Consider the following 42,538-nt stretch of genomic DNA (forward strand, 5'->3'; position numbering starts at 1 on the left):
GCCAACGGCGAGGAGTTCTTCTCCTACCTGAAGGACGCCTTCGACGTGCTCTACGCCGAGGGCGCCGCGGGTGCCCCGAAGATGCTGTCGATCGGCCTGCACAACCGCATCATCGGCAAGCCCGCCCGCTTCAAGTCCCTGGAGCGCTTCGTGGACTACGTGCAGTCGCACGACAAGGTCTGGCTGGCACGGCGTATCGACATCGCCGAGCACTGGAAGAGCGTGCACCCCGCACCCTGACCCGAATGCGGCCCGGAACCACCAGGTTCCGGGCCGCTTTCGTTGTCTCGGGTCGTAATCGCCTCAGAGCGTGCCGTTTTCGATGTCTTCCTTGACCGCCGCCTGCGACGCGCGATGCGCGGCCACGCCATTGGTGACGGTGAAATCGATCAGCGGCTGATCGGCGATGAAGGTCAGATGCTCGTTGACCGTGGTGGTGCCGTCGCCATTGTCGGCGAACGTGATCAGCTGGTGGGTAGTGACATTCGGGACGTCCCAGCTGTCGGTCTCGTAGAAATACTGATCCGGATGCAGTCGCGTCTCGGCCTGGGTGTGGCCCGGGAAGGTCGCCGATCCCATCGGAATGTCTTCCAGCGCGGTGAAATCAGTGACGCGCACCCCGTCCGCTTCACAGAGGCGATGCACGATGACGTCCTTGAGGAACGAGTGCCGTCCGATGCCGTTGCGGACGTCGGTGTACACCGACCACACCTTGTCGATCGGGGCGTCGATGGTGATCGGCAGGTCCACCTCGGTCACCGCGCGCGCATCGGCCAGATTCTGCTGCTCGGCCTGATAGACCGCCCAGCTGGCCTGCCATTCCAGCTTGTAGTCGTTCTCGAATTCCACGCAGGCCGGCCCGGCCTCAGCGCGCGAAATCGGGGACTCCGCCCGTGCCACAGTCGATCCCGCCGCGGGTGACCCCATTGTCGCGCAGGCGATGGCCAGCGCGTAACCCACCATGAACTTCACCGGGCGGACTTTACTCCCGCTAAGAGTTACCGGCAGGTTTGCGGCGAAACCAGGGTTACTGTTTGCCGGAGCGCTCGCGGCGCTCCAAATCCACTGCGCGCTTCATCATTTCGCGGGCGCGGGTGCGGTCGCCCGCGTAGTCGTAGGCACGGGCGGCGCGGTAGTTGTTGCGCCAGTTGTCCGGGTCGGCCTCGAACTCCTGCTTGACCTGCTCGAAAAGCGTGTCCGCGGCGGCCTTTTCGATGCGGCCGGAGGCGCGGCGGGGCAGGCCGGACGTGTCCAGCTCGCCGCCTTCGTCGTGCATGCGGCGGGCCAGGTGCTGGTGCGCGAACGCGGCACGGACGCTGGTCGCGACCGTCCAGACGCCCAGCAGGGGAAGGATGAATACGCCGATGCCGAGAATGACCGCCGCGACCTTGCCGGAGGTCATCAGGCTGATCCCGATGCGCCCCAGCAACACGAAGTAGAAGCCGAGGATCAGGACCAGGGCGGCGATGAAGCCGACCCGCTTGTAGACCTCTCGGGCGTTGTCGCTCGCGACGCCGGGTCCATTGTTCTCGGCCGGCGCGCTCACAGGTCGAGCAGCGGGTCGATGCCCACGGTCAGGCCGGGGCGCAGCGGGGTCTTGCGCACGCCGAGCAGCACGCCCGGCACGAACGAGGTGCGGTCCAGCGAGTCGTGGCGGATGGTCAGGGTCTCGCCCTGGGTGCCGAACAGCACCTCCTGGTGGGCGACCAGACCGGCCAGGCGGATCGAGTGCACGCGCACGCCGTCGACGTCCGCGCCGCGCGCGCCCTCCAGCTCCTGACTGGTGGCGTCGGGGCTGCGGCCGACCCCGGCCTTCTCCCGCGCGGCGGCGATGAGCCCGGCGGTGCGGAAGGCGGTGCCCGAGGGGGCGTCGGCCTTGTTCGGGTGGTGCAGTTCGATGACCTCGACCGAGTCGAAGAAGCGCGCGGCCTGCTCGGCGAAGCGCATGGACAGCACCGCGCCGATGGCGAAGTTCGGGGCGATCAGCACGCCGACCTCGGGCTTGGCGGCCAGCCAGCCCTTGACCTGCTCGAGCCGCTCGGCGTCGAAGCCGGTGGTGCCGACCACGGCGTGAATGCCGTTCTCCACCAGCCACTTCAGATTGGGCATCACCACATCCGGATGGGTGAAGTCGACGACCACCTCGGTGCCGGCGGCGGTGAAGGCCTCCAGCGAGTCGCCCTTGTCGACCTGTGCCACCAGCTCCAGATCCGCGGCCGCTTCGACACCGGCGCAGATGGCCTGTCCGACCTTGCCGTGTGCACCGAGCACGCCCACGCGGATGCGGTTCGTGGTCACCTGGTCTCCTTCACTCGCCAATCAGGAACCAGTCGAGCCTATCGGGTCGGCGAAACGCCGTGACCAAGGGCCGGACCCGATGTGATTTACAGCCTCGGCGGACAGTATTCATGTGCTGGTCAACATCCGGTCGAATACGACCTATAGGACAAGCCGGTGAGAATTCGTCCCGTTACCCGCCGCGCCGCCGTCGCCGCGGCCGTCTGCGCCGCCGCCGTCGCCGCCGCCTGCTCGTCCGGATCCGACTCCGCCGACTTCACCGCCACCGCCGGACAGCCGCTGGTGATCGGCCTCGACGAACTGCTGGCCAAGACCGGTGGCCACGCCGCGGTCGCGGTCGCGGACCCGCAGCACGGCACGCTCACCCGGCGCACCGACGGCGCGCTGGTGTACACCCCGGCCGCCGGGTACACCGGATCGGACAGCATCACCGTCACCACCACCGACGCGGTGCGCCTGTTCACCACCGATATCGCGCCGCTCGGCGACTTCGGCGGCGTGCCGGTGCAGGCCAGTGCATACGGTTCCGCGTTCACGCCGGTGCCGGGCTCGCACGACGAGTTCTACGGCCTCACCGACCGCGGCCCGAACGTGGACGGCAAGGCCAAGAACGAGAAGATCGCTCCCGTCTCGGGTTTCACCCCGCAGATCGCCAAGTTCAAGCTGGTCGGCAACAAGGCCGTGGTGGAATCGACCATCCTGCTGAAGAATCCGGCCGGGCAGCCGTTCAACGGCCTCGTCGACACCTCGGCCTCCACCGGCGAGACCATGCGCGACCTGAACGGAAACGTCTTGCCGCCCACCGATCACGGCATCGACAGCGAGGGCCTGGTCGCGCTGTCCGACGGCAGCTTCTGGGTCTCCGACGAATACGGCCCGTTCCTGGTGCATTTCGACGCCAAGGGCAGTGAACTGGAGCGGCTCGCGCCGGGACGCGGTCTGCCCAAGGAACTTTCGTTCCGCACCCCCAACCAGGGCATGGAGGGCCTGACCGTCACCCCCGACGGCAACACCCTGGTCGGCGTGATCCAGAGCGCGCTCAGCGAGCCCGGCGTCACCAACTCCAAGGAAACCCCCGTCACCCGCATTGTGACGGTGGACCTGAAAACCAAGGCCGTCAAGGAATTCGCGCTCCCGCTCGAGGACCCCAAGCAGAAACTGGCCGTTTCGGAGATCACCGCCCTGTCCCCCACCACCTTCCTGATCGACGAGCGCGACGGCAACAAGGCCCCCAAGGCCAACAAGAAGCTCTGGACCGTAGACATCTCCGCCGCCACGGACATCGGCCCCGACGCGAAAGTCCCTGGCGCGCAGTACGACCCGGACAAGGGCATCCTGATCGACGGCAAGCCCCTCGAGGTCTACGTCGGCAATGTCACCACCGCCGACGGCATCGCGGCCCTGAAGAAAGCCGGAATCACCCCGGTCGAAAAGAAGTCCAACCTGGACCTGGGCGCCCTGCTGGACGGCCTCAACCCCGACGGAAAGTTCTTCGGCCACGACAAGATCGAAGGCGTCGCCACCACCGACGGCGGCAAAACCCTCTACATCTCCAACGACAGCGACTTCGGCCTCGAAGCCCTAACCGGCGACCAGCCGCCCTACGGCCTGAAGGCCAAGATCCTCCCCAACGGCGTCCAGGACACCGGCGAGATCCTCGCGGTCGACACCACCAAGCTCCCCGCCAAGACCCAGACCAAGACGGTCACCCTGACGGTCAAGTAACCAACGGCTTCAATCCCTATCCCGCGCAAGGATCAGCCCTGGTCGGATCCGGTTCCTTCGCCGAACCCGACCAGGGCTTGTCCACCCGGACCGTCCGCTCGAGCGGCGTATCTCCGTATCCTGATGGGTATGGGCAGCATGGTTACCGTGAGGGCCCTGCGGGACGCGCTCGAACGGTCCTGGGCCGCAGACACAAGCAGATCCGGCGCATGGAGCGAGAGCAATCCCGCCAAGGGGCAATGCGCTGTGACGGCGTGCGTAGTTCAGGACTACCTCGGCGGCGACATCCTGCACTCAGTCGCTACCTTGCCCGGCGGTGAGACTGTCTCGCACTACTTCAATGTGGTCGACGGTCAACGCGTCGACCTCACAGCGAAGCAATTCCCCTCCGGGACAACGTTCACCGAGCCAGCACCGAAGACCAAGGGTTACCCGTCGACCCGCGACTACTGCATGTCGTACGAGGACATGGTCCGGAGATATCGCACGCTCGCGGAGCGCGCGGCAGGCCATCTGGGCGCCCGGAGGTAGGTCCTCAGAGTGCGGTCCAACGCTCCAGGAACTCACGCGCGTCGGGTACGGCAAGATAAGACCACAATTCCGATACGAACGCGGCGATCGCGGTCTGTAGACGCTCCGATTCCACAGTGCTGATCTCGTCGAAATTGTCGATCAGCAGTGCGCACCCCTCAGCCACGTCGCCAGCGCGTATATAGTTCTGCGCCATGCGAATTCGCCAGGCTGTCCGCTCCCGCGGGTAGGCGGTCGCGCCCTTGATCGCCGATTTCAGGTATCTCGCAGCCTCCGCGTAATCGCCGATCCTCATGAAGCCCAGCCCGGTCAGACCACTCAGTTGCGCCGCGGACAGGAAGGCGAGATATCCCGGATCGAGGCCGCGAGTCGAATCGAATGCCCGATGCGCGCGCCGGACCGCCGCCACCACAGCAGACCGGTCGCCGATCACGCTGTAAGCCTCCGCTTCGCGGATTGCTGCCAGTGCACGTATTTTCGGTCCGCCTGCACGCCTCGCGGCGAGCTGAGCGGCCTCGGCCAGTTTCACGCCCTCTTTCGGGCGCGAACCGTCGCGATAGGACAGTAGGCACGCATTGATCCAGGCGTGTGCGGCGGCGATCCCGTCGCCCGCGGCTGTCGCTGCCTTCGCGGCAGCGGCGTAGTAGCGATTGGCCTCGCTCCACCTGCCGGCGTCGTAGTGAATCCAGCCCGCCGCTGTCATCATTTCAGCGCTTGCGCTGGTCAGTGCTTTTCCGACTTTATCGGTATAGGTGCCGTGGTCGAGAAGGTGCTCGACGTATCGAGCTTCGTTGACGGCCAGCTCGCAGAGCTGGCTGCCGCCGACCATCAACTGTGTCTTGTGGATTTGATTGATGCCTTTGGTGATTCGAGCGACGTCAGTGATCCCAACCGCCACCCGGCTATCGGGAGCGGCCGGAATCGGTGGCCGGTGCCCTGTCGCAGCGACCGCACCGGCGCCGCTCGGTCTCGCCTGGACGAAACTGCGGCGCGCAGCCTCGATTTCCTCGTCCGATTCCGCAACGAGCACGGACAGCGGCACCTGTAACGCCTTCGCCACCCGGCGCAGAACGCGGAGGTCGTGCGCCGCAGGCCCATCGTGCTCGAGCTGGGAGACGCCGGGCTGTGTGAAGTGGATAAGCGCGCCGAGCTCGGCCTGAGTCATTCCATTCGACAGCCGTATCCGCCGAATGGTCGCACCGGTCGTCGTAGGCATTCGGTACCCCGCTACGTCAGCGTTGCCTTAGTGGTCGATCCGAGATTGACTGTTGAGCCCCAGCGAGTTTCACCATTGCGCGCACTCTATACCGATTTCCGTATATCGCATCTGGTTCTCAGTATGACGGAATGAAGCGGCACCGTATCGGCCGTACGGTCGGCATCGCACCCACGGGCGAACCCTCAGGTTGAAGGGGCAGTGATGGCAAAAAGCGAGCAATCGGATATCTGCGATCGGACATTTCAGGCTCACGTCAAAACTGGGACGAGAGCCAACTCCGCAGTCTCTCAGCGCGACTCGGATATGACCTGTGCAAGACGCTGGTACTCGGCCCCTACACGGACCGACCGATGCACCGCCTGCGGATCGCCACGAGCCGCGCCGAGGCTCAGGCCGTGTTCGTTCCGAGCGTCAGTCATTTCGACAATGGCGAGATCCCGGACGAACTCGCAAGCCTGGCCACCGTTGTCGCGGTCGACACCGAGCGGACATTCCCGCGCATTGACGTCCCCGCCAGACCGGGTGAGGTGGAGCGATGACCGAGCAGCCGCGGCGACCCGCATGCCTGCCGGACAAGAATCCAGGCCGCGAGGGCGGACCGGCTGCGTTCCAGCACACCGCCGACGGCATCGTCGCGATCGGCGAGGACGGCTTCCCCATGATCGACAACGACCTCGTGTTCGAATCAGGCGCCGAACCTTCTGAGCTGGAGCGGTATTCGGTGACCCACGTGACCTACGACCTCGAATGACACAGCGCCGCTGAGCACGTGGCGATCCGGACCGGTTTGACAGGCCTACAGGCGGCCGACAAACTCGGACACCTTGTCGCCCTGAAGCCTTTCGATACCTGAACGCGCTCACGCTGGCTCTAGTGCACTAAGTGCGCGCTACTGCCGATGACCGCTCACCGTATGCGGCCGATTTCATGGCGATCTAGGGTGTGCTGGTGGCCGAGTGGATCAGTGTGTACTGCCAGGAGTCGATCCGACTCGATGGCGATGAGATCCGGCGGTGGATCGAAACCGCGGACTTGTGGACCTGGGCCGAAACTCTTTACGACGAAGATGAACTGGCCGAGGCTGCTGCGGAATCAGTGTTGACCAACCTTAGGGTTCAGGCCGAGACGACGATCGATGTGTACTGGACCGAATCCGGGCGACCACTTCAAATCTCTGTCAGTCCTGCTGCCGCCGAAGACATTTCGGAGGTCGTCAACGAGGCGCTGAGTACGGCTGATGGACCTGGACCGGCCTTGATTCGTGACCATCTGGCCGCAGTGCGGCACGTGATCAATATCGAGATGTCGGCCGCGGATTCCATGTCCATGGGGGCGGTACTGGGTGAGATCGTCGCGCTGGAGATCGCAGCGGTAGGTAACGGGCTCGTGTGGTTCTTCGGTAAGGATTGGGTGTCACCCGAGGATCGCGCTGGAACGGTGTGGAACCGCAACTAACGCCCACGCACTCAATTGCCTGAGCAATCGCACTACTCTGCCGCGAGCCGCGCGGTTCGAAGCGGCCAACCGGTCGGCCCTGAAGATCGCTGAGGCCGACCGGTTTTGATCTCGAGCCCACCGCTCCGGCTATCTGAGCCTGACGACTGAACGTCTTGGTACCTGAGTAGGTAGGGCTTCAGGCGTCGGGCAGGTTAGCGAGCTGGTCGAGCGCCACCTCGTATAGGTCGGTACCTATGCGAAGGTCGATCGTGGCGAGATGGCGGTCGCGATCGACGGTCAGGAGATCACACGGGATCTTCAAGGGGATCGGGTATGCGGCGTCGCGAGTCAGTTGGTCGTGTTCCTCGAATTCGGGCACTTTGGCGACGAAGCTGGCGGTGCTTCCGTCCGACTGCTGGAACTGCGCCTCAACCCACCCCGGGAAATGATCGTCTTCGTACCGAACTGCGACTGCCTTGATGTACGTCATCGTGCGGACGATCTTCTCACTCCGCTGTCGCGCCGTCGCCTGGGTCAGGGGAGGTCGGAGAAGCGGACCGTGTGGGCGACTGCGCTGACGTGCAGGCCGTCGGACCGCGGGGTGATGGCGGTCAGCTTCGCGCCCAGGGGTAGCTGCTGCAGCGGCACTGTGAAGGTGAGGCTGGGGCCCAAGAGGGCCAAGGGAATCGATACGCCGCTGGATGCGGGCTCGACCGAGACCGGGGTGATCTCGATGCCGCTGTCGGTCGGTGCGACGGTGACGATGACTGTGGCGGGCACCTGAAGACCTTGGACGGAGAAGGTGCCGGTGGCGCGTAGGCCCTCGGGGCTGTCGGAGATCGATTCGATGCCCTCCGGCGCGTACTTCTGGACGACGTCGTAGGGCACCACGGCTGTCGCGGTGGCCGTTCCCGCAACGAGATTCGTCGTGCGCTTGTTCAGCAGGTCATCCAATTTCGCGGTGACGTCGTTCAAGGTGACATCCAGGTCGTGGACGGTGATGTTCTGTTCGCTCCAGTCCCCCACGTTGATTCGGACGTCGTCGTACGTTCCGTCGATCGCCTGGGTCAGGAAGGGGAAGCCGCGGATCTCGACCCGGGGCTGGTGCGGCAGCTTGTACTGCGCCGCGATCTCGCGGGCGATCTCGTTCTGCGCGGTCACGACCGCGACCCGGTCGCCCACGACCAATGCGATGCCCAACACCACGATCAATATCAGCAGCGCGCGCATACACCCACCCGTTCGTCCATACCCACCATCATGCTGGGAATCGGGCCGGGAGGCAGATGCCGATCTTGATCTTTAAATTCTGATGTCAAACCCCCAGGGGGAGAACAATTTCCCGTTACGCTCTGCCGACACGCCGGATTTCGGGAGAGATCATGAAGAGACGGACGCTCACCGCCCTATGTTTTGCGGCCCTGCTGGCCGCGGGACCCGCGCTGGCGGGGTGCTCCTCCAGCGACGGAGGAGGCGACGACTTTGTCGTCGTGAATGCCGGTGAACCGCAGAATCCGCTGGTTCCGAGCAATACCAACGAGAATCAGGGTGGCCGGGTCGTCGACCGGCTGTTCGCGGGGTTGAAGTATTACGACGTCGACGGGAAGTCGTACAACGAGCTCGCGCAGTCCATCGAGTCGGCGGATCGCCAGCACTACAAGATCACGATCAAGCCGGACTGGACCTTCACCGACGGTACGGCGGTAACGGCGAAGTCGTTCGTCGACGCCTGGAACTTCGGGGCGCTGGGCACCAACGGGCAGCTGAGCAGCTGGGTGTTCTCGCCGATCGCCGGCTACGACGACGTCTCGGCGAATCCGCCGAAGGCCCAGACCATGAGTGGGCTGAAGGTGGTCGACGATCGCACGTTCACCGTCGATCTCACCCAGCCGTCGATGGATTTCGAACTGTCCCTGGGCTTCTCGCCGTTCTATCCACTACCTGACGTGGCCTACAAGGACATGAAGGCGTTCGGCGAACATCCGGTCGGCAACGGCCCCTACGAGCTGACCAACTGGGAACACAATGTCAAGATCGAGGTGAAGCCGAACCCCGGCTATCACGGCGGACGGCCCGCGAAGAACAAGGGCCTGCGGTTCATGATGTACCAGACCTTCGAGACCGCCTACGCCGATCTGCTCGCCGGTCATCTCGACGCCCTCGACACGGTCCCCGACGGCTCGCTCGCGCTCTACAAGAAGGAGCTCGGCGACCGCGCCATCGACCACCCCACCGCACAGAACCTGCACATCGGATTCCCGAAGGATCTGCCGCACTTCGGCGGCGCCGAGGGCGTGCTGCGCCGCAAGGCCATCTCCATGTCGATCAACCGGGAACAGATCTGCGCCAATATCTTCCACGGCGCCCGCCTGCCCGCCCGCGACTTCACCGCCTCCACCCTGCCCGGATTCCGCGGCGACCTGCCCGGCGTGCAATGGCTGGCCTACAACCCCGACGAGGCCAAGAAGCTGTGGGCCCAGGCCGATGCCATCTCCCCGTGGTCGGGCGCACTGCAGATCGCCTACAACTCCGACGGCGGCCACCAGGCCGTCATCGAGGCCATCGCCAACAGCGTGAAGAACACCCTCGGCATCGCCGCCGAACCCTTCCCCTACCCGACCTTCAAGAACCTGCGCGACGAGGTCACCCATCGCACGGTCGGCAAGGCCTTCCGCTACGCGTGGCAGGGCGACTACCCGTCGATGTTCGAATTCCTCACCTCGCAGTACCTGACGGGTTCGGAAACCAACGACGTCGATTACGCCAACCCGGAATTCGACCGCCTGCTCAAGGCCGCCTTGGCCGCGCCCGCTCCCGACCAGGCCTGGACTCTGCTCGCCCAGGCCCAGACCCTGCTGCTCGCCGATATGGCCGATATCCCGGTCCTGGAATACAACGCCGCCTCGGCCCGCTCGGACCGGGTCAAGGCGCAGGTCAGCTGGGCCGGGCTGTTCGACTTCGAGAACATCGAGGTCAAATAGCGGTCAGTCGAAGGTGATCACCTGGCGGAGGGCATGACCGGAGGCCAGGTCGTCCATGGCCTCGTTGATGTCCTCCAGCTGGATGTGGGAGGAGATGAGACGTTCCACCGGGAGTATGCCCTCGCGCCACATGGTGACGAATTCGGGAATGTCGCGTGAGGGGACGGCCGAGCCCAGGTAGCTGCCGATGATCGAGCGGCCCTGGGCCACCAGGCCCAGCGGTGAAATGCTGGCGCGGGCGTCGGGGGCGGGAAGCCCGACGGTGACTGTGGTGCCGCCGGGAGCGGTTGCGGCCACGGCGGTTTCGAAGGCGCGGATATTTCCCGCGGCCTCGATCACTACCTCGGCCTGGATGTTCTCGGCGGCGATCTCCTGCGGGGTGTAGGCGGCGGTCGCACCCAATTCCATGGCGGTCTTGACCTTTTCGGGGACGGTGTCGACGGCGATCACCTCGCGCGCGGTACCCGCCCGGAGAGCGGCGGCCACCAGAACGGCGGCCATGCCCACGCCGCCGAGGCCGACGACCATAATGCGGTCGGAGGGCGCGGGTTTGGCGGAATTGAGGAGCGCGCCGCCACCGGTCAGGACCGCGCAGCCAAGGACGGCCGCGACCTCCGGCGGCACGTCGTCGTCGACCGGGACAACCGAGTGGCGGTCGACGACGGCGTGCGTTGCGAAGGCCGAAACACCCAGGTGGTGGTGCACTTCCTCGCCGTCGCGGAGCAGACGCCTGCCGCCCGAGAGCAATTCGCCCGCGTTGTTGGCCAGGCTGCCGGGCTCACAGGGGGTGCGGCCGTCGGTGGCGCAACCCGCGCAGTTTCCGCAGCGGGGCAGGAAGGTCATGACCACGCGCTGGCCGACCTGGATATCGGTCTCGCCGGGGCCGAGGGCTTCGACGATGCCGGACGCCTCATGCCCCAGCAGCATCGGAACCGGGCGGACGCGATTGCCGTCCACGACGGACAGGTCCGAATGGCACAGGCCCGCCGCCTCGATGCGAACCAGTAGTTCGCCGGGCCCGGGCTCGCCCAGTTCCAGCTCGGAGATGACGATCGGCTTCGAGTCGGCGAACGGCGTCTGCGCGCCGATGGTTTCCAGGACGGCACCACGAATCCTCATGCGCCCGACGCTACTCCATCAAACCTTCCCAGACAGTTGGAAATCTGCTTCGATGGAGGCCGGACAGGAGCACACATGAGCACATCGCTGACCACGGGCAATCGCGCCTTCAACCACGTGGTGACGCAGTTCTTCGGCAACGTCGCCCGCGCCTACGACACCGCCGCCCTGCAGCACGTCGTCTACCGGCCGCCGCAGGACCAGGTGCTGTCCGAACTCCGCCGTGCGGGGTCGCGGCGCATCGCCGATATCGGTTGCGGCACCGGCATTCTCACCGCCCGCATCCAGCGCGAATTGCAGCCCGAGGCGGTGTACGGAGTGGACGCCTCGGCGGGCATGCTGGCTCAGGCCCGCGCGCGTTCACAGGCCGTGGAGTGGCGGCAGTCCGCCGCCGAGCATCTGCCGTTCGCGGACGGTGAGCTGGACGCCGTGGTCTCGACCAGCGCGTTCCACTTCTTCGACCATCCGGTCGCGCTGCGCGAGTTCCACCGCGTGCTGTCCCCCGGCGGCCTGGTGGCCATTGCGACCATGCACCCTTCCGGCCGGACCTCGCGCCCGATTCAGCGGCTCACCCGCAGCCCCATGTTCCCGGCCCACGCGCCGTCGCCGACCGAAACCCGGAAGCTGTTGGAGGACGCCGGTTTCGAGGTCGTGGACCAGCGCAAGATCGCCCGACCACTGCCCTCCTGGCTGATTCCGGACGTCATCACCGTCGGCCGCGGCTAGCTCATTTACCCGGATTGTCGGCGCCGCGGAAACAGACGGTGAGCTGGAGCTTGCTCCACACGACCCAGACGGCTCCGCGGCCGTCGCGGGGACAGCCCGCACCCGAGGTGGAATTCTCGAAGACGGCGGTCGCCTGCACGATGTGATCGCCGGACGTGGCGCAGTCCACCTTGGACGGCACATCCATATTGGTGGTGTCGTAGCAGACGCCCACGCGCCAATCGAAGGTCAGGCACAGGTGGTAGCGCACCTTGCCGGTCTTGTCCTTCGGGGCCGATTCGAGGGTGTAGAGCGGACCGCTGCACGGTTCCGGACCGTTCTGCAGCACACGGTAATTCGCGTCGATCGACTTGCAATCGGAGGGTTCGGGCGCCCCGGCCTTCCAGGTGGGGGCGCCCGAGGAATCCCGGGCCGACTGGATCGGCACCTCGGCGCAGTCGCCAGGCTTGAGCGCCGCCATCGGATCGGCCTTCGGTTTCACGGCGGTCGGCGCGAGGTCACCGGCGCGAACCAGTTCCGGCGGCGCGGCGACGGCGCGGCCCGCGATCGTGTCATGGTGCACGAACGGCAGATTCGAGCCCACCGCGGCGAAAACCAATACCCAGCCGACGATGGCCAGCGCCGCGACCACGCGCTGTCGACGCGCCCCGACCGGCGGTGTCGCACCGGTCGGATCGGCGAACGCGCGATTCTGGTGACCGATCGCCTTGACGCCGAGCGCGGCCGCCGCGGACAGCAGGATGATCGCCATCCCGACCACAACCCACACGCGTTGAATCCCCTCCACCAACCCCGACCTCGATCGATTGCAAGCTATCGCACCCGAGGACAACCGGGCAATCCGGCGGTCCGGCCGGGCACGCGGTGGAATGCTGGACACCGCCGGGGCATTCCCGGCGACAAACCCCTAGAACCGAAGGATTTCCAGTGCTCACCACCGATTTCGTCAACGGTTCCCCCAGCTGGCTCGATCTCGGCAGCCCGAGCCCGGCGCGGCCGCCGCCTTCTACGCGGCCGTGTTCGGCTGGCAGTTCCAGTCCGCCGGGCCCGATGCCGGCGGTTACGGCATGTTCCAGCTCGACGGCAAGACCGTCGCGGGTCTCGGCCCGCTCACCGAGGAGGGCGCGCGCTCGGCCTGGACGGTCTACTTCCAGACGCCCGACGCCGACGCCACCGCCAAGGCCGCTGAGCAGGCCGGGGCCACCATTCGCACCGAGGCCTTCGACATCCCCGGCGCGGGCCGCATGGCCAATCTGACCGGGCCGCTGGGCGCGCAGTTCGCGGTCTGGCAGCCGGGCGAATTCGCCGGATTCGAGATCGCCGACACCGCGGGCGCACTGGTGTGGGTGGAACTGCACGTCTCCGACCCCGCGGTCGCCGCGGCGTTCTACACGACGGTGTTCGATTGGCGCGCAGCGCAATCCGACATGCCGGATATGCCGTACACCATCCTGTCCCCCGGTGAGGGCGACCAGGAGGCGAGGAGCTTCGGCGGTATCGCTCCGCTGCAGCCGGGTGAGCATCCGCACTGGCTGCCGTATTTCGGTGTCGAGGATGTCGACGGCCGGGTGGACGCGGCCGCCGCGGCGTCCGGGACCATCATCGTGCCCGCCATGGACATTCCGACCGTGGGCCGCTTCGCCATCCTCGCCGACCCATTCGGTGCGCTGTTCGCCCTGCTGAAGCCCGAAGTCCCCGCCTAGGCCACAGCATCGACTCGTCATCCCGGCATGCTTCTTGGCCGGGATCCACACCGGCCAGGGTGGATTCCGGCCAAACGCACGCCGGAATGACGGGCGGGACGCTCAGGCGGCAGGATCCTTCGCCGACTCGGCCAGCGCCGGGGGCCAGAGGGTGGGGGTGATGTTGGCTGGTTTGGTGTTGGGGCTGGCTTCCCAGTCGAAATGCACGCCCACCCAGGCTCGGGGGCGGTCGAAGGCGACGGCGCGGGCGTCGAAGGAGGCGCGGCGGAAGGAGATGTCGCCGAAGAAGTCTCCGCCGGCGAAGGTCACCGAGCGGCCGGAGAAGACGGCGTCGGCGAAGGACACCTTGCCGTGGTACTCGGCCCGGGCGAAGGACACCTCCTGGGTGCGGCCGGTGCGCCAGCGGACCTGCGCGCCGAGCTGGGCGCAGTCGAAGGAACTCGACTCGGTGTAGAAGCGAGAATCGGCGAAGGTGACTCGCGCACCGCGGAATTCGGCCCCGGTGAAGGTCGCCCGCTCCCCGTCGAAGACCGCCCGCTCGAAAGAGGTCAGTTCGGCGGCAAAGACCGCGTTGGCGAAGCTGGCCCGCTCGCCCGCGAAGGTGGTGCGGGCGAAAGCGGTACGCGCGCCGCCGAATTGCGCGCCCTCGAAGCTGACGCCGCCCCCGAAGGTCGCCTCGGTGAAGGTCGTTCCCGCCTGCTCGTGGTCGGCCCGGCCCACCTGGGTGTGCGCGAAGACCGCGCGGTCGAAGCTGGCGGTGCTGCGGAAGATCGCCCCGCGGAAGGTGACCCGCTTGCCGAGGAAACGAACCTTCTCGAAGCTGACCGTGCGGCCGCTGAGAAACATGGCGTTGGTGAAGCGGGTATTGCGGCCCGCGAACACCGCGTACCGGAAGTCGGCGTCCTCGAAGACCGCGTCGGTGAAGTCGAAATCGCAGTCACACCATTGGGTTTCGGCGGCGGGCCGCAGATGCTGGGCGATCACCCGCACGATGGTGTCGCGCACCTGCCGATCGTTCTGGCGATAGGTGAAAACCCGCTCCACCGCGGTGCCGTGATCCTCGATGCGCTGCGATTTGGAGACCAGGTGACTGGCCCCCTCCTCGGGTTGATACGGCAGCCGCAGGTACCCGCACAGCACGTCCACGCACTGCTGGCGCCGCCAGCGCGCCGAGAACTCGTCGGCCACCCCGGCCATGGCGTAGACCCCGGCGATGCGCACCGCCACATCGGGATCCCCGAGCTGGCGGGCGGCGGCCCCGAAGACCTCCGCGAAGCGCCCCCGCTCGGTATCGCGCTGCCGCCGGTAGGCCACCACCAGGGCGACCGCGCCGCCGACACCGGCGGCTACCGCGAGCGAGATCCGGCCCAGGTCCAGCTGATTCGGCGTCTCGGACTTGGCCCCGAGGAAATGCCACAGCGCCCACCAGGTGAGGCCCGCGATGGCGAGCCCGCCCAGCACGGCGGCCAGCACCGACATCATCAGGCCCGACCGATGTACCGTCCGGCTCACCACCCCACCGAACCTCCACCGCCGCATAGCCGAAGGATAGCGATCCGAGCCCGGTCACGCAGGGGATGCGGGGATCGGATCGCAACTTCGCGCACCCCAAAAACCCGCCCTGTCAATCCGTTTCGCCCCAAATGCCGCGTCCACCCGGCGACAGTGGGTCGCCGGGCGGACGCGAATCGGGCTATTCAGTAGAAACCAGGCGGTCAGGCCGCCACCGGAGCGGTCTCGGCCTTGCGGCGCAGGCCGATTCCCGCCGCGCCCAGGCAGGCCAGTGCCACCACGACCACGAACCACGGGAACACCGTGCTCAAGCCCCAGGTGGTCGCCGCCCAGCCCGCCACGACGGTCGGGATCGCCATCGCCGAGTAGGCCAGCAGGTAGTAGGCGGACATGGTCTCGCCCCGCTTGTGTTGCGGCACAACATTGGACAGGTGCCGCAGCGATCCGCCGAACCCGAGCCCGAAGGTGCCGCCCAGCAGGACACCGGCCAGCAGCACCAGCACCCAGTTGTGGGTGTTCAGCGCCGGAATGGTGATCACCAGTGCGATCGCCATGCCGATATCACCGGCGATGGCCGCGCGCCGGGCCGGAATCCCGCCCGCCACCGCCTGTGCCAGCGCGCCCGCCGTGGCGGTCGAGGCCACCACCGCGCCGCCGAACACCAGATTGTGGATGCCGGTCTTGGCCGAGGCCAGCGACGGGTACAGCGACAGCAGCACGCCCAGCACCGACCACGCCGCCATCACACCCAGCGCCGAGAACCAGAAGTCGCTGCGGATCTCCTGCGGCACAGCCGGTTTCGCAATGGTGATGCGCTGCCGCTGACGCGCCCCGTGCGGTTCCCGCAGCAGCAGCACACCGGCCGCGATGAGCACGCAGACCACGGTGATCACCACATACGGCGTGCGCAGCGGATGCGGCGCGTACTGCGCCAGCACCGCCGAGCCCAGAATCGCCACGGCCATGCCGACATTGAAGGCGACGCCGGACAGCTGCCCCGACCGCGCGCCCGCGTGCGGCCGCAGATCCAGCAGCGCCGCCGCGCCCGCCACCACGGTCGCGCCGACCGCCGCGCCGTGCAGCGCGCGGGCCAGCAGCAGCATGGCCACATTGTCGGCGAACAGGAACACGACCAGACCCAGGATCATGGTCGCGAAAGCGCCCAGCAGCACCGGCTTCCGACCCACCACATCGGAGATGCGACCGGCCACCAACACCGCACCCAGCGCCGCCACCGCATAGGCCGCGAAGACGAAAGTCGTTGTGAGCGGCGAGAAGTGCCAGCTCTGTTGATAGATCCCATACAGCGGCGCGGGCGCACCCGACACCCCCAGCGCCACCCCGCTGGCCGCGAGCACGAGTGCGTACGCCCAGGTCTGGCTGCCCTGCTCGGCTCGAGTCGCAACCATGGTTGCCGATGCCATCGAACCCTCCATCAGGTAAGTTTGATTGATATCGAACTCGACCATACGTCAGGTTCGATGATTATCAAACCAGTCATCCGAGTGAGGTAGGTCATGACCGACACCGACGCGAAGCCCGCGGTGGCCCCGCTGCCCGCGGTGCTCGGCGCACTACAAGACCCCGTCCGCCTGGAAGTGGTCCGCCGCCTGGCCAACGCCGGCGAACCCATGCGCTGCGGTCTCACCTACGAGAACATCAGCAAGTCCACCGCCGCCCACCACTTCAAGATCCTCCGAGAAGCGGGCGTCACCGAAAAAGTGATCATCGACGGCAACACCCACCTCCGCCTCCGCACCGAGGACCTCGACGCCACCCTGCCGGGCCTGCTCGACGCGGTGCTCGCCGCCGCGAACCGGGAACAAGACGCAGACGCCGCGGTCGACCACGGCGAGACCGGTACTTACGCGGACTGAACGACAGTTCACCCCGCGACGGTCCGGGCGGCGTCCAATTGGGCGCGGAGGGCACCGTTCTCGCGGCGCAACTCCTCGAGCTCGGCGGTGAGGCGTTGGCGTTCACGGGCGGCGTCGCGGCGTTCGAGGGCGATGGCCTCGTCGAGGCGGTCCTTGGTGAAACGGGGGCGGATGTATTTAACGCAGTTCCAGTTGTGGGCCTCGACGGTGATGATGATCGCGCGTTCGGTGATCTTCTGGATCGCGCCGCTGTAGGCGGCGGCCACGCGGTCGACCAGGTCGGGGTCGTCGGCGCGTTCGACCATGCGGGCGCGGCCGTAGACCTTCAGGCGTTCGCGCAGCGGGTAGTCGATGAAGAACAGGGCGACGCGGTCGTTCTCGGTGAGGTTGCCGACGGTGACGTACTGGCCGTTGCCGGTCAGGTCGGCGAAGGCCAGGGTCGATTCGTCGAGGACCTGGACGAACCCCTTGGGGCCGCCGCGATGTTGGATGTACGGCCAGCCGTCGGGTGTCGCGGTGCCGAGAAAGAACGAGTCCGCGCCGCGAATGAACCCCTGCTCACGCAACTCCAGCGGCTGCGGCTCATCGCGCCCGTGCTCGAGCTGGGCGCCATAGTCCCGATAGCTACCCGCCAGCCGCTGCCGCTCCCGCGCCGCCGCCGAGAAGGCGATCCGCGCATACCGATTCGACATTGCGCTCCCTTCCACATCCTCGCCACCGAATCTACCAGTACGCCCGTACTGTATTCATGGGTGTGCGACGGTGATCACGATTGGGTGAGCGGCAAGGACTTCCACCAGTCGACGACGCCGCTGGGGGTGGCGGGGGTGCCACGGGTGTACATCAGGAACTTCTCGCGCTTGGGGTCGTCGAAGAAAGTGGTGGCGAACGAAGTGGAGGGGACGTCGGGGAAGGAGTCGAAGCGGAAGTTGGTGTATTCCTTCGAGCCGCAATACTCCTTGAACGCCAGGTTCTCGATGGTGCTGCCCGCCGGGTGGATTCGCTTGGCCACCGATTGGGCCGCCGCAGCCGAGCTGTAGGCGAAGAGCACGTATTCCTTGACGTCGTGGTTGGTCGCGGAATAGACGCAGTCCCAGGCCGCCAGCCAGCCCTCGAAGGCCCACGGCGGCAGGAAATCCTTCGAGTCATGATCCGCGACCCGGCAACTCGCACCGGCGAACCCGGAACCGAGTTCGGGCGTGCGCGGGACCAGGCCCGGGAAAGCCGCACTGAGGTCGCCGATCTCGGAGGCGGGCGGCTTCGGCTTGGCGGAATTCCCGAACGGCGTGACGAGGAAGATGCCCAGCCCCAGCGCGGCCGCCAGGCAGACGCCCACCAGCAGCATGGCCCGCAGACCCCTGCGCTTCGGCGGTTTCGCCGCTGCCACACCGGCTTTCGGGAAGGAGCCGGTGCGCGATCGGGGCGTTTCGGGGCCGACCGGCACCCGGCCCGAACGCAATGCCGCCGCGGGCACCTGCCCTGAGCGCAACGCGGCCGGAGGTACCCGGCCCGAACGCAGCGCCGCCTGCGGCACTCGGCCTGAACGCAACGCCGCCGGGGGCACTCGGCCCGAACGCGTTGCCGCCGCGGACTGCTGGACGCGACGCTGTGCGGCGCCCGCGGCCCGCGCATCCTGCGGCGACGGCCGAGCCGGCGTCGCACCCGTATCGACCCGTCGACCCGCCGACGGCGGATTCGTCCGCCGCGCAGACGTTTCCGGGTTCTTCTCCCGAGCCGGCGGCGCGATCCCGGCCTCGCCCGCGGCCCCCAGCGCACGCCGTGCGGCCATCGCGAAGTCCGTGCACGACGGGTATCGATCCTCCGGGTTCTTCGCCAGCGCCCGCGCCAGCACCGGATCCAACGCCGAGGGCAGTCCCGGCCGATAGCTCGCCACCCGGGGTGGATTGTCGTAGAGGTGCGATTTCACGATCGCGCCGAGGTCGGTCGACGGGAACAGCGGTATCCCGGTCAACAGCCGAAACAGCGTGCAGGCCAGCGAATATTGATCGGAGTACGGGCCGATCGGATGATTCTGCAGCTGCTCCGGCGAGGCGTAGGCCAGCGTCGCCATCACCGACCCGGACGCGGTGAGCCGTCCGGTGTCCCCCTGTAGTCGCGCGATCCCGAAATCGGTGAGCAGCACCCCCGCCTGTTGTTCGCGGGTCTCACGGGCGAGCAGGATATTGGCGGGCTTGACATCTCGATGCAGGACCCCGACCCGATGCGCGTAGTCGAGCGCGTCGGCGGTGGCGGCGACGATCTCCACGGCCTGCGCGGGCGTCATGTCCGGCACCGATTCGGCCTCGACGCCGTCGACGTATTGCATGGCGATCCACAGCCGCCCGTGCTCGACGCCGCGGTCGTACACCGTGACCACGCACGGATGATTCAAGCGCGCGGCCAGATCGGCCTCGCGCTCGAATCGCGCATGAGTCTCGTTGTCTCCGTGGTATTCCGAGCTGAGCACCTTCAACGCGATCCAGCGCGGCAGGCGCGGGTGCCGAGCCAGATACACAGCGCCCATCCCGCCGCGTCCGAGCTCACGTTCGATGACATACCCGGCGAAGTTCTCACCTGGTCTGAGCAAAACCCCTCCCATCCGGCGAGGAGATCATAGCCACAAACGGGCATTCCTCACAGGGTGTGCGGAGCTACTGCCGAGTAGCTGTCTCAGTCGGCGAGATGACGCCTCTGCACGCAGGCGAACCTGGTTGCAGCACAACCGTTCCTCATCACAAAACCGTGCGTGAGCGCGAACGCGTACACACGGTCAGGCGCATGTCCCGAACGGTTTTGGACACACTGGTTTCCCGCGTACCGAATCCGAGCGGCGACATGTATCACGTACACGTTCCGGGTCGGGTGGGCGGGATCCCTCGTGCGCTCGAGCCACCGGACCGGCCTGGACCTTCCGATGCCCATACCCATCACTCCGGTGGGTATGGGGCGGTGAGGTCCGCCGCCGAATTCCGTGCCCGAGCGCACGTCGGCCGATCGCGATCGCTGCCGCATCGTGCCGAGTCAATACGCGCCTGTCCGTGGATAGCGGCGCGCGCCAATGCTGTGCACCCCATTTCGATGTATAGGCCGGATCAACCGCTATCACCGCAATACCGGTGCGAACCGCCATCGAGACGAGCCTCGATCCAAAAGCCCTGGTGGGCATTCCGGAGAGAAGGCGACGAAAACCCTTGCGGTGTCCGTGCTTCTCGCGCGTCTTCTCCGCATCGAAGTTCAAATCCTCAACGGCGATCGATGACACCTGTACGTGTTTCGCCCAGGAGAGAATTCCAGACAGTGCGTGTCGCAATCCCGCGTCCCGACGTGAAGCAGGACCCGTCATATCGAAGTCGAACCGACGCGGACCGCTGATCGGATTGCCATGCCGATCAATCCGGTACGCAGCGAAGTGGTCGGCATTGAAATCAACCGCTATCACACCTGATGCACGGGCTGCAGCGAGCGGAATCTCGGCTCGAGTTGGTGGCTGCCAGGATGCCGTCAGATACCAGCGGTCGCGATTCACCTCGTAGTGGATCCGGTACGCCACCGCCCGATGAGAACTGACACGCTCGAACCATTCGCGGCCTCGATGCGCGAAGCCGATTCGCGCAGACAGCACGTAACGACCGTGTGGCGCATTCGCCAGCTCGATCAACGGGGCGGGCAGTCTGAGGCTGATCTCGCCGTTCGGTGTCACACGGAGTGTCTCGTTACCGAACTTCTTGCCTGATTCGCCATCAGCCGAGAGAAACTGCCGCCGTGCCTCCCATTGGGCTCGCCACTGTTCTCGACCCAGGTCGCCGTCGGTTGGATTGTGTCGCTTTTTCAACAGCTTTCGCCCACCACGTACTACATGCACCCTGCCTGCCTCGTAGTCGCCACGCACCACCGTGAGTCGCCCTTGCAGGACAGCGAGACGCCGGGACTTGTTGAACCATTCCCTCCGGTTCGCGTATCCGCCCGGATTGCCATCGCGGCCAGGCTCCCCGAGTGGCAAGGCCAACCGCCTCCGCAGCATCTCGACTCCACGTTCCAAACTCCGCAGATGCGCATGCTGGGCGCGACGCGCCAAGGCCCATTGATCATTGGTGGCCTTCGTGATCGCACCGGCCCACCGCGACGAAGATTCCGCCGTGAGTGCACGCTTTCGAATCGCCCACCGGTCCCGGTCGTGCTCGAGACCGTCCGCGCATCTGACCCCCGAGATCTCGAGAGGCCAGCCGACCCAGGTGCTGTCCCACGAGGCCAAGCACCCGCACATCCTGCGCGGTCAATCCCCGAAGCCGATCCCGCACCGAGACTGCGGACGGTCCCGGCAGCACCCTCGGGGCCGCGATTGCGCGTAGCGGCTTTGGCGGGCAAGTCATCGATTGCCCGCCGTGACCACCGCCCGATCCACACAATCACCCTGCAGTGCAGGACATTCCGTGAAATCCACGACCACACCCTACGTCGCTGGGCGAGGGCGCCGACCACTATTGCTCAACAGGCTCGTCAGTTCGTCGCGCAGATCTCGGAGGACAGCTCACTCAGGGAACCAGTCGGCGGACAGCTGCCGGAAGATCGCGGGTCCGCCGGTACGGACCAGCGACCGCGACACCGAAAGGCCGCGCGAGCAGAGTAGCCGCGATGCGGGAGACCTCGTCGGTGGTGACTTCGTCTATGCGGGCGAGGGTTTCGGAGACGCTGCGGTGGTTGCCGTAGCTCAGTTCGGAGCGGCCGATGCGGTTCATGCGGGAGCCGGAGTCCTCGAGGCCGAGGACGAGGCCGCCGCGGAGTGAACCCTTGGCGCGGGCGCATTCGGCGTCGGTGATGCCGTTGGCCGCGACCTCCTCGAGCACACCGCGCGCCAATGTGGCGACGTGGCCGAGGTTTTCGGGCTGGCAGCCGATGTAGACCGAGAACGCGCCGGTGTCGGCGAAGGTGTCGACGCTGGAGTACACCGAGTACGCCAGGCCGCGCTCCTCCCGAATGCGCTGGAACAGCCGCGAACTCAGGCCGCCGCCGAGCACGGTGTTGAGGACCGAGAGCGGCCAGCGCTTCTCACCCTCGTGCCGTCCGAAGGCGCGGGTGCCGAACACCAGGTGCGCCTGCTCACTGTCGCGCTGGATGCGCAGCAGTTCCGGATTGCCGCGCGGGCGGAACTTGCCCTCGCGCCGCCCGGCCGGTTCCAGCCCGGGCTCGAGCCGATTCTCGAAGGCGCGGTACACCAATTCGACGACGTGCTCGTGTTCGATATTGCCCGCGACCGCGACGACCATACGGTCCGGTCGGTATCGCCGCAGATGGAACGACCGCAGCTGATGGGCCTGCATCGATTCGATGGTCTCGATGCTGCCGATCACCGGCCGACCGATCGGATGATCGCCGAACAGCGCGGTCAGGAACGCGTCGCCGACCATGTCCTCGGGATCGTCGTCGCGCATGGAGATCTCCTCCAGCACCACCTGACGCTCCACCGCCACGTCATCGGCGCGGCACAGACCGTTGAGCACCACATCGGAGACCAGATCCACCGCCAGCGGCAGATCCTCGTCCAGCACGTGCGCGTAGTAGCAGGTCTGCTCCTTGGCGGTGAACGCATTCAGTTCGCCGCCAACGGCATCCATGGCCTGCGCGATATCCAGCGCCGAGCGCGTGGGCGTGGCCTTGAACAGCAGATGCTCGAGGAAGTGCGCGGCGCCGGCCACCGTCGGGCCCTCATCGCGCGAGCCGACCCCGACCCACACACCGACCGAAGCCGAGCGCACGCCGGGGACATGCTCGGTGACCACCCGTAGCCCGCCGGGCAGCACGGTCCGGCGCACGCCGACATCGGTTGCCTGGGAACCGTTCTGGGCGATCACCAGTGAAGAGCCCCCCTGCTCCAGATTCCGGAGCAGAGGGGCATTGTCCTTCGCACCGAGCGCGTTCTTGGCGATGGGCGCGGAGTCTGTCGCGGTGCGCGCGGAACCCGCGCGCACCGCGGACTGCTTCTTCGTCACAGAGAAATAATTACTCTGCGATCGCGTCGACCGCAGCCGAGGCTTCGGAGTTGTCCGAATCCTCGTCGATCGGCACCAGGGAGATCTTGCCGCGGTTGTCGATATCGGCGATCTCGACGCGGATCTTGTCGCCCACGTTGACCACATCCTCGACCTTGGCGACGCGCTTGCCGTTGCCCAGCTTCGAGATGTGGACCAGACCGTCGCGGCCCGGCAGCAGCGAGACGAACGCGCCGAAGGCGGTGGTCTTGACGACCGTGCCCAGGAAGCGCTCGCCGACCTTCGGCAGCTGCGGGTTGGCGATGGCGTTGATCGCGTCGATCGCGGCCTGCGCCGACGGGCCGTCGGTCGCGCCGACGAACACGGTGCCGTCATCCTCGATGGAGATGTTGGCGCCGGTGTCCTCGGTGATCTGGTTGATGACCTTGCCCTTGGGCCCGATCACCTCGCCGATCTTGTCCACCGGGATCTTGATGGCGGTGACGCGCGGAGCGTAGGGGCTCATCTCGTCCGGGGTGGCGATGGCCTCGGCCATCACGTCCAGGATGGTGTAGCGGGCGTCCTTGGCCTGGTTCAGCGCACCGGCCAGCACCTGCGACGGGATGCCGTCGAGCTTGGTGTCCAGCTGCAGGGCGGTGACGAACTCGCGAGTGCCGGCGACCTTGAAGTCCATGTCGCCGAAGGCATCCTCGGCGCCCAGGATGTCGGTGAGGGCCACGTAGCGGACCTCGTCCTCACCCTTGTCGTTCTTCACGGTGTCGGACACCAGGCCCATGGCGATACCGGCGACGGGGGCCTTCAGCGGCACACCGGCGTTCAGCAGCGACAGGGTCGAGGCGCAGACCGAGCCCATCGAGGTGGAACCGTTGGAGCCCAGCGCTTCCGAGACCTGACGGATGGCGTAGGGGAACTCCTCCTGCGACGGCAGCACCGGCACGAGAGCACGCTCGGCGAGCGCGCCGTGGCCGATCTCGCGGCGCTTGGGCGAACCCACGCGACCGGTCTCACCGGTGGAGAACGGCGGGAAGTTGTAGTGGTGCATGTAGCGCTTGGAGGTCTCCGGGCCGAGCGAGTCGACCTGCTGCGCCATCTTCACCATGTCCAGGGTGGTGACGCCCAGGATCTGGGTCTCGCCACGCTCGAACAGCGCCGAACCGTGAGCCCGCGGCACGACCGCGACCTCGGCGGACAGCGCGCGGATGTCGGCCAGGCCACGGCCGTCGATGCGGAAGCTGTCGGTCAGGATGCGCTGGCGCACCAGCTTCTTGGTGACCGAGCGGAAGGCCGCGCCGATCTCCTTCTCGCGGCCCTCGAAGGACTCCGCGAGCTCGGAGAGCACGGCGAGCTTGATCTCGTCGATCTTCGCCTCGCGCTCCTGCTTGTCGGCAATGGAGAGCGCCTCGTTCAGCTCACGCTTGGCGGTACCCTCGACGGCCTCGAAGGCATCGGGCTGGTACGGCAGGAAGATCGGGAACTCTTCGGTCGGCTTGGCGGCCAGGGCAGCCAGGTCGGCCTGCGCCTTGCACAGCCGCGCGATGAACGGCTTGGCGGCCTCGAGGCCCTCGGCCACAACGGTTTCCGTCGGCGCGGTGGCGCCGTCGGCGATCAGGGCCAGCACCTTGTCGGTGGCCTCGGCCTCGACCATCATGATGGCGACGTCACCGTCGACCACGCGGCCCGCGACGACCATGTCGAACACGGCGCCCTCGAGCTGCTCGACGGTCGGGAACGCGACCCACTGGCCCTCGATCAGCGCGACGCGCACGCCGCCGACGGGGCCGGAGAACGGCAGACCCGCGATCTGGGTGGACGCCGAGGCGGCGTTGATCGCGACCACGTCGTAGAGATCCTTGGGATCCAGCGACATGACGGTCACGACGACCTGGATCTCGTTGCGCAGGCCGTCGACGAAGGACGGGCGCAGCGGCCGGTCGATCAGGCGGCAGGTCAGGATCGCGTCGGTGGAGGGGCGGCCCTCACGACGGAAGAACGAGCCGGGGATGCGGCCCGCGGCGTACATGCGCTCCTCGACATCCACCGTCAGCGGGAAGAAGTCGAACTGGTCCTTGGGCTGCTTGGAGGCGGTGGTCGCCGACAGCAGCATGGTCTCGTCATCGAGGTAGGCGACCACGGAACCCGCGGCCTGCTTGGCCAGACGGCCGGTCTCGAAGCGGATGGTGCGAGTTCCGTAGCTGCCGTTGTCGATCAGGGCGACGGACTCGAAAACGCCGGGCTCGACCTCGGCGGCGGAACTGGTCTGGGTGTCAGACATGTGTTTTATCTCAACCTCTCGTCTTCGCCGGGGTTCGCACATTCCTCTCGTGCGATCCGGCTCGCGGCCGTACCCGATATGGGCGCGCGGCAACCCTCGTGGTCACTGCACGCACACCCGGCCCCATCCCCTTGGATACGGCGACGCGGAGGCGGTCATCGATCGAAGCCCTCCGGGCGCGCATGGTTCATCTCAATTCGCGCCCCGAAAAGCCACTACCGAAGACCGACGCCACGCGGCGGGTGCATACGGCTCCTGTTGGCGTATACACGTCTCGACCTCCCCCTCGTGGGGAAATCGGACACATATACGAAAGGCCAACGAGGAGATTCTATGCCTCCTCGCTGGCCGGATCGTCAACTACCTCTCTGGCGAGAGATATGTCGCTGAAATCAGCGACGCAGGCCCAGACGCTCGATGAGCGAACGGTAGCGGTTGATGTCGTTGGCCTGCAGGTACTTCGACAGGCGACGACGACGACCGATCAGCGCGAGCAGACCGTGCCGGGTGTGGTGGTCGTGCTTGTGCACCTTGAGGTGCTCGGTGAGATCGGCGATCCGCTTGGACAGCAGCGCGATCTGAGCCTCCGGGGAACCGGTGTCAGTCGGGTGCAGGCCGTACTCGGCCAGAATGGCCTTCTTCTGCTCAGTGGTCAGAGCCACAGATAACTCCCTGTGTTTCAGTCCGTGCGCGAGGGTGTCCGGATGATCCGGTGGGTGCCGCCACGGACCGCAGCAAACCCAGCGGGCCAGCTTACCGGACCGGTGGACGGTCGCGGAAATCGGCCCTATTCGTCGGTGCCATCGGTGAGGACCTTGCGGGCCTGGTCGACGTCCTTGCCGATGGCCTCGATCAGATCCTCGATGGAGTCGAATTTGCGCATGCCGCGCAGCTGTTCGACGAAATCGACCGCGACGTGCTTGCCGTACAGGTCGCCGTCGAAATCGAGCAGGTGCGGCTCGACCGTGCGATTGCGACCGTCGAAGGTGGGATTGGTGCCCACCGAGATGGCGGCCATGTGGCACTGCCCGGCCAGCGGGTCGCCGGGTTCGAGGACGGTGAACCAGCCCGCGTACACCCCGTCGGCGGGGATCGCGCCATGCATGGTCGGCGCGACATTGGCGGTCGGGAAGCCGAGTCCCTTGCCGCGCCCGTCGCCGTGCACGACCACGCCCTCGACGCGGTGCGGGCGGCCCAGCGCCTCGGCGGCCGCGCCCACATCGCCCTCGGCCAGGCAGCCGCGAATGTAGGTAGAGGAGAAGGTGACCGCGTGCTCGCCGAGCAGCTGCACGCCGTCGACATCGAAGCCGTACTGGCGGCCCAGCTCGCGCATGGTGTCGAGGGTGCCGGCGGCCTGCTTGCCGAAGGTGAAGTTGTCGCCGACCACGACCTCGGACACGTGCAGGCGGTTCACCAGCAGGTCCTGGACGTATTCCTCGGGGGTGAGCTTCATGAAGTCACGGGTGAAGGGCATCACCACGAACACGTCGATGCCGAGTTCCTCGACCAGTTCCGCGCGCCGGTCCAGGGTGGACAGCTGCGCCGGATGCGAACCGGGCCGCACCACGTCCAGCGGGTGCGGGTCGAAGGTCATGAGCACCGACGGAACGCCCCGCACCGCAGCGGATTTCACCGCACGGCCGATGAGCTGGGTGTGACCGCGGTGCACGCCGTCGAACACCCCGATCGTGAGGACACACCGGCCCCAGTCCGCGGGCATCTCCTCGAGGCTTCGCCATCTCTGCACAGAGGAAGCCTACTGAAAGGGCGTTACCGACCATATTCGGCGGTCGGTAACTTCACGGGTGGAAGCATGCTCGTCACCGTGTGTTCACCGGGCCGGGCGTCGGCTCTACCAGCGAGCGCGCCGATGTGTGAAACCGCGACAGGTGTGCCTAAGCTCGAGGCGTGCCCGGAAAACGAGACATCGCCACCCGCCGCGAGCTGGCCGATCCGTCCGCACCTTCCGAACCCCACGGGACCACCACTGTCGCGCCGGTGTTGTCCTCGGTCGCGCAGGATTATCTGAAAGTGATCTGGACCGCGCAGGAGTGGTCGCAGGAGAAGGTGTCGACCAAGCTGCTGGCCGAGAAGATCGGCGTCTCCGCGTCGACGGTGTCGGAGGCGGTGCGCAAGCTGGCCGATCAGGGGCTGGTCGAGCACGCCCGGTACGGGTCCATCACGCTCACCGAGGACGGCCGGCGCGCGGCCATCGCCATGGTGCGGCGGCATCGGCTCATCGAGACGTTTCTCGTCAACGAGCTCGGCTACGGCTGGGACGAGGTGCACGACGAGGCGGAGGTGCTCGAGCACGCGGTCTCGGAGACGCTGGTGGAGCGCATCGACGCCAAACTCGGCCACCCGGACCGGGATCCGCACGGGGATCCGATCCCGTCGGTGGACGGCGCGGTCCCCACTCCCCCGGCCCGCCAGCTCAGCGATTTCGGCGCGGGCGAATCCGGGCGGGTGGCGCGGATTTCCGATTCGGATCCGGCCATGCTGCGCTACTTCGATTCCCTGGGCATCGCGTTGGACACCCCGATCGCGGTGGTGGAGCGGCGCGACTTCGCGGGGACCATCGCGGTGCAGGTGGACGAGCGCACCATCGACCTCGGCAGCATTGCCGCCGAGGCCATCTGGTTGAGCGAAGCGCACTAGCTCAGGCGAGGCGGTGGCCGCCGTCGACGTGCAGCACCGTGCCGGTGACGAATTCGCTCTTCAGTAGTGAGGCCACCACCGCCGCAACGTCTTCCGGTTTACCCAGCCGTCGGGCGGGCAGTTTGTCGGCCATCGCCTGAAGCCGCTCGTCCTTGTCCTCCCAGGGCATCTGATCCCAGATGCCGGTCATGATCCAGCCGGGCGAGACCGCGTTCACGCGGATCGGGGTCAGCTCCACCGCGAGTGCGCGAGCCAAACCCTCCAGCGCGGCGTTCACCGAGGCGACCATCGCCCCGCCCACCGCCGGGCGGTAGGCGGCGATCCCGGAAATGAAGGTGAGCGAGCCGTTTTCCGTCAGCCGGGCGTGCTTGGCCAGCAGCATCGATCCGATGAGCTTGGTCTCGATGAATCCGCGGCCGTGCTCGAAGTCGAAGGTCTTGACCAGTCCGTACGCGCCCGCCAGATCCGCGGCCGTGCTGATCACGTGATCGACCGTGCCGACGGTCTCGAACAATCGCGAAACCTGGTCCTCCTGAGTGACATCCGCCGCGATCGCGGTGAGTTTCCCATCCCCCAGCTCCCGCACCGCGTCGGCCAGCCGCTCCGCCGACCGCCCGACGATGACCACCTCGTATCCCTCACCCAGCAGCGCGTCCGCGATCGCCTGCCCCATCCCGGAGCCGCCGCCGATCACCACTACCCGTCCGGTCTGTGCCGTAATTCCCTTGTCCGTCATGCCTTTCAGCCAACCCGCGGCGCGGACCACCGTCCACGACGCGCGATCGAATGCCTGTGAGGCTCGGGCTAACGCCGCCTGTCACGCTGCGGCCGACGCAGCGCGTAGTGTCGCCTTCATGGCCTGCAAGATCACCGAACTCGTCATCGACTGCGCCGATCCCGCACGGTTGGCCGACTTCTGGTGCGAGGTGCTCGGATACGTCGAACTCGAACGCGACGAGGAGGACCGGCGCATCGGTCCGCCCGGCTCCGTGTTCGGCGGCCCGTATCCGACCCTCTTGTTCAGCCGCAGCGACGATCCGAGGCGCGGGAAGCTGCCGATGCACCTGGACGTGAACGCCACCGACCGCGACCAGGACGCCGAACTCGAGCGCCTGCTCGCCGCCGGCGCCCGCCCGGCCGACATCGGCCAGACCGGCAACGAGTCCTGGCATGTACTGGCCGATCCGGAGGGCAATGAATTCTGTCTGCTCCGCCAGCGCATGGCCCCGACGGAGTACTCCTAGAATCCCGGCGTGACTCTTGCTGTCGCCGACCTCGTCGGCTATGCCGATCGTGACCTGGATACCGATCTGCTGCGCTGGTTCCCGGATGCGGAACCGGTGCGGGTAACGGCGGAAACTCGTTCCGTGGCACCGTTTCTCGAACGACTCGAACCCGTGCACGCGGCGGCGTTGGCCGCGTTCGACCGCAGGGTGCGGTCAGGTCGGATGCCGCAGTTCCTGGACATCTTCGACTGGTCCTACGGCTTCGATTTCGCCGGAAACGACTGCGGCATCCTCGATTCGGACTACGAGACCGAGCTGACCGATGACGATGTGTACTCGATCGGCGCGGACGGCGGCGGCAATCTGTACGTCGTGCTCACCAATGGCCAAGTGGCCGTGTGGTTTCACGAGGAGAATGTCGTCGAGGGCGGCACCCGGTTCGACAACCTCGACGTCTTCCTCTGGACCTACGTGCGCTACCGCGCGGTGCGCGCCGGAAAGCTCGCGCGCGAGGACGTGGAGGCGGATTTCCGGGCCCTCGGTCAGGACGGTGCGCTCACCCCGAACCTGGGCCTGCTGCATTCGATGACCTAACGCTCGGCGGCGGATCGGAGGTTGGAGAGCCAGGCTTCGAGCCCGAGGCCGAGGAATTGGGTGGAGGTCGGGATGTCGGCCTCCACCTGGGGGCCGGTCCAGTTCTCCTCGGTGCGGACGAGGGTGCCTTCGGGGACGGGGGTGAAGGTCCAGACATGGGTGCCGCCGTCGATGGTCAGGCCGTCACCGAGGGCGGGGCCGGTCCAGCGGAGGCAGGCGTGGTCCTGGATCTGCTGGACGGTCGAGGTGATGGACAGGGTGGTCGCGGGGGTGGTGGGGCTCGCGGGGACGGGGGTGGTCCAGCGGAAGCTCGAACCCGGTTGCAGGGGGCCGGGATTCAGGAGATTCAGGGTGGTGACGGGCGGCTGCCAGGCGGGCCAGTTCTCCACGTCGGTCTGCAGATTCCAGATGGCGTCGAGGGGTGCCTTGATGAGGGTCTCGGTGCGGTAGTGGATCGGGGCGGCGGTGTCGATGGTCTGCCCCTGGCAGGTGAGGGGTGGCTGGTCGGCCGCGGAACCGTCGGCCAGGGCCGGAGTGGCTGTGGCGGTGAGGATTCCGGCGGTCAGGGTGAGGCCGAGCAGGGCGGTCCGGGTTTGGTTGAGGGCGTTCACGATTCAACTCCTGAGTTAGCACTTCTCGCTTGAGTTAGAAGGTATAACCCTCCGAGAGTTAGAGTCAATAGGAAAAGTGATAGCCTCTAACTCATGGTGTCGACGAGTCCCCGGGAGCGGTATCGCGAGCAGATGCGCGCGGAGATCAAGCAGCACGCCTGGGAACAGATCGCCGCGTCGGGGGCATCGGCTTTGTCGCTCAACGCGATCGCCAAGCAGGTGGGGTTGAGCGGGCCCGCGCTGTATCGGTACTTCGCGAGCCGCGACGAGCTGATCACCGAGCTCATCCGCGAGGCGTACCGCAGCCTGGCCGATACCGTGAAGGTCGCTCGCGCCGACGGTGCCGACATCGCCGGAATCGCCCAGGTGATTCGCGAGTGGGCGCTCGCCGATCCGCAGCGCTACTTCCTGATCTACGGGACGCCCGTTCCCGGATATCACGCACCCGCGGACACCACCGCGATCTCCGACGAGATTATGACCGTCCTACTCGAGGCGCTCGACTCGAACACGGGCCGAGCCCTGTCGTTCTGGACCCGGGTGCACGGCGTGCTGTCGCTCGAACTCGCCGGGCACTTCAACGGAATGGCCTTCGACCCGGCGGTCCTGTTCGCCGACGAGGTCGATCAACTGTCCCGGTAGGCGAAACCTCCGCATTCGCTCCGGCCGTGCGCTGGGCAGAGGACGACTACGTCGCCGGCGCGCACTAGGCTCGATGCGGCTAGTACAGGCAGCGAGCAGGAGGCGGGTCATCGAGGAGCGGGCAGTCGCGGCGAATCAGGGTCTCTCGGGGGATACGGGGTCGGCGCGCATTCTCGGCAGGATTCTTCCCAACGGGGTGGCCGCGGCCGAGCTGACGGTGTATCCGGAGGATCTGAAGGCGCATCCCGGTGAGGAGCATTTGATCGCCCGGGCGGTGGAGAAGCGGCGGCGCGATTTCATCGGGGCGCGGTACTGCGCGCGGGAGGCGCTGGGGCAGCTGGGTGAGCCCGCGGTCGCGATCGGTAAGACCGAGGGTGGTGCGCCCGCCTGGCCGCGCGGGATTGTCGGCAGTCTGACCCACTGTGACGGGTATCGGGCCGCGGCGCTGGCGCACCGGCTGCGGTTCCGTTCCATCGGTATCGACGCCGAACCGCACGCGCAGCTGCCGGACGGCGTGCTTGATTCGGTGAGCCTGCCCGCCGAACGGGAATGGCTGAGCGCGGTGTTGCCCGGCACCGGGCTGCACCTGGATCGACTGCTGTTCTGCGCCAAGGAGGCCACCTACAAGGCGTGGAATCCGCTGACCGGGCGCTGGCTGGGATTCGAGGACGCGCACATCACCTTCACCGTGGACGAGGAGTCCGCGGCCGGTGGCAGTGGCACCTTCCACAGCGACCTACTGGTCCCCGGCCACACCAATGACGGTGGCGCACCGCTGAAGTCGTTCGACGGCCGCTGGCTGATCTCCGACGGCCTCATCCTGACCGCGATCGTGGAGGGCTGATGAGCGAGGAATCCGGCGCCACGCGAACCGAATCCGGTACTGCGCCAGCAGCATCCGACACCATGCGGCCAGAGTCCGACGCTGCGCGGGACGAGCCGGGCGCGGCGCGGAACGACTCCAGCGCGGTGCAGACCCCAGAGCGCACGAAGGCCAAGCGCGACAAGCAGAACGCGCCGCGGCGTGAGAAGTTGCCGCCGCGGGTGGACGCGTTCGGCGGGCTGCTCATTGTCGACAAGGACGCGGGCTGGACCAGCCACGATGTGGTCGCAAAGTGCCGGGGGCTGTTGCGCACCAAGAAGGTCGGGCATGCGGGCACCCTGGATCCGATGGCGACCGGCGTGCTGGTGCTGGGTGTGGAGCGCGCCACCAAGCTGCTGGGGCAGCTCATCCTGACCACCAAGGCGTACACGGCCACCATCCGGCTGGGGCAGGCCACCATCACCGACGACGCCGAGGGCGAGGTCACCGCCACCACGGCGGCCGGGCATCTCACCGATGCCGAGATCGCCTCGCGCATTGCCGAATTGACCGGCGACATCCAGCAGGTGCCCGCCACCGTCAGCGCCATCAAGATCAATGGTGAGCGCGCCTACGCCCGCGCCCGCGCCGGTGAGGAGGTTGAGCTCGCCGCCCGCCCCGTCACCGTGAGCCGCTTCGACATCCTCGCCCGCCGCAATATCGACACCGGCGCAACACAATTCGTCGACCTCGATGTCGAGGTGGAGTGCTCGTCGGGCACCTACATCCGCGCCCTGGCTCGCGACCTGGGCGAAAAGCTCGGCGTCGGAGGCCATCTCACCGCGCTGCGCCGCACCCGGGTCGGCCCGTTCACCCTCGAACACGCCCGCACCCTGGACCAGCTGGCCGCCTCCGCCGCGGCCGACGAGCCGATGCTCAACCTCGACATCGACGCCGCCGTCCGCACCGCCTTCCCCACCCGCGACATCACCGACGCCCAGGCCGGCGACCTCCGCAACGGCCGCTGGCTGGAACCGATTGGTCTGCAAGGCGTCTACGCCGCCATCGACCCCGCCGGCCAGGCCATCGCCCTCATCAAGGAATCCGGCAAACGCGCCTCCTCGATCATGGTCATCCGCCCCGCCAACCTCTGACACAGCCGCCACCTCTTCGTCGAGTGGCACACCACCGAGGGGATTTGCCCGATTCGGCCGCGCTGGTGTGCCACTCGACGAAGGCGAGCGGTGCTGTTACTCCCGGCGATGCCGAATGTCGGCGTGGCACTGCCCAATCGCCGACATGACGCTGCCCAATCCGCGCGGACCGTTGCCCAAACCGGCGCGCACCTCGAGGCGTCGGGCGCACCATGGAAAGGTCGTTCGGCTACGCAGAGGAGGCGATGATGCCCACCGACCTGTCCCTCGATTCCATGAAGCAGTTCGTCGCCGACCACTTCGAGCAGTTCGTGAACCGGCGCAATGCGGCTGTCATCCACCGCAATATGACCCCGGACTTCCTCGACCACGACGGCCCCGGCGGCCAACCCACCGACCTGATCGGCGACGAGAAGATGATGCTCGGCATGTACGAGGCCATGCCCGACCTCCACGTCACCGTCGTCGATATGCTCGCCGAGGGCGACAAGGTCATGTGCCGCAACATCTGGCGCTGGACCGACCGCACCACCGGCCAACCCATGACCTTCCAAGGCTTCGTCCTCTGGCGCTTCCAGGGCCGCCGCATAGCCGAACGCTGGGCCACCGTAACCCAACCCTCCACCCACCCGGGCTGGGCGTAAGTCCCACGTCGCCAAGATCATCGGGGTCACGGCGCCATGTGGTGAGCGGTTCCTTCCCGGTCGACGGTCTCGAAGGCCATGGGAAGGTCGAACAGCTCGAATATCGCGGGCTGGAGGAACACGACTATTCGCGCGATCCCCTCCGATGCGGGCGTGAGCACGTGGAGCGCGTGCGCATAGTGGGAACCGTCATCGTGCCGCTTGTACATGGCGGCGGCCGGTTGGCCGTTGGCCGAGGTGGCGACCACTCGGTACATGCCGGGTTCGGTGAGGATCTGTGACGACCAGAAGCCGATGATGGCGGTCCGGCCGAAGAACCAGGTCGACAGCGGCGGCATCTCGAGAGTCGCGTCGGCCAGCAACATACGTTGCAAGCCCGGAATATCGGCGCGCTCGAACGCGGCCATGAATTCCTCGAGCACGTGCTGTTGATCGGGCCCGAGCGTGTCGCTGACAGTTAGCTCGGTCGGGCGGACTGCTGCCAGTTTGTCTCGGGCGCGCTGCAGCAGACCGTTGGCTGCCGCAGGACTGATGTCGAGCAGCGCCGCGACCTCCGACGCTCGGAACTCCAGCACATCGCGCAGCAGCAGCACGGCGCGTTGCCGCGGCGGAAGGTATTGCAGCGCCGCCACGAACGCCAGCCTGATGCTATGGCGTTGCGCGACAACTTCCGCCGGATCCGGTTCCGACGCCGAGAGCGCGAGCGCGGTCGGGATCGGCTCCAACCACGGCATATCCTGGCGTTCGAGCGGCTGGTCGCCGGTGGATTCGGTGACCGGGTTGGCCAGGCCGGACGGCAACGAGCGTCGGTGGCCCTTCTCCAATTCCCGCAGCGCCGCGTTCGTCGCGATCCGATACAGCCAATGCCGCAGTTTGGAACGGCCCTCGAAGTCCCCGATCGCGCGCCAGGCCCGCAGATACGTCTCCTGAACCACATCTTCCGCGTCGTGTGCCGAGCCGAGCATGCGGTAGCAGTGCACCAACAGCTCACGGCGGTGCGGCGCGAACAGGACCGCGAACTCCTCGCTATCGATCGACATGGCCACGCTCTTCCAGACAGGACTCCCGGACAGCTCGAATTCCGCTCGGGCGGTGAGTTTTCGGGATCTCTCGGATCACTACAACGAACACGGTAACGAGCTTGTCAACGGCAGTGCCGATGGCAGCCCGCACACGAACAGGAGACGACCATGACGCGTAAGTTGATCGCGGCCTTCAAGATCTCGGCCGATGGGAAGTACGGAGGGCCGGAGGGATACGCGGACTGGGTCGACAGCTGGCCGGAAGACTTCGGTTCGTGGTTGACGACGCAGATCGATGCGTGCGTGCTCGGCGCCGAGTTCTATCCGCTGTACGAGCAGTACTGGTCGCGGGTCGAGACCGCGCCCTACGAGATTCACCCGTTCAGCGGTCACGTGCCCACGGCGGCGGATGTCGAATGGTCCGAGTTCGCAACGAAGACACCGCATTACGTGGTGTCGCGGACCCTGACCTCGGTGACGCGGCCGAACACCCGGATCCTGGCGGACCTGGACGCCGTGGCGGCGATGAAGCGGGAACAGGGCAAGGACATCTACCTGGTCGGCGGGCCGACGATCGTGGGCGCCGCCCTCGACGCGGGTCTGGTGGACGAGCTGCGCCTGATCGTCTATCCGCTCATCGTGGGCGAGGGCACGGCATTGTTCTCGTCGTCGGCGCGGCACGGGATGGAACTGCACAAGGTCGAGCAACTGCCGGACGGCAAGTTGAGCCTGGTCTACGGAATCAGTCGGTGACCGGGCACGATCACCGGATCGGCCCCGGCTGAGGCATCCCGGCGGGGCAGGTTCGCCGCCCCGCCGGGACCCACCCCGGGGGTGGTGGGTTTTCGGTGGGGGGTGGTGGGGGCGCTTACGCTTCAGGGGTGGAATTGCGGCAGTTGCGGTACTTCGTGGCGGTGGCGGAGGAGCTGCATTTTCGGCGGGCGGCGGAGCGGTTGTTCATTTCGACGCCTACGTTGAGTCAGCAGATTCGGGCCATTGAGCGGGAGGTGGGTGGGCCGTTGCTGATTCGGGGGAATCATGGGGTGGAGTTGACGGCCGCGGGGGAAGTGCTGTTGAAGACGGCTCGGAATGTGTTGGAGGCGGCCGAGGTCGCGTTGCGGGAGACTCGGGCGGTGGCGCAGCCGGGGAATGCGGTGTTTCGGTTGGGGGTGGTGAATGGGGCGCCGCAGTGGTTGCCGGGGCGGATCGAGGCGTTGTTGAAGGCGCGGCAGCCGGGGGTGCGGGTGGCGTTGACGACGGGGAGCAGTGGGGAGCAGGCGCGGTTGCTGGATCGGGACGAGGTGGATCTGGCGGTGCTGCGGTTGCCGGTGCGGCTGGCGGAGCATCTCACGTATACGGCGGTGGCGGAGGAGGAGTTGGGGATCGTCATGTCGCGTGAGAATCCGCTCGCCGCGGCGGGTTCGGTGGAGGCGGGGCGCATCGGCGACCACGAGCTGATCATGTTCGCCCGCGATTCCGCGCCGGAGGTGCACGATTCGGTGCTCGAGCAGTTGCGGGAGCGCGGCGCCTCGGTGGTTCTCAGCGCCAGCGAAATGAGCCACGCGCAGATGCTGCAACTGCTGCCGCTGCGTCCCGAGGCGATCGGCGTCGGGTCCGCCCGCACCACCTCGGTACCAGGCCTGGTGTGGCGGCCGTTGCAACCGCGGCCGCTGCTGATCACCTACGCCGCCGCCTGGCGCACGACCACTCGGAATCCCTTGCTGCACACCATGGCCGACGCACTGGCGGGTGGGCTCCGCCTCACCACCGACTGATCGCTCGCCACGGTCGGGTATGCCATCGCGGCCCCGTCATTCCGGCATGTTCTTGGCCGGAATCCACCCCGCCCGGTGTGGATCCCGGCCAAAAGCGCGCCGGGATGACGCTGCGTTGGCCGACACGATCACGCTACGGCACCGACACCGGGCGCAGGCAGCTTTCCAGCGGCAGGATGATCGAGCACAGGGCGGGCTTGCGGGTGGGGCGGTAGTCGGCGGGGACTCCACCCTGGGTGGTGATGGTCTTGAACGCCGGGACCGCGTCGGTCGGCCGTCGGGTCAGGGTCGGGTCGGTTTTGGCGTCGACGGTGTAGAGGCCGAAACGCGGTGAGTAGCTGCCCCATTCGTAGTTGTCGGTGAGGCTCCAGTAGTTGTAGCCCATCACCGGGATGCCGTCGGCCTTGGCGCGCTGGAGCCAGTAGACGGTGTCGCGCAGGTGGTCGGCGCGGGTGTAGCCGTCGCTGCGCGGGGCGGCGTTCTCGGTGGGAAGCCCGTTCTCCACCACGTAGATCGGCAGGCCGGGGAACTTCTCGGTGTAGAAGCGCAGGTCGTAGTAGATGCCCTCGGGTTCGATGGCGTTCTTCCACAGCTCGTCGCCCAGCAGCGCTGTGGTGGGCAGATGGGTCAGCGAGGCACCGTAATAGAAGTCGATGCCGATGTAGTCCATCTTGCCCTTGATGCGGTCGGCGAAGAGCAGGTCGGTCAGCTCTTGGACGATCGGGTACTGGGCGACATTGCTGGTCACCTTCGCGCCGGGCTGGCGCTGGTGGATGTAGTCGTAGATCCCGTCGTGCGCCTGCACCAGCCGATCGAACATGGTCAGCGCGTCACCGATCCCGATGTCGCCGATCTGGATCGATTGCGCGACATAGCCCATGGGCTCGTTGATCGTCACCCACATGATGTCCGGGGCCGCGTACCGGTCCACGACTTTGCGCATGTTGGTGAGCCAGTCCGCGACCATGCCCTGGTTCTTCCAACCGCCGCGATCGGCCTCCCAGCCGGGGATCACCCAGTGATCCAGGGTCAGCATCGGCCGCATCCCGGCCGCGCGGATCTTCGCGATCACCTTGTCGTAGAACTGGAAGCCGTTCTCGTCCCAGGTGTTCGGCTGCGGCTGCACCCGCGCCCATTCGATGCTGAGCCGGAACACCTTCAGGCCCATCCCGGCCGCGAGGTCGATGTCCTCGGCGTAGCGGTCGTAGAAGTCGACCGAGTCCAGGTACGGGTCGTGCGCCTGGCCGGAGTTGGCGTAGCGGCTCCAATTGCTGTCGGGCGCACGGCCTTCGGACTGGAAGCCGGCCATGGCCACACCCCAGAGGAAGTCCGGGCCGAGCGAGGGCACAGTGGTGGGCGCGCCGGAACTGCCCGTCCCCGAACCACTGGCGCTACCCGAACCCGAACCGCTGCCACTGCCTGAACCGCTGGAGCTGCCCGAGCCCCCGGCGATATCCACGGGATCCGCCCCGGCCACCACCGCCCCGCTCGCGATGATCGCCGCTGCGGACAGCAGCGAGCACAGGATTCGTGTACGTCTCATCTCGGCGGAACTCCCAGGTGATTCGGGTGCGGTCTATCGCCTCAAACTGGGCGGCCGTCCAGACCTTACTGGTCAGCCGTCCAATATGGGGTTAAATCCCGTAATTTCCTGGGTACGAGCGGATTACGCCACCGCCCGGTAAGCCGAAACGAGGGCTATCAGGCCTGGCCACGCCGCCGATCGACGGTTTCCTTCATCTTCAACGCGGCGGCCCGCATCTCCGGAGTGATCTTGAAGTGGCCACCCCACTCATTGAGGCTGTCCCCGTACTCCGGCACCGGCAGAATCTGACGCAACAGCTTGTCCGGCAGGCCGCGACGCTGCCATTCACGCGGATAACCCAGCGACACTTCCTCGAACCGCACCCCGTCGTACCAGGTGGTTCGCGGAATGTGCAGGTGCCCGTAGACCATGCACACCACGTTGTAGGTGGTGTGCCAATCGGAGGTCAGGTCGGTGCCGCACCACAGCGCGAACTCCGGATACCACATCATGTCGACCGGCTGGCGGACCAGCGGCCAGTGGTTGATGAGCACCAGCGGCGTCTCGGCGGGCAGCGCGTCGAGGCGGCGCTGGGTGTACTGGACGCGGGCGTGACTCCACGCGTCGCGGGTCAGGTACGGCTCGGCCGACAGCAGGAATTCATCGGTGGCCACCACATTGCGGTCCTTGGCGATGGCCAGGCCCTCGGCCTTGGTCTTCGCCCCCGCGGGCAGCCAGGAGTAGTCGTAGAGGGTGAACATCGGGGCCAGCGTCACCTTGCCGCCGTAGTGCTCCGCGCCCGCGCCCTCCCACACCGGGAACGGGTCCTCGGGGGTGAGCACGTCCAGATCGCGGCACAGCGAGACCAGGTAGTCGTAGCGGGCCGCGCCGTGCATCTGCACGGGATCCTTTGCTGTGGTCCACAACTCGTGGTTACCGGGCACCCAGATGAGCTTCGCGAAGCGACCGCGCAGGGTTTCCAGCGCCCAGCGGATGTCATCGGTCTTCTCGCCGACGTCACCGGCCAGGATCAGCCAGTCCTCGGGGGAATCCGCGCGGATCGCCTCGACCACCGGCTTGTTGCCCTGATGACCGACATGGATGTCGCTCACCGCCATCAACTTCGGAGTCACCCAGTTCCGCCTCTCTGATCATGACCGGTTCTCGCAGCAACAGCACCGATCCCCACCAGATTCCCATGCGTGATCGCGGAGGGTCCGGGCGCATCGCCGAAGCGGCGCTCAGCCGACCCAGCGGATGCGGGCGGCGGGGGCGAATCCCGCGGCGACGGTGAGGGTTCCGGCCGGGTCGCGGCGGCAGGAGGCGACGGCGACATGGCAGGGGCGCGGGATCTCGGCGGGGATGCGGACGCCGCCGTCGATCTCGTAGCGCATATTGGTGACTTTCCAGCGCCGGGCCTGCGGATCCTCCGGATCGACCGGGGGCGCGTCGGGGCGAGCCACCACCATGACCTCGGTGATGCCGGTGGGCCATTCGAAGACCAGCAGGCCGCGCTGTTCGGCGAGGCCGCGCACGGTGGGCATGCCGCTGATCTCGCCGGATTCGACGTCGGCCTCGGCTTCCTTACGGTCGGAATTCCCATCGGACCGCGCCATTTCGGAGGTCCGCCCCGACACCGAAGCGACCACCCCGTACACCGGCACCGCCCCGGTCAACGCCCCGCCGTCCTCGAGGGCGGTGCCGCGCGTGCGTCCGACCACCCGCCACGAACCGTCCGCCAGCAACCGCGTCACCCGGTACTCGACCTGCTCGGTCACCGACGGAATCCAGGCGATCACCACGGTCCCGTCCGGTTTCCGGCTCGCCGTCACCTCGCCGGGCGCACCGATCCGAAGCTCGGCCAGGGCGGCCAGCGCCTCGGGATGATCCGCGCACACCTCCAGCACCGCCCGCACCGCAGGCAGGCGCAGTCCCGGGTCCACGGGCAGCGCATCGAACAGCCGCCCCGCCTCGATCACCGCCGCCTTGGCCCGCCCGATCAGCAACTCCCGGCTGGCCCCCCGCGGATCGGGATTCGCCACATCCGACGCCCGCCGATCCAGGAAATCCAAATGCTCCGCCAGCGCCTCCACGAACCGCCGCCCCGCACAACAGGACACGGCCCCGCGCCAATGCCGGTCCGCCTCGGCCAGCACCCGCTCGACCTCCTCCCCCACCGCCCGCACCGACGTGGCCCCCGCGCTGTCCCCGCCCAGACTCCGCCGCGCATCCGCGACGAATCCCGCCGCCTCCCTGGGCTTCCCGACCCGCAGCGCGGCCCGCGCCGCCCGCAGAGCCGCCTCCCACGGCCGCCCGACTCCCGCCGCAGCCGTGCCACCCACCTGCGGCGCGCCATAAGGTGTGCGCTGCCACTGTTCCGGGTCCGGCGCACGCGAGGCTCCGCCCGCAGAGCCCTCGCCACGCGAATCTCCGGGCCCGCCAACGGTCCCCGCCGCGCCGACTCCCCCGGCACGACCCGATGAGCCGCCATTCCCGGCGCTTGATGTTCCTCGTGCGAACGGGGAAGTCTCCTGCCCACTGCCGCCAAAAGCGCCTCCCCGACCCGTCGCCGCCGCCCCTGAAGCCGCTGAGCCGTGGCCGGATTGGCGGGCTTCGCCAGGCTCCCCGGAGGCCCGCTCCGCGCCCTGCGTCGCCCCGGCCGAGCCGGTAGCTCCTCGCGCGGGCGTCGTCGGTCCGCCGGTGCCCGCCGTCTCACGAGCCCCACCTCGCCCTACTCCGGAAGTGGTTGACCCATAGCCGGATTGGCGTGGCCCCGCACCTGCCGCGCCGGAGGTGCCGGCCAGGTGTTCGCGGCCTTCGATGGTGGTGCCGAGTTCGTCGGTGAGGGTGAGGAGGACTTGTTCGGCGGTGGCGCGGTCGAGGCCGGAGGTGATGGCTTCGCCGAGGAGGTAGTCGAAATCGGCTGCGACGAGGAGGTCTTCGACGAGGACGGCGGCGCGGACCTGGGGGCGGAGGTCGTCGGTGACGGTGAGGATGATGGCTTGCAGGTAGGTGTCGACGATTTCGCCGCCGGGCTCGAGGATGTCGCTGATGTGGACGAGGAGTTCGTCGAGGACTACTCGGACGCGGCCGGGCGGGAGTTCGCGGGTGCGGGCGCGCAGGGCCTCGGCGCGCAGGCGGATCTCGACGGTGTCGTGGGCGGCGGCGAAGTGCAGGCCGAGCAGGGCCATCAGGGTGGGGACCGGGTCGCCGGGGAGCAGGCGCTCGTATTCGGCGAGGAGTTTGCGAATCTGCTGGCGGCGTTCGGGATTCAGCGCGGCGGCCACCGGCGGCGGGGTGGGCGCGGTGTCGTCGATGATGCGGTGGCGGCGAATGTGGGCGGCGATCTCGGCGAGCGACAGCCCGCCCATCCGGCCGATGTCCTCGAGCCCGGGAATCTTGGCGGCGGGAATCCCGCCGTGCCGCTGCACCAGCCGCTCGATGGCCACATCCAGCATCTCGTACCGTTCGGCATCGCGCCGCGACCGCAACTGCTGCACCCGGTCGGCCTCGACTAGCCGGGACCCGGTGTGCAGCAACGGTTCCGAGAGCACGTCGTGCGCGTCCACCAGCAGCCCCGCCAGCACCCGGAACTTGGGGTGATCGCGCAGCTTCTGCCAGAGGACCCAGACCTCCTCGACCCGCGCCGCCACCTCGGCATCGCTCAACCGCGGCGCCTCGGCGAGCGGAATGTCGTACAGCTCGAAGGCATCCGATTCGTCGAGCCCGCCGCGGCGCTCCACGGCGGCGAGGACTCGTTTGCGATAGTCGTTGGGGTCGAAGGCGTGCATCGGACTCGTTCGGGGGCTCAGCGTTCGTACGGGCGGGCTCAGGAGTTGCGGCGTCGGGTGCGCTGCAGCTGATCGAGTTCGCGCTCCACATCCGCCTGGGACAGAGTGGCCCCGGTCTGCACCGACAGCGTCAACGGTATATCGGCGTCCACATGGTAGGCGGTCACGTGCAGCACGCCGTCGAATCCCATCTCGAAGGTCACCCGGACTTCACTGCCCTCGGGGTACCCCGGCGGAATGTCACGAATCCTCCCCTCCACCAACACCTTCGTGTCCTCGGGCCGAGTGGAGGCGGCCTGTCCCTGCTGTTCGACGATGGTCAGCTCGATCTGATCCTGATCCGCGCGCACCGTCCCGTAGGAGCGCCGCACCTTGATGGGCAGCGTCTGATTGCGATGCACCAGCCAGCTCGCCGCCAGCCCGTTGAACGGATCCAGCGCCAGCACCCCGAACCCGCGTGACACCACGGTGTCCACCTGGATCTCGATCATGCGCCGCACCAGCCCGACCGGCTGCGCGAAGGAGTCGGCCACCCGCTTGAGCGCGGCCTCGAGATCGGCGGGCGCGGCCTCGCTGAGATCGGCGTGGTCGCGCAGCCGCCCGCGGGTAACCAGATCGGCGGTGACGAGGCGTTCCATCTCCAGCTTCTCGCCATACAAAGCGGCCCCGCGCGCCACCGACAGATCCGGATCCCGCAGCTCACCGAT

42 protein-coding genes and 1 pseudogene are annotated in these 42,538 nt (G+C 67.2%); 19 read left to right on the top strand and 24 right to left on the bottom strand.

The genetic code is table 11. The features are described 5' to 3' along the window. Positions 1-240, top strand: a pseudogene (locus ON43_RS22590) (allantoinase); the annotation flags it as partial. Between the two features lie 63 nt (positions 241-303). Here ON43_RS22590 and ON43_RS22595 read toward each other — a convergent pair. The 3 genes from ON43_RS22595 to dapB are packed head-to-tail and all read right to left on the bottom strand — an operon-like array spanning position 304 to position 2,298. After that, on the bottom strand, positions 304-972 hold the full coding sequence (locus tag ON43_RS22595) for an SRPBCC family protein (protein ID WP_051178951.1): 669 nt from the start codon (positions 970-972) through the stop codon (positions 304-306). A gap of 55 nt (positions 973-1,027) precedes the next feature. Further along, on the bottom strand, positions 1,028-1,546 hold the full coding sequence (locus ON43_RS22600; RefSeq protein WP_373283471.1) for a hypothetical protein: 519 nt from the start codon (positions 1,544-1,546) through the stop codon (positions 1,028-1,030). After that, positions 1,543-2,298: a 4-hydroxy-tetrahydrodipicolinate reductase gene (gene dapB, locus ON43_RS22605; RefSeq protein WP_373283472.1), complete on the bottom strand. Its 756-nt coding sequence runs from the start codon at positions 2,296-2,298 to the stop codon at positions 1,543-1,545. Before dapB ends, ON43_RS22600 begins: the two co-directional genes overlap by 4 nt. Before the next feature lie 156 nt (positions 2,299-2,454). Between dapB and ON43_RS22610 the strand changes: the two genes are divergently transcribed. Both ON43_RS22610 and ON43_RS45780 read left to right on the top strand, forming a co-directional pair. After that, positions 2,455-4,023, top strand: coding sequence for an esterase-like activity of phytase family protein (locus ON43_RS22610; protein ID WP_040810599.1), 1,569 nt, complete (start codon positions 2,455-2,457; stop codon positions 4,021-4,023). Between the two features lie 129 nt (positions 4,024-4,152). Continuing rightward, positions 4,153-4,554, top strand: coding sequence for a YunG family protein (locus tag ON43_RS45780; RefSeq protein ID WP_174416485.1), 402 nt, complete (start codon positions 4,153-4,155; stop codon positions 4,552-4,554). A gap of 4 nt (positions 4,555-4,558) precedes the next feature. Here ON43_RS45780 and ON43_RS22620 read toward each other — a convergent pair whose 3' ends face one another. Continuing rightward, on the bottom strand, positions 4,559-5,770 hold the full coding sequence (locus ON43_RS22620; RefSeq protein WP_083913620.1) for a helix-turn-helix domain-containing protein: 1,212 nt from the start codon (positions 5,768-5,770) through the stop codon (positions 4,559-4,561). A 353-nt stretch (positions 5,771-6,123) separates the two neighbouring features. On the opposite strand from ON43_RS22620, the gene ON43_RS46325 reads away from it, so the two are divergent. The 3 genes from ON43_RS46325 (at position 6,124) to ON43_RS22635 (ending at position 7,228) form a co-directional block, all read left to right on the top strand. Further along, the gene (locus ON43_RS46325) at positions 6,124-6,312 is read left to right on the top strand and encodes a hypothetical protein (protein WP_245568702.1); all 189 of its coding nucleotides are present in this window, start codon (positions 6,124-6,126) and stop codon (positions 6,310-6,312) included. Then, positions 6,309-6,524, top strand: coding sequence for a hypothetical protein (locus ON43_RS22630; protein WP_040810603.1), 216 nt, complete (start codon positions 6,309-6,311; stop codon positions 6,522-6,524). The genes ON43_RS46325 and ON43_RS22630 overlap by 4 nt, the downstream gene beginning before the upstream one ends. Before the next feature lie 197 nt (positions 6,525-6,721). Further along, positions 6,722-7,228, top strand: a complete 507-nt coding sequence (locus ON43_RS22635; RefSeq protein ID WP_157514145.1) for a hypothetical protein — start codon at positions 6,722-6,724, stop codon at positions 7,226-7,228. A gap of 178 nt (positions 7,229-7,406) precedes the next feature. Here ON43_RS22635 and ON43_RS22640 read toward each other — a convergent pair whose 3' ends face one another. Both ON43_RS22640 and ON43_RS22645 read right to left on the bottom strand, forming a co-directional pair. After that, positions 7,407-7,700 carry a hypothetical protein gene (locus ON43_RS22640; RefSeq protein ID WP_040810607.1) on the bottom strand — a complete coding sequence of 98 codons (294 nt, stop codon included), beginning with the start codon at positions 7,698-7,700 and terminating at the stop codon, positions 7,407-7,409. A gap of 44 nt (positions 7,701-7,744) precedes the next feature. Continuing rightward, positions 7,745-8,440, bottom strand: coding sequence for an LmeA family phospholipid-binding protein (locus ON43_RS22645; protein WP_040810609.1), 696 nt, complete (start codon positions 8,438-8,440; stop codon positions 7,745-7,747). A gap of 152 nt (positions 8,441-8,592) precedes the next feature. Here ON43_RS22645 and ON43_RS22650 point away from each other — a divergent pair, with 152 nt between their 5' ends. Next, on the top strand, positions 8,593-10,191 hold the full coding sequence (locus ON43_RS22650) for a peptide ABC transporter substrate-binding protein (RefSeq protein ID WP_051178956.1): 1,599 nt from the start codon (positions 8,593-8,595) through the stop codon (positions 10,189-10,191). Between the two features lie 3 nt (positions 10,192-10,194). Here the strand turns inward: ON43_RS22650 and ON43_RS22655 are convergent, their stop codons facing one another. After that, a complete protein-coding gene (locus ON43_RS22655; protein WP_040810612.1) occupies positions 10,195-11,310 on the bottom strand; it encodes an alcohol dehydrogenase catalytic domain-containing protein in 1,116 nt (371 codons plus the stop codon). Positions 11,311-11,385: 75 nt separating this feature from the next. On the opposite strand from ON43_RS22655, the gene ON43_RS22660 reads away from it, so the two are divergent. Further along, positions 11,386-12,036, top strand: a complete 651-nt coding sequence (locus ON43_RS22660) for a class I SAM-dependent methyltransferase (RefSeq protein WP_040810614.1) — start codon at positions 11,386-11,388, stop codon at positions 12,034-12,036. A gap of 1 nt (position 12,037) precedes the next feature. Here ON43_RS22660 and ON43_RS22665 read toward each other — a convergent pair whose 3' ends face one another. Beyond that, a complete protein-coding gene (locus ON43_RS22665; RefSeq protein WP_040810615.1) occupies positions 12,038-12,805 on the bottom strand; it encodes a hypothetical protein in 768 nt (255 codons plus the stop codon). Positions 12,806-12,998: 193 nt separating this feature from the next. Between ON43_RS22665 and ON43_RS22670 the strand changes: the two genes are divergently transcribed. After that, positions 12,999-13,739 (top strand): VOC family protein, encoded by a 741-nt coding sequence (locus ON43_RS22670; RefSeq protein WP_281033331.1) that lies wholly within the window; start codon positions 12,999-13,001, stop codon positions 13,737-13,739. 102 nt (positions 13,740-13,841) lie between these two features. Here ON43_RS22670 and ON43_RS42705 read toward each other — a convergent pair whose 3' ends face one another. Together ON43_RS42705 and ON43_RS22680 are read right to left on the bottom strand one after the other, a co-directional pair. Continuing rightward, a complete protein-coding gene (locus ON43_RS42705) occupies positions 13,842-15,278 on the bottom strand; it encodes a pentapeptide repeat-containing protein (protein WP_051178958.1) in 1,437 nt (478 codons plus the stop codon). A gap of 176 nt (positions 15,279-15,454) precedes the next feature. Then, positions 15,455-16,660 (bottom strand): MFS transporter, encoded by a 1,206-nt coding sequence (locus tag ON43_RS22680; protein WP_040810660.1) that lies wholly within the window; start codon positions 16,658-16,660, stop codon positions 15,455-15,457. A 108-nt stretch (positions 16,661-16,768) separates the two neighbouring features. On the opposite strand from ON43_RS22680, the gene ON43_RS22685 reads away from it, so the two are divergent. Further along, the gene (locus tag ON43_RS22685) at positions 16,769-17,128 is read left to right on the top strand and encodes an ArsR/SmtB family transcription factor (RefSeq protein ID WP_051178961.1); all 360 of its coding nucleotides are present in this window, start codon (positions 16,769-16,771) and stop codon (positions 17,126-17,128) included. Positions 17,129-17,136: 8 nt separating this feature from the next. Here ON43_RS22685 and ON43_RS22690 read toward each other — a convergent pair whose 3' ends face one another. The 7 genes from ON43_RS22690 to ON43_RS22715 form a co-directional block, all read right to left on the bottom strand. Continuing rightward, complete coding sequence (locus tag ON43_RS22690) at positions 17,137-17,820, bottom strand: pyridoxamine 5'-phosphate oxidase family protein (RefSeq protein WP_040810617.1); 684 nt, start codon at positions 17,818-17,820, stop codon at positions 17,137-17,139. A 74-nt stretch (positions 17,821-17,894) separates the two neighbouring features. Then, positions 17,895-19,715: a serine/threonine-protein kinase gene (locus tag ON43_RS22695; protein WP_040810619.1), complete on the bottom strand. Its 1,821-nt coding sequence runs from the start codon at positions 19,713-19,715 to the stop codon at positions 17,895-17,897. A 183-nt stretch (positions 19,716-19,898) separates the two neighbouring features. Beyond that, positions 19,899-21,149, bottom strand: a complete 1,251-nt coding sequence (locus ON43_RS43845) for a hypothetical protein (RefSeq protein WP_218003332.1) — start codon at positions 21,147-21,149, stop codon at positions 19,899-19,901. A 511-nt stretch (positions 21,150-21,660) separates the two neighbouring features. Continuing rightward, on the bottom strand, positions 21,661-22,980 hold the full coding sequence (locus ON43_RS22700) for a M16 family metallopeptidase (RefSeq protein WP_245568705.1): 1,320 nt from the start codon (positions 22,978-22,980) through the stop codon (positions 21,661-21,663). A 145-nt stretch (positions 22,981-23,125) separates the two neighbouring features. Beyond that, entirely contained in the window at positions 23,126-25,387 is a 2,262-nt protein-coding gene (locus ON43_RS22705) for a polyribonucleotide nucleotidyltransferase (protein WP_040810620.1), read from the bottom strand. A 392-nt stretch (positions 25,388-25,779) separates the two neighbouring features. Continuing rightward, entirely contained in the window at positions 25,780-26,049 is a 270-nt protein-coding gene (gene rpsO / locus ON43_RS22710; RefSeq protein ID WP_040810622.1) for a 30S ribosomal protein S15, read from the bottom strand. Positions 26,050-26,174: 125 nt separating this feature from the next. Then, positions 26,175-27,134: a bifunctional riboflavin kinase/FAD synthetase gene (locus tag ON43_RS22715; RefSeq protein ID WP_051178964.1), complete on the bottom strand. Its 960-nt coding sequence runs from the start codon at positions 27,132-27,134 to the stop codon at positions 26,175-26,177. A 197-nt stretch (positions 27,135-27,331) separates the two neighbouring features. Here ON43_RS22715 and ON43_RS22720 point away from each other — a divergent pair, with 197 nt between their 5' ends. After that, a complete protein-coding gene (locus ON43_RS22720) occupies positions 27,332-28,045 on the top strand; it encodes a metal-dependent transcriptional regulator (RefSeq protein WP_051178974.1) in 714 nt (237 codons plus the stop codon). Position 28,046: 1 nt separating this feature from the next. On the opposite strand, the gene ON43_RS22725 is transcribed toward ON43_RS22720, so the two are convergent. After that, a complete protein-coding gene (locus ON43_RS22725; RefSeq protein ID WP_040810666.1) occupies positions 28,047-28,781 on the bottom strand; it encodes an SDR family oxidoreductase in 735 nt (244 codons plus the stop codon). 118 nt (positions 28,782-28,899) lie between these two features. On the opposite strand from ON43_RS22725, the gene ON43_RS22730 reads away from it, so the two are divergent. Together ON43_RS22730 and ON43_RS22735 are read left to right on the top strand one after the other, a co-directional pair. Beyond that, the gene (locus ON43_RS22730) at positions 28,900-29,289 is read left to right on the top strand and encodes a VOC family protein (protein ID WP_040810629.1); all 390 of its coding nucleotides are present in this window, start codon (positions 28,900-28,902) and stop codon (positions 29,287-29,289) included. 9 nt (positions 29,290-29,298) lie between these two features. Then, positions 29,299-29,865, top strand: coding sequence for a hypothetical protein (locus ON43_RS22735; RefSeq protein ID WP_040810631.1), 567 nt, complete (start codon positions 29,299-29,301; stop codon positions 29,863-29,865). On the opposite strand, the gene ON43_RS22740 is transcribed toward ON43_RS22735, so the two are convergent. Continuing rightward, positions 29,862-30,476 carry an SRPBCC family protein gene (locus ON43_RS22740; protein WP_040810633.1) on the bottom strand — a complete coding sequence of 205 codons (615 nt, stop codon included), beginning with the start codon at positions 30,474-30,476 and terminating at the stop codon, positions 29,862-29,864. The two genes, ON43_RS22735 and ON43_RS22740, sit on opposite strands and share 4 nt — an antisense overlap. Positions 30,477-30,569: 93 nt before the next feature. On the opposite strand from ON43_RS22740, the gene ON43_RS22745 reads away from it, so the two are divergent. From ON43_RS22745 to ON43_RS22760, 4 genes are all read left to right on the top strand, one after another. Then, positions 30,570-31,118 (top strand): TetR/AcrR family transcriptional regulator, encoded by a 549-nt coding sequence (locus ON43_RS22745; protein ID WP_040810635.1) that lies wholly within the window; start codon positions 30,570-30,572, stop codon positions 31,116-31,118. Positions 31,119-31,287: 169 nt separating this feature from the next. After that, positions 31,288-31,962, top strand: coding sequence for a 4'-phosphopantetheinyl transferase Npt (npt, locus tag ON43_RS22750; RefSeq protein WP_040810669.1), 675 nt, complete (start codon positions 31,288-31,290; stop codon positions 31,960-31,962). Beyond that, on the top strand, positions 31,962-33,074 hold the full coding sequence (gene truB / locus ON43_RS22755) for a tRNA pseudouridine(55) synthase TruB (RefSeq protein WP_245568703.1): 1,113 nt from the start codon (positions 31,962-31,964) through the stop codon (positions 33,072-33,074). The genes npt and truB overlap by 1 nt, the downstream gene beginning before the upstream one ends. Before the next feature lie 248 nt (positions 33,075-33,322). Continuing rightward, a complete protein-coding gene (locus ON43_RS22760) occupies positions 33,323-33,718 on the top strand; it encodes an ester cyclase (protein WP_040810673.1) in 396 nt (131 codons plus the stop codon). 26 nt (positions 33,719-33,744) lie between these two features. Here ON43_RS22760 and ON43_RS22765 read toward each other — a convergent pair whose 3' ends face one another. Beyond that, on the bottom strand, positions 33,745-34,758 hold the full coding sequence (locus tag ON43_RS22765; protein WP_040810636.1) for a sigma-70 family RNA polymerase sigma factor: 1,014 nt from the start codon (positions 34,756-34,758) through the stop codon (positions 33,745-33,747). Positions 34,759-34,908: 150 nt separating this feature from the next. Between ON43_RS22765 and ON43_RS22770 the strand changes: the two genes are divergently transcribed. Then, positions 34,909-35,493: a dihydrofolate reductase family protein gene (locus tag ON43_RS22770; RefSeq protein ID WP_040810638.1), complete on the top strand. Its 585-nt coding sequence runs from the start codon at positions 34,909-34,911 to the stop codon at positions 35,491-35,493. 128 nt (positions 35,494-35,621) lie between these two features. Continuing rightward, a complete protein-coding gene (locus tag ON43_RS42710; protein WP_051178967.1) occupies positions 35,622-36,515 on the top strand; it encodes a LysR family transcriptional regulator in 894 nt (297 codons plus the stop codon). A gap of 133 nt (positions 36,516-36,648) precedes the next feature. Here ON43_RS42710 and ON43_RS22780 read toward each other — a convergent pair whose 3' ends face one another. The 4 genes from ON43_RS22780 to ON43_RS22800 form a co-directional block, all read right to left on the bottom strand. After that, positions 36,649-38,058, bottom strand: coding sequence for a family 1 glycosylhydrolase (locus tag ON43_RS22780; RefSeq protein WP_040810640.1), 1,410 nt, complete (start codon positions 38,056-38,058; stop codon positions 36,649-36,651). Between the two features lie 158 nt (positions 38,059-38,216). Then, positions 38,217-39,173, bottom strand: coding sequence for a metallophosphoesterase family protein (locus ON43_RS22785; RefSeq protein ID WP_040810643.1), 957 nt, complete (start codon positions 39,171-39,173; stop codon positions 38,217-38,219). A gap of 108 nt (positions 39,174-39,281) precedes the next feature. Further along, positions 39,282-41,831 carry a SaeA-related protein gene (locus tag ON43_RS46845; RefSeq protein WP_051178968.1) on the bottom strand — a complete coding sequence of 850 codons (2,550 nt, stop codon included), beginning with the start codon at positions 41,829-41,831 and terminating at the stop codon, positions 39,282-39,284. Between the two features lie 38 nt (positions 41,832-41,869). Then, positions 41,870-42,538 (bottom strand): Hsp70 family protein (locus tag ON43_RS22800; protein ID WP_040810645.1); only part of this gene is annotated, 669 nt, incomplete at its 5' end.

It is taken from the genome of Nocardia concava NBRC 100430 (assembly GCF_000308815.1).
In the GTDB taxonomy this organism is placed as follows: Bacteria; Actinomycetota; Actinomycetes; order Mycobacteriales; family Mycobacteriaceae; genus Nocardia; species Nocardia concava.

Bases quoted from the DNA above. Each gene is read 5' to 3' on its own strand.
- ON43_RS45780 (WP_174416485.1), top strand. From the start codon at position 4,153: ATGGGCAGCATGGTTACCGTGAGGGCCCTGCGGGACGCGCTCGAACGG.
- ON43_RS22620 (WP_083913620.1), bottom strand. From the start codon at position 5,770: ATGCCTACGACGACCGGTGCGACCATTCGGCGGATACGGCTGTCGAAT.
- ON43_RS46325 (WP_245568702.1), top strand. From the start codon at position 6,124: ATGCACCGCCTGCGGATCGCCACGAGCCGCGCCGAGGCTCAGGCCGTG.
- ON43_RS22630 (WP_040810603.1), top strand. From the start codon at position 6,309: ATGACCGAGCAGCCGCGGCGACCCGCATGCCTGCCGGACAAGAATCCA.
- ON43_RS22640 (WP_040810607.1), bottom strand. From the start codon at position 7,700: ATGACGTACATCAAGGCAGTCGCAGTTCGGTACGAAGACGATCATTTC.
- ON43_RS22645 (WP_040810609.1), bottom strand. From the start codon at position 8,440: ATGCGCGCGCTGCTGATATTGATCGTGGTGTTGGGCATCGCATTGGTC.
- ON43_RS22650 (WP_051178956.1), top strand. From the start codon at position 8,593: ATGAAGAGACGGACGCTCACCGCCCTATGTTTTGCGGCCCTGCTGGCC.
- ON43_RS22655 (WP_040810612.1), bottom strand. From the start codon at position 11,310: ATGAGGATTCGTGGTGCCGTCCTGGAAACCATCGGCGCGCAGACGCCG.
- ON43_RS22660 (WP_040810614.1), top strand. From the start codon at position 11,386: ATGAGCACATCGCTGACCACGGGCAATCGCGCCTTCAACCACGTGGTG.
- ON43_RS42705 (WP_051178958.1), bottom strand. From the start codon at position 15,278: ATGCGGCGGTGGAGGTTCGGTGGGGTGGTGAGCCGGACGGTACATCGG.
- ON43_RS22680 (WP_040810660.1), bottom strand. From the start codon at position 16,660: ATGGTTGCGACTCGAGCCGAGCAGGGCAGCCAGACCTGGGCGTACGCA.
- ON43_RS22685 (WP_051178961.1), top strand. From the start codon at position 16,769: ATGACCGACACCGACGCGAAGCCCGCGGTGGCCCCGCTGCCCGCGGTG.
- ON43_RS22690 (WP_040810617.1), bottom strand. From the start codon at position 17,820: ATGTCGAATCGGTATGCGCGGATCGCCTTCTCGGCGGCGGCGCGGGAG.
- ON43_RS43845 (WP_218003332.1), bottom strand. From the start codon at position 21,149: ATGCTGCGGAGGCGGTTGGCCTTGCCACTCGGGGAGCCTGGCCGCGAT.
- ON43_RS22705 (WP_040810620.1), bottom strand. From the start codon at position 25,387: ATGTCTGACACCCAGACCAGTTCCGCCGCCGAGGTCGAGCCCGGCGTT.
- ON43_RS22725 (WP_040810666.1), bottom strand. From the start codon at position 28,781: ATGACGGACAAGGGAATTACGGCACAGACCGGACGGGTAGTGGTGATC.
- ON43_RS22730 (WP_040810629.1), top strand. From the start codon at position 28,900: ATGGCCTGCAAGATCACCGAACTCGTCATCGACTGCGCCGATCCCGCA.
- ON43_RS22745 (WP_040810635.1), top strand. From the start codon at position 30,570: ATGGTGTCGACGAGTCCCCGGGAGCGGTATCGCGAGCAGATGCGCGCG.
- truB (WP_245568703.1), top strand. From the start codon at position 31,962: ATGAGCGAGGAATCCGGCGCCACGCGAACCGAATCCGGTACTGCGCCA.
- ON43_RS22760 (WP_040810673.1), top strand. From the start codon at position 33,323: ATGCCCACCGACCTGTCCCTCGATTCCATGAAGCAGTTCGTCGCCGAC.
- ON43_RS22765 (WP_040810636.1), bottom strand. From the start codon at position 34,758: ATGTCGATCGATAGCGAGGAGTTCGCGGTCCTGTTCGCGCCGCACCGC.
- ON43_RS22770 (WP_040810638.1), top strand. From the start codon at position 34,909: ATGACGCGTAAGTTGATCGCGGCCTTCAAGATCTCGGCCGATGGGAAG.
- ON43_RS22780 (WP_040810640.1), bottom strand. From the start codon at position 38,058: ATGAGACGTACACGAATCCTGTGCTCGCTGCTGTCCGCAGCGGCGATC.
- ON43_RS46845 (WP_051178968.1), bottom strand. From the start codon at position 41,831: ATGCACGCCTTCGACCCCAACGACTATCGCAAACGAGTCCTCGCCGCC.